Consider the following 57,671-nt stretch of genomic DNA (forward strand, 5'->3'; position numbering starts at 1 on the left):
TCGAATATACTGCGCTCTAATTGGTATTTGAATATCAAGTAATTTCTCAATCGCCATTACATAGGCATGTTCATTACACATCATTGAAACATAATCAAGGCGATCCATATAACCAATACTTTGATTAAATGGCTTTGTCTCTGCCAATTTTTCTGTTCCACGATGTAATAAGCCAATATGTGGATCAGCACGCATAATGGTTTCGCCATCAAGCTCAAGCACCAATCTTAATACACCATGTGCAGCTGGATGTTGCGGCCCAAAGTTCATGGTATAGTTTTTAAATTCAGCTGACATTATTTTCTCTCTTTATCATCAGATAGTGGAAGTTGTATATCACTATCATAGCGATTATCATCTCGTATCACTCTAGGCACTAGAACACGCTCCTCAAGCTCAACTGGCTCATAAATAACGCGCTTTAAGCTTTCATCATAACGCATTTCAACATGCCCTGAGATTGGAAAATCTTTTCTAAAAGGATGCCCTGTAAAGCCATAATCCGTTAAAATACGACGTAAGTCTGGGTGATTATCAAATAAAATTCCAAAAAGATCAAACGCTTCACGCTCATACCAATCAGCGACTGTCCATAACTCAACAACACTTGGTAAAATTAGCTCTGATTCATCTAAATACGTTTTAACTCGTAGACGCAAGTTATTTTTAATCGACAACAAATGATAGCAAACACCAAAGCGTGGTTTATCCCAGTGATGTGCTTTATCGACTATATGATCAGATTGATCAACACCTCTTGAAAAACCCGTTGAAGTTGCTTTCGCTGTTAGCCACTGCTCATGGCCATAAGTTAAATAATCAACACCAGTAATATCAATTAATATTTCAAAATCAAATTGCTTTTTTAACTGTTTAAGGAAGAAAAATAGCCTATCTTTTGCAATCGTTATCGTTAACTCATGATAGGCATGCTCAATCGCTAATGAATCATAGTCAAGCGCTTTAATTTGCTCTAAAAGCTCATTTAACTTTGAATTAATCTGTATTTGGCGATCTGTCACCATAGCTTTACTCCTTTAGCCACGCGCAATGGTATTGGTTCTTTTTATTTTATTCTGCAATTGAATAATACCATATAATAAAGCTTCTGCTGTCGGTGGGCAGCCTGGGACATAAATATCAACTGGCACAATACGATCACAACCTCTGACAACTGAATAAGAATAATGATAATAGCCACCACCATTAGCACATGAACCCATTGAGATAACCCATTTTGGATCTGGCATTTGATCATATACTTTGCGTAATGCTGGTGCCATCTTATTACATAAAGTACCTGCTACAATCATCACATCACTTTGCCTAGGTGAGGGCCTAAAAACCACACCAAAACGATCAAGATCATAACGTGCAGCTCCTGCTTGCATCATTTCAACTGCACAGCATGCCAAACCAAATGTCATTGGCCACAAAGAACCCGTTCTCACCCAGTTAATTAATTCATCCGCACTAGTAGTTAGAAATCCTCGAGAAGCAAGTTTGTCATTTACTCCCATTCTAGCGCTCCTTTTTTCCACTCATAAATAAAGCCAATTAGTAAAACAAATAAAAAAACCATCATTGATAAAAAGGCAATTAATGACAACTTAGATAAAACGGCCGACCATGGAAATAAAAATGCAATCTCAAGATCAAAAACTAAAAATAATATAGCAACCAAATAATAACGCACATCAAATTTCATTCGCGCATCTTCAAACTCAGGAAAGCCGCATTCAAAGGGCGAGTTTTTTTCTTCACTTGGACGATCTGCACCAACAAACTTAGAAACCACTTTACCTGCTACAGCAGCACCAATGCCAACTAAAGACGATAATATTAAAAATACCAATACCGGTAGATAATTCTCATACAACATAGGCTATTCCTTAATGATACGATAACCTTACATCCTATTACTTCTGCCAACATTATATAATGATAAGCTTAAATTTCCACTCAAACTTTAGCTTAAAATCATATCTTCAACAAGATTAGCCAATTTGGTGCCGAAGGCGGGACTTGAACCCGCACGGACATACGCCCACTACCCCCTCAAGATAGCGTGTCTACCAATTCCACCACTTCGGCAATAGTTTTATAGATGCGACACTACTTAGCTTTTAAAATATTACGCTTATTATTTATCTTCAGATGATGAAGAGCTCTGCTTTTGAATCTGTTCAATTAAATTATTACTGCTACTAGAATGATCCAACAACTGATTAACCTCAGTTTTATCTTTAGCTGCTACAGGCTTTGTTGTTGTTTGCGTTACTGGCAACTGCAGAGATTCTTGAGCTTTTAACGAGCTTAAATGCCCTAATGTTAATGCTGTAATAAAAAATAAAGCAGCTAATAAACCAGTTAATTTTAATAAAAATGGAGCAGCCCCTTTTGAACCAAAAACTGTTGTAGAACTTCCGCTACCAAACGATGCACCCATATCTGCACCTTTACCATGCTGAAGTAAGACCAAAGCAATAATTGCAATTGCGATAATAATATGTAGTATAAGCACCAATTCTATCATTGTATCTATGCCATATTTACAATTTTTACAAACATATCTGCATCTAATGATGCACCACCAATTAAACCACCATCAACATTCTCTAACTGAAATAACTCAGAAGCATTTTGAGGTTTTACGCTGCCACCATAAACGATTCTTATCATTTTAGCAAGTTTCTGATTGTGATTTTGCAATGTTTGGCGAATAAAACGATGCATTTCTAAAACATCATTAGCCGTTGCAGCTAAGCCAGTACCAATTGCCCACACTGGTTCATAGGCAATCGTTAATCGTTGCAATTGATCATCTTTTATATCTCTTAATACACTTTGTAGCTGTATTTTAACAATTTCAGTTTGCTGATTACTTTCTCTTTGATCTTTACTCTCTCCAACACATAAAACAACTGATAAGCCTGCATCTAGCGCTAATTTGACTTTTTTTGACACAGTGAGATTATCTTCTGCAAATAAACTTCTGCGCTCAGAATGACCAATAAGCACATGATTTATACCTAAATCTGCCAACATTTGACTGTGCACTTCACCCGTATAAGCACCTTCAGAATAAGCACTCACATTCTGCGCACCATAGCCAATACCTTTAGCATCTAGTATTGTTGAGACAAAATTTAAATAAGGGTACGGCACAAATAAGATCACATCAACTTTCTCTGTATTAATATTTTGAATCGATTCACATAAATTCTTTGCAAAAGCAAGGCTACCATAGGATTTCCAATTACCCATTACCAATGGTTTACACATTTTTGCTCCCAAATTAACTACTCATTTTACTTGATAAATGGATTTTAACTTAAACTTAGACTTGAAACCATCTTATTTATAATATTCGCATAAAATATTTTTGTATTATTTTTATCATTAAAATCAAATAATAAATTATCATTTAAGTATTTTTGATATAAAAAAATCGATTTTATTTGCATTTAATTCAAATTATGTAGTATATTCAATATAGTATATTTAATATACAAATTGATAATATAAACAACTAACAATGATACTAAGGGGTTGAAATTATGTTTATAGCAAGAGAAATGGCAAATCAATTTTTAAACAAAATAGGATCAAGTGGAGGTGTTCGTCATAGTTTTATCGCTTTAAATGCACTTAATGAAGCTCGTCAAAATTATGTAGCTGCTGGCAATCCAGATCAAAACGCATTAAAAAAGCTTGACTTAACTTTTAGCACAATACTACAAGAAACTGAAGTTAATGTTACTTTTAACCGAGATATAGTTGGCAAAAATGAACCTGGTCTATTAACTACTGCTCAAATAAAAGAATCGTTTGCAAAATTTCAGTTACTCGCAGATACAGAAGCTAAATTAAAGCCTTACCTAGAATCTGCAATAAATGAACGTTTTACTCGCATGAATAATATTTGGCTTGGCGATACTGTTGATACTCGTCAAAAAGAACCACACAAAAAAGATAATATAACTAAACAACTTCTTGGCGCTATGGAAGAAGCCCTTATTTTTAAAAAAGGAGATAAAGATGAGCAAACTCAATTAACACAATATGGAGAACAAGTTAAGCAAAAGATGGGGAATGATTTTAGTAAAGCTATACAACTACTTGATAACAATATAGCAACTCAAGCAACAATATATAGATCGACTACTGATTCACAATATGATTCATTACCAGGCTCTTTTAATACAGCCTGGAAGAATCCATCCAGAGCATTTGGAGTTGAAAGAGAAGTTAGAAAATCTGATACTAATCCTCAAGATTTGATTTATTGTAAAGAACATCAGCTTAAACTTGTTGATCAGTTACAAAAAGATGGCATCCTGAATAGTTTCACCAAAGATCAAATTGACAATAACCTTATTCGTTATATTGAACGCCAAGCTGAAGTAATGGTGCCAGTTAATCAACTAGAAGATTCTCAGACGTTATTTTATAATGCACAGCAATCAAACCAACAACAAAATACTCCATCCTCAACACCTAATAATAATCCATAGGCTTATATTAATCAGGGATGATTTATCTATTTTCTATTCTTTAAAAGATAATGCTAAAGAACAAATTCACTATTCTGATAATTATCCACTTTATTTTGTGCATAAAATAAGGCCTGAGGCTTAGAAGTCTCTGTAATATGCTTCGGATCAACCAATACTTCATCTCTAGCTTCAATATACCTTCTAAAGTTATCTAATTGGTGAACTGTTAAATCTGACAGTTTATCATCATTCACTAATTGATTAAAAAAAGCTAACTGAGCTTCTTTACAAAAAAATGAAGTATCATAAACACCTGGATCAGAGATACAAGCTTCTTTTTCAACTACATAGGTTTGCTCTGGATTTAGATAGATTGGCAAATCAAAGGCCATCGAATGATCTAAGGTCCCCCTTGTCATCGGTTCATAAGAAGATTCCTCAATTAATTGATTATTGATTAGCTGCATTGCTTTTAGAAATGCTTCTGCACCTAATTTTTCTCTTAATTGTTCGCCATAGGATGTTAGTACAGCCTCTTGATGGCGGCTAGGCTCAACCTCATAAATAATTGCATTAATACGCCAAGCTACTTCCTGTATAGCTTGAACATTTTGATCAAAATAATGATTATTTATATTCTCTACATAGACTGAATTTATGCCGACTAAAAGATTCTGCATATTTGCTTTTATTCGTTCACTTAAATCAGGGTTATTTCTAGCAAATAAATTTAAGGATTCAATATTTGACTGAAATTGTGACATAGTTAAAACAGGTTGGCTCTTGTTCGTTAAAGTTTGATTTAACTGAACCATTGAATCGGTTAGCTGTTGCATTTGATTTCTAAACTGAGCTAACCGCTCAATCTCTGGCTGCTTATCTAAACCTTTTTGCTGGCTTTCTTGCTTTAGCTGCTCCATTGTCTTTGATAGTACATTCACTGCGGTTGAAGAAAAACGTCTAATACTTGGCTTTGATATGAATTTTATTCCTGCTCTAAGCATTTTAAATATCCTTTTATCTTACACTTTATATGTCTGATTATTTAATATAAAATAAATAATCGATAATGGCAATTAAAAATTTTTTGATGGTTAATTATATTATTATTAAAAAATAATTTAGACTAAATACTACTATTAGACAATTTTTCAACTATAGCACTTAAGTGTTGGGCATGCTCTGTCGCTAGCTGTTCATCTTCTGCCTCAACCATGACTCGTAGAACAGGCTCAGTACCTGATGGGCGAAGGACAACTCGACCGTGACTATCAAGTTTACTCTCTACTACTGCAACTTCACTTTCAATGCTTTCCCAATCATTTTGACTCAACGGCTTATTTAGTGGGACATTGATCATACATTGTGGCATTTTATCAAAATCGGCCAATAAATCTTTGAGTGATTTTTTCTCAGTTATCATCACAGCTAACACCTGTAGCGCTGCAATAATACCATCACCTGTGGTATTGGCATCTAAACAAATAACATGTCCTGAAGCCTCTCCCCCTAATCGCCATTTTTTTTCTCTTAATTTTTCAATTACATAACGATCACCAACTTTAGCACGCTCAAAATTTACACCCGCTCTTTTCAGTGCTAATTCTAATGCAAAGTTACTCATGACAGTACCCACAACGCCACCTTGCAATTGATTGGATTTTTTTGCTTGTATGGCCAATAAATAAATTACTTCATCACCATCGATTAAACGACCTTGACTATCTGATAAAATCAAACGATCCGCATCACCATCTAATGCAATACCAATATCTGCTTTTTCTTTAAGTACACGTTCAATCATTGCTTGAGGATAAACAGCACCACAATGATCATTAATATTCAAGCCATTGGGTGTATCTGCAATGACAATCACCTGTGCACCTAATTCTCTAAAGACACTTGGCGCTACATGATAAGCTGCACCATTAGCACAATCTAATACAATTTTTACACCCTTTAGCATTATTGAATTTGGAATTGATGCTTTACAGAACTCAATATAACGCCCTGGCGCATCATCAATACGATCAATCGCACCTATCTCTTCTGGCACAACACACTCTAGTGGCTTTTCTAATAACGCCTCTATTTCAAGTTCAAGGTCATCATCCAATTTAAAGCCATCTTCTGAGAAAAACTTAATACCATTATCATGATGTGGATTATGAGATGCGCTAATTACAATACCTGCAGCAGCATGAAAAGTACGCGTTAGATAGGCAACTGCTGGCGTCGGCATTGGTCCTAATAAATACACATCAACACCACTTGCTGTCAGACCAGCAGACAGTGCAGACTCTAATAAATAACAAGAGCGCCTTGTATCTTTACCAATAACAACTTTGGCCTTTTTTTTATTTTTACATAACACATTACCAACAGCCCAACCTAAATGCAATGCAACTTCTGGTGTAATTGGGTAACGCCCAATATAGCCCCTGATTCCATCAGTACCAAATAATTTTCTGCTCATAACTTAAAGAGCACTCCTATATTAATTACTTAAAAATAAAAGCCTAAGGATAACGAATTTTACGCTTAAAGGTAAACCTATTTATTTTAAGATTCAATTTTTAAGAAAGGAATAGATAAAGGATATGGCCAGATTTCACCATTTGCTGCTTTAATTGCACCAATAATCACAAAGATCACTGTGAGTGCAACTAAAGCAATTAAAAGCAACCAACCAATAAAAATTGCCATTAGAATAATACACAGCACAAAATAGATAATAAAACTTGCAATCCAGTTAACTAAATTACGGCCCATTTGATCTGCTTTTTGTGAATGTTCTTTAGATAAAAGCCATAATACAAAAGGCAGCACCAGACCTAATATCGGCACAACAAAACCTGCTAAAATAGATAGATTCATTAAGGTAAGCCAAATATTTTCATTCAGTCCAAATAACTCACCAGAGACATTGGTTTTTAAATTAGCTTGGCCTAGTAGTTTTTTTTTTGCTTGGTTAAACTCATCCTCTGTCAGAATGCCTGCTTCTTTCAGTTCATTGAGCTTTTTTATCTCATCAGCGATCATTGCTTATGTGACTCCCTAAATTAGTTTTACAAACGCAACTTTAATTGTCTTTACTATTCACTCGTAAAATCTAGTTCAAGCTCATCTTGTTTTTCAACCAAGCGCACACGACCACCTGAGATTAATCGACCAAATAATATCTCTTCAGCCAATGGCTTTTTAATTTTTTCTTGAATTAGTCGTGACATTGGGCGTGCACCCATTTTTTCATCATAGCCTCTTAAGGCTAGCCACGCTTTGACATTATCTGTAATCTCTAATGAAACACCTCGATGATCTAGTTGCCCTTGAAGTTGTGCAATAAACTTATCAACCACACATTTAACATCATCAATTGTCAATGCTCTAAATTGAATGATTGCATCTAAGCGATTACGAAATTCTGGCGTAAAAACACGTTTAATGACTTCTAAGCTATCCGTTGAATTATCTTGCTCTGCAAAACCAACTGAGTTTCTTGATGCTTCTTGAGCACCAGCATTCGTTGTCATAATTAATACCACATGACGAAAATCAGCTTTTCGGCCATTATTATCGGTTAAAGTACCATTATCCATTACCTGCAATAATAGATTAAATACATCCGGATGTGCTTTTTCAATTTCATCTAATAAAATAACTGAATAAGGATGCTTCATGACTTGATCTGTTAATAAACCACCTTCTTCATAACCAACATAGCCAGGCGGTGAGCCAATCAACCTTGAAACAGTATGACGCTCCATATATTCAGACATATCAAAACGTAATAGTTCAATACCCATTAAATGTGCTAATTGTTGTGTTACTTCTGTCTTACCAACACCTGTTGGCCCTGCAAATAAAAATGAACCCCATGGCTTATTTGGATCTCTTAAGCCAGCGCGTGCTAGTTTAATTGTTGAGACTAAAGCTTCAATTGCGCTATCTTGACCATAAACCAACATTTTAAGATCACGCTCTAAATTATTCAGTGATTCTTTATCAGAAGTTGAAACACTTTTCGTTGGTACGCGCGCCATTTTAGCAATCATATTCTCTACATCAGGTACAGAGATTACCTTTTTACGTTTCTTCTGTGGCATGGTTCTTTGAAATGCACCCACTTCATCGATTACATCAATGGCCTTATCCGGTAAGAAACGCTCTGTAATATGTTTAGCAGATAGTTCAGATGCCGCTTTTAAGGCAGGTAAGGTATATTTAATATTATGATGCTTTTCAAAATAGGGTTTTAGCCCCTTTAAAATTTGATAAGTCTGATCAATTGATGGCTCTTCAATATCTACTTTTTGAAAACGTCTCGCCAATGCATGATCTTTTTCAAAAATGCTTCGATATTCATGATAAGTTGTAGAACCTGCACAGCGTAATTCACCGCTAGCTAATAATGGCTTAATTAAGTTTGATGCATCCATGACACCACCTGAGGCTGCACCAGCACCAATAATGGTATGAATTTCATCAATAAATAAAATAGCGCCTGGTTCTTCTTGTAATTGTTTTAGTACTGCTTTAAAACGCTTCTCAAAATCACCTCGATATTTTGTACCAGCTAATAGTGCTCCTAGATCAAGCGCATAGATAATACCATCTTTAATCACATCGGGCACATCTTCTTCAACAATTTTCTTCGCCAAACCTTCTGCAATGGCTGTTTTTCCAACACCTGCTTCACCAACAAGTAAGGGATTATTTTTACGTCTTCTACATAAAACCTGAACGACACGCTCTAACTCATCTTCTCGACCAATCAGTGGATCAATCTTTCCTTGACGCGCACGTTCATTTAAATTGACAGAATATAACTCTAATGGCGATGGCTCTTTTGACGCATCACTATCAGCAATTGGTTCTTCTTGAGATTTGCTCTGATGGCTTTTTGTAACACCATGAGAGATATAATTGACAACATCAAGGCGTGTAACACCTTCTTGTTTGAGAAAATGGACAGCTTGTGAATCTTGTTCACTAAAAATAGCAACTAATACATTTGCACCATTAACTTCTGTTTTACCAGATGATTGAACATGAAATACCGCACGCTGTAATACGCGCTGAAACCCTAAAGTAGGCTGCGTATCTTTCTCTTCACTTTCTGGAATTTTAGGTGTTGTCTCATCAATAAAACGAGATAATTCACCTCTTAGACGATCAAGATTAGCACCACAAGCAGTTAAAACTTTTTTTGTTGATACATCGACTAATAATGCATAGAGCAAATGCTCTACTGTTAAATATTCATAGCGACGTTCTCTGGCTTCTTTAAACGCAAGGTTTAAAGTCTGTTCTAGTTCCTTACTTAACATAGACTTAAGCTTCCTCTTAGTAATTGCTTAATTTAGCTGATAACCCTATTCTAACCCTACTTGATACGAATTATCAACGCAGTAAACAAGCTCATTACTTTTGTCTCAGCATAAAGCCTCTATACTTTATTAACTTGCTTGTGTCACACATAATAATGGATGACCACATTTTCTTGCTACATCAACAGCTTGAGTCACCTTTGTTTCAGCAATATCACGCGGATAAACACCACAAAGTGCTTTGCCATCATAATGTGCTTGAAGCATTACTTTTGTTGCTTGCTTTTCATTTAGATGAAATACTGTCTCTAAAAGAGAAACTACAAATTCCATCGGTGTATAGTCATCATTTAACATAACAACACTATACATAGGTGTTAACTTCGCATCTGATTGCTTAACAACTTCTAATGCAACCTTCGGGCAGTCGCGGATCATTTCTTCTACTACCATTGTTAGTCTAGCCTCTTTATCTGTCAGTTTCCATCTCTATACAAAACCAAACGTTAAACATCTATCTTTAAAAAAGATTAATAGAATTAGATCAAAAAATAACCAAAAATGCAAATTTATCAGCAAATTAATGGATAAATAATAATTGACACCCTAGACTAATAAACTATTAAGCAGATGATTTTCAAATTTTTTTTATATTTATATGCTTATTATTTTTTTGTGCTATCGCAATAATAAGCATAGATTTAATTAGTAAATTTAATTATATTTCAAGAAATTAAACGATATAATTCCTCACGTAAATGAGCATGATCTTTAAAAACACCTTTTAAACTCTTTGTTACTGTACTTGTTTGGCTCTTATGAACACCGCGTGTTGTCATACACTGGTGCTTAGCATCAATAATAACTGCAACCCCTTTGGCTTCTAATTCTTCATAAATTACTGAAGCAATTTGCTCTGTGAGTACTTCCTGAGTTTGTAAGCGTTTTGCATAAATATCAACAACACGAGCAATTTTACTAATACCAACAACTCGGCTATTAGGTAAATAAGCAACATGTGCAATCCCTATCATTGGTGCCATATGATGCTCACAATGTGATTCTAGGCGCATATTCTTTAATAATACGATATCATCATAATTTGATGTTTCTTCAAATGTACGCGCTAAGACTCCTTTAGGGTCTTGATTATAACCTGAGAAATATTCTTGATAAGCTTTTACCACACGCTTCGGTGTATCAAGTAAGCCCTCCCGATTAATATCTTCCCCTATAAAAGATAACAAAGTTTTAACCGCAGCTTCTGCTTGTTCTTTTGTTGGTCTTTTTATCGTAGCTTCTCTATTTGATTGATTTATCGTGATATCTAAAGTATCCATTATCTCAACATCAGCATCTTTTATCGCATCAAAACTCATCTATTTACCTATTTGGAATTCAATTGAAGTCTAAAGTATACCAGCTGAAATCCAAACTTAAAGTAAAATGTGTCACTTCACTGTATTTTATTTAATCAAATTATCGTGATTAATGTAATCAGTACAAACGATGATATTTCACAAAATAATCATCCTATGCTAATTTTAACTATATCCACTATCAACAATGTTAATATGCTATGCTTAAATCAATACTTACAATCATCCCTTTAACGCTATATTTAACGAGCTGTACATTTATGCCACCTAGGGCCTTAGAACAAAATGCAGAGTCTATTAAAGTTGCAAATACACCCCCCATAAAAAAACAATGCCAATATGTTGGCCCAATTGTATCAGAAGAGGGCTTTATGCTTAGAAATCTTTTTACTTCAAATGAAGATTTAACCATTGGCGCTTATAATACGGTTCGTAACCGTGCAATGGACATGCGTATCAACTATATTGAACTTATCAAACAAAAATCACATCAAAGCACTTTTTTAGGGATTCCATTTTATGGTGATGTATTAATCACAGGTATTGGCTATCATTGTAGTACTTCAACTATTCAACCTAAAGCAAAACCTAAACAACCTAAGTCAAAACAAACGTCATAAAAACATATTATTTTTTCTCTAACTTTGTTGACTTAAACCATAAAGATGCTGATTTATTAAATAGTTTTATAATCAAATAAAAATTTAGTATCCAACTAATCGTCGTGATAATTAATGAAAACATCTGCCCTTGATCGAGTGCTGGACGCCAGGCTAAAGAATATAAAAAGCCTAAAAATCCAATAGCAAATAAAATAAGATAAAGCATTCTAACCCAGTTTTGAGCCCACCATAATCCTAATAAAAATAAATATTGAACGGCCAATACAATAATTAAAATTAATATATAAAACTGTACCGTTAAGGTCTCTTTTTCAGCACCGAAATTGGCCACTTGAGGCACACCATGAACAAATAATTGAATCATTTCAATCACAAAGACGATAACTAACCAAACCGCTAAAATCTTAATTGCATTGGTTAATGATTTAGGCCTTCTTGGCATATTCATGAAGATATCCTTAAATAAACGTATCACTTTATAATTAGAATTTTAGTTTAAAATTCTATTCATGCACAAATAGTTATTATAAAATTGATGCTAAACTATAAACAAATATAATCAATAGAAATATTAAAATATCCGATGAATCATATGATTAACCAAGCCGTAATGAATAATGATTGATAATTTCATTTTTTAACTCAACTAAACGACCATGGAAAAAATGTCCAGCAGCCATTAAACTAATCAACGAAAAAGCTTGATTAAACTCTTTTGTTAGCCAATCTAATGTATCACTTGCAGACACAACTTCATCATCTTTACTTAGAATCACCAAAAATGGTACATAAGGTTCTTGTGCTTCTTTTAAATCAAAATGAATAACTGATGGAGCGATCGCTAATAGGTGAACTACATTATCAATACGACTTGCACCTTTATAAGCAACTGACCCACCAAATGAAAAGCCTGCTAAAATAATCTTTTGAGCCTTATTCTGCCCTCTTAACCATTCAACCACGGCAACTAAATCATCGACTTCACCAATACCATCAGCATATTCCCCCTCACTTTGACCCACACCTCGATAATTAAAGCGCACACTTAATATACCTAACTGATTAAAGCTACGAGAAATCGTTGTTACAACCTTATTCTCCATTGTACCTTGATACAGTGGATGCGGATGACAGATTACAACCGCTAATTGATCATCTTTAATCTCATTTGGGCTATCCAGCGCAACTTCCAACTTGCCTACTGCACCATCAATTAAATACGTTTCTTTATCTTTTTGTTGCATATCGAATATCTTAATAATTCACTATTAATCGCTAGTGTAGCGATTTTATTAAGAAACTCAATATTAATAAATGGCTTTAAGCTACCCATAGATTGATGCCGGAGCCATTTTCGAATTTGAATTATTGGCGGGTATTGCCCAAGGGCATTGCCCAGAACCTGGCTCGGTCTGTTGGCATAAAAATGAAATGATATGTTTATTATCATTGAGATTATAACCAATGGCATTTTGGTCACAGTAAATATCATCAACATTACCATTAACATCTAAATGTATTGAACATGATTTGCTTGTATTTGTAAAATAGACATTCATTACCGTATCCATTTTTCCATAGTCATCAATTGGACAGGCAATATAAACTGTGCCATCAGAGTTAACTTTTCCATCTCTACCGCAGACTTTTATAGTCATCTTCCCTAAACCAATATCATTTAGTTTATAGGCAATTGGCTGTGTCGATTGTGTAATTGTTACTACGCTATTATCTTGATTGCTGTCATTAGTAGGTGATACTTTCAAATAGTTTTGGTATTGCGGATTAATCTCTACAATTTGACCATAAGTGATATTTTTGTCACGATTTCCACCTGTTTTATTATCAGCATAATAGTCAACACGAAGATCTAAATCCCAGCCATCAGATGTATTTTTAAATTCTACATAACCTTCTGCTTCTGTTTTTCCGCTCCATGATACCATCTTATCACCCCAAACCTCTATTTGTTCGGAGCTATTAGGCTGAATATCTTTAATATTATTATTCTTATCAGTAATACTACCTTTATCAATATGATAACCAACAAAATTTAATACCATGTTCGTATCATTTTTTATTGTAAATGTATATTCCTGCTCACCTGCATATAATGTATAAGGAATCCATAGCATCAACATAGCTATTGTTATAACCCGCCCCACAATCACCGTTATTCCCCCCAAATTTTATTATATTCATCTAATGTTGTGATATACTTGCAGTCTAATCTGTGAATTTGTACGAGTAAACTAAAGGTCGAATCGTTTGACCTTTTTTTCAATTGTCCTATCAATCATATGATACTTAACAATATATTATATTAAGTTTGTAAAATATTTAGATTAAAAACCAGATAGTTTAAATTTCACTTTACTTTGGCTGTAGTACTTTATTTTTCTGTGGTAGTTTATCGCCAGGAATCATACTCACAAGTTGATCATTTAGAAACTGAAATGCCATCACATTTTTACCATCTTGATCATGAATCATAACAATGGCATGATTTTCTTTGATTTTTTCTGTTTTAACCGGCTGATTATCCTTATTGTAAGTAACCTGTGTGGTCATTTTATTCCAACGAATTACAGAAGGCCTTGCAACTAAATAACCTTTTTGATCAGTTTTTTTACTCTCACAAGCTTTAACAACTGTACTAACGCTATCTCCTAACTTAACAGTATGTCCATTAGGACACCTAAACTGCTCTGTTGTTGAAGTTTTTGCTTGTAAAGGCGGATAAAAGCCAATCATAACAATGATAATTAAACTTATTATTTTAAAGTATTTCACATCAAATCTCTCTTTATGAAGATAATTTAAACCTATAGATAATATTATATTATTTTTAATATATTTCAAACTTATGATATCTACTTGTTCTTAAAAAATCCTAATAATTCTTGCTTAATTTGTTCAATTTGATAACGATTAATCATCTCTTTGTCATCTGTCGCCTTATTTATAGCTTCGATATTATCAGATAAAATCAATGGCTTCACTTCGTGTAGGTCACTAGAATTAACAATAGAAATTTCAGTTTATTTAAGCAATCACTTAGCTTTCTCAGAATTAGATGCTTTTAGCTTTTCTAATAATTGTTCAGCAGCGACTGGATCCGACTTAGAATGGATAATTCTATCGTGATTTATCCATATATTGATCCCAAGATTTTACCACAACAGGCTTATCAAATAACTCAACAATCGACTGTAACAGTAACTTAGCATTTTGTAGATTTGTAACTAATGGAATATGATGATCAACTGCTAAACGACGAATCTTAAAGCCATCAGTAATATTTGACTCTTCCGTATGCCTTAGACGTCTTGGGATATTAATAATCAAATCAACATCACGATTACTAATTAACGTCTCAACGGATGGCTCTTTTCCTTCTGATATTTTGTATACACATTCTGACTCTATACCATGATCTGCTAAATAACGATGCGTACCTTCTGTTGTATACAATGTCCAACCAGCTGTTAATAATGCCTGGACTTCCTTTAATAGCCTTGATTTTCGATCACCACCAATGGCTAAGAAAATATGCTTACGTTTAATACTTAAATCCGTTGCCTGCCATGACTTATAAAATGCTTCTAATAAATCTTCACCAATACAGGCAACTTCACCAGTTGATGACATCTCAACATGGGCAACTGGATTCGCACCTTTTAAGCGATTATAAGAAAATTGCGATGATTTAACACCCACATAGTCAAGGTCAATCGTATTATAGCGTTGCGGTTTGTATTGCCCCATGACTACTTTCGTTGCAATATCAATAAAGTTATGACCAGTTACTTTTGAAACAAATGGGAATGAACGTGATGCACGTAAATTACACTCAATCACTTTTAAGTGATTTTCCTTAGCGATAAATTGAATATTAAATGGACCTGAAATATTCAGTGCTTTAACAATCTTGCGTGTAATGCGCTTACAACGCCTAATCGTCTCTAGATAAAGGCGCTGTGGTGGTAGTACAATTGTTGCATCACCACTATGAACACCCGCATTTTCAACATGCTCAGAGATTGCATAGATAACAATTTCACCATTTTCTGCGACACCATCCATTTCAAGCTCTTTGGCATTTTCAATAAATTCAGAGATAACAACCGGATGATCTGGAGAAACTGCTGTTGCTTCTTTTAGATATTTTTCAAGCTCATTTTCTGAAGCAATCACATTCATGGCAGCCCCAGATAGAACATAAGACGGTCTAACTAAAATTGGGTAACCTACCTCATCTGAAAATTCCTTTGCACTGGCTAAAGAAGCGACACTTTGCCATCTCGGCTGATCAATTTTTAATTCATTTAAAAGTGATGAAAAAATAGCTCTATTTTCTGCACGGTTAATATCTTTTGGTGCCGTTCCTAAAATTGGATAGTCAGCTGATTTTAAAGGCATCACTAAATTATTTGCAATCTGGCCACCGACTGACACGATAATACCTTTTAAATTTTCAAAATCAGCAATATCTTGTACTCGTTCAATGGTTAATTGTTCAAAATACAAACGATCTGATTCATCATAGTCAGTTGATACAGTCTCCGGATTTGAATTGATAATAATCGCAGATTCGCCTAATGCTTTTAGGGTATGTGCTGTTGTCACACCACACCAATCAAACTCTACAGAAGAGCCAATACTATAAGGGCCAGAACCTAGAATTAATGTTGCTTTTTTCTCAGAAGGTAATAAATCATGTTCGCTGGCATGATAAGTCATATATAGGTAGTTTGTTTCTGCTTCAAACTCACCAGCTAAGGTATCAATTTGTTTGACATAAGGGGTAATCCCTTGTGCAATTCGCCAAGCACGTAGTGCTTCTGGCTTCATCTCTTTAAAGCGAGCAATCGATTTATCTGAAAAACCTAATTTTTTAGCTTCTTTAAGTAATTCTTTTGTTAATGTTTGAGATGATTTTAATTGATTTTCCATCTTAGCAATTGTCTGCACATGGTTTAAAAACCAAAGATCAATGCCTGACAATTCATAGGCTTTTTGTATATCACCACCTAAAACAAAATATCGATATAATGCAAATAATCGTCGATCAGTAGCACGTTCAATTTCTGCTTCAAGATTCGGTATTTGATGCGGATAATCTGATAAATCTTGCGCACCTATATTTAACATACCAACAGCTTTTTGCAAAGCTTCAGGAAACGAACGGCCAATGGCCATCACTTCTCCAACAGATTTCATCTCTGTCCCAATATAACGCTCAGCCTTTTTAAGTTTATGCGTATCCCAACGTGGTATTTTTACAACAATATAATCAAGCGCTGGTTCAAAAAATGCACAGGTTTTTTTCGTCACCTGGTTTTTAATTTCATATAATTTATAACCTAGTGCTAATTTAGCGGCAATAAACGCCAATGGATAGCCGGTTGCTTTTGACGCTAGAGCTGAAGATCTTGATAACCTTGGATTGATTTCAATAACTCGATAATCAGAAGTTTTTAAGTTAAAAGCATATTGAATATTACACTCACCAATAATCTCAAAATGATTCGCAACATCAATGGCAATTTTTCTTAGGCGATGATACTCCTCATTGGTTAAGCTCTGTGACGGTGATACAACAATACTCTCACCGGTATGAATACCCATTGGATCAAAGTTTTCCATATTACAAACCGTTAGAACATTACCTTCTTTATCTCTAACGATTTCATATTCAAACTCACTCCAGCCTAATAAACACTCTTCAATTAAGATTTGAGGTGCGCCAGTTAATGCTTCTTGAGTACGCTTTTTTAAACTCTTTTCATCATAAACCACACCTGACCCCATACCGCCTAATGAAAATCCAGAGCGCATCATCAAAGGATAGCCAATTTCTTTAGCAGATTTCAATGCCTCATCAACTGAAGTTGCCACAAAACTTTTAGCTGTTTTAATGCCAATTTCATCTAATCTTTGTTTAAAAAGGCCTCGATCTTCAGCTTCTCTAATTGTTTTAACACTAGAGCCTAATACTTGAACATTGTGTAATGCTAATATACCTTTTTCTTCTAGTTTTAAACCTAGATTTAATGCAGTTTGCCCACCAAAACCAAGTAAAATAGCATCTGGATTTTCTTTTTCGATTATTTGCGTTACATGCATTAAATCTAATGGCTCAAAATAAACCTTATCGGCCATTTCTGGATCCGTTTGAATAGTGGCAATATTAGGATTAACCAGAACAACTTCAATACCTTCTTCTTTCAAAGCTTTAATCGCTTGAGAGCCTGAATAGTCAAACTCACCTGCCTGAGATATGCGAATACCTCCTGAGCCAAGTAATAAAACTTTTTTAATATTGATAAGACTTGAAGCGCTTTTTTTTAGGTTTTCTTTTTCTAAAACAATTGCTTGATTATTTTTTGCTGGATCATTTGTAGAGATATCTGAGTATTGCATCTTAATCATTAAGGTTAAGTTGATTTAGGATATTGTAAACGGTTTGAAATGAAACTCAAGTTTTCTCTTTTATTCTCTACTATTATCATAGTAATGACTAAAAATAGTGAATAAAGCCAATATCAACAATATTAATCATACCATCTGTTTTTGTAGGGATAATCGCTCGATAATTTAAGGTTAAGGCATAATTTTTTGAAATACCATAGGCAAATCCCAAACCAACATTAGGTGCAAATTCAGAACCTTCAAGTTTAAGATTACCAGCCCCAACTAATAGATAAGGTGTTAATTTCGTTTTAGTTGGTAGAGAAAATATAGCATCAGCTCGCAAATAACTGCCTAATTTGCTTGTATTACCATCATCACTTCTTGCATAAAATAAAATACTGCCTGCTTTTAATGAAAAGTATGGGCTAAAAGAATAACCAAAGCTAAAAGTAAATTCAGGTGAATCATGATAACCTGTACCATTACTAAACATAGCACCAGCTGCTGGTGCTAAGAAAAACCCAACACGCTTAGTTTGTGTTTGTGTAACTTCATTTGTCTGATTTGCATAGGCATAGTTGATACTTAAACTGACTAATAAGCCTAACTGTAATATTTTTTTCATAGTGGTATGCTACCCCTTTTTTGTATTTAAGAATTCAGCTGATAATTTATAGCAAAATAAAAAGCAAAGCTACATTTTTAACAGAAAACTTATCACTAAAAACCAATATTAAACTAATTAATGTGCATTTAACCGTAAAATCACGGTATTTATCTTTTATCTAAATCATTAGGATTAACAGGCTAAAAAAAACAATATTTAAATAATAAAGGGGAATGCACTTATGAATTTTCACTATACTAAGCTTTTTAGTATTTTATCGAGTACTTTAATCCTATCAGCCTGCTTTAGCGATGGCTCTGGCGGTGATAATAGTAACAGTCATAATCAACCTGCAAGCTATACTGTATCGGATACAATTAGTAGTAGTCTATCTGAAAATATCGATGTAAAAATGGGGGTTTCTTTAATTCCAGATAATCTATCAATTGGTCTAAATAGCCAATATGATCATGCTGTTAGTTTAAATGATGAAAACACATCGAATCGTATTGTATGTAATCCGCTAAGCCAGCCTATTTCTGTTGGCGAAACTACAACCTTTAGTTGCCATACACCAAATAAAAGTGGTAGGCATATCATCGATGTACTGATAGACGGTGTTATTAAAAAGAAAGAAACCGTTACTATAATCGATCAAACACCTTGGAAACCATTAAAGCCAGCTCATAAACCATGGACACCATTAAAACCAGCTCACAAGCCTTGGGTACCGATTAGCCCACCAACCAAAATAGTTGAAATATATAACAGCTTCTCAAATACCACTATTTATCCTGTTATTGCAACGCCAACTAATGATGCTGATGAATGGTTACAAGCATACTTCAAGGTTAATAATCCTAAAACATCAAATAAAACATACGCACATAAATTTGTATATCGCGTCTATTTAAATGGTATACCACCTGGACAATCGATAAAAATTCGTATTCCATTTTATTCAGCTCTAACTAATGAAGATAACCAAGCTAATACAGTAGATAAATATATTGACTGGTGGAACGGTGCTAGAGTTAAACTATATGATGTACAGCCTCACCCTAATCAAGACCCAACAATACATGAAAACCCAATAACACCAAAGTCCCAATCTTTATGTGTATTATCTCAAGATGGCTCTAACTGCCTTACAAGCCAAGTATGGAAAAGTAAAGCTGCATTGCGTGATAATAATAGAGAACAATTATTAGAATTTTCATTAGCCGATGCAATTACAAGCCAAAATCCATATCAATTATTTTATGGAAATGTAGACTATGATATATCCTATGTAGATCATGTTTATCTGCCTGTTGCAATGGAACCTCTTAATAATCCATATATTGGCTATATTGGTACGATTAAAAATGACTTTGATCAAGCAATTACTAACTTTCTAAAATCAAGTTCAATTGGTGAAGGATGGCCTCATTTTCTTCTACCTACGCCAGGCCAAAGATTAAAATTACCTGGTACTTATAATGCACTTGCCTTAAATACCCATCAAGAAGATCCAAATGGTGTCCTTAGTCCAAAAGGGGCAAGTATTCAAAATATTTATAAATTATGGGCACTATGTGTGCCTAGTGGACACTTCAATACCTTATTACCAGATCATAAACAACCTACAGGTCAGTGCCCTTATCCTAATATCGATGGTAAAAATAACCTTCAACGAGTGTATGATTTCTTTAAAGCTAACTATACGCAATATAAAAACAATGCTTTATGTACCATGAAAAACGGTCAACACCGGATAACAGATACACCACATATTATGCTTGAACGTATTTATGGTTTTGTACCTTTTAACGATGACTGTAAAACGCCTAATGGTCAAAAAGATGTTGGAGCAAATGCACTATGTAAAACGCCTTCTGCAGAAGATCCTGACTCATCTAACCCAATTAAATGTACAAAAACTTATTTTGATATTCATAATAAATATGTAGCTTTAGAGTATTCAAAAGCAGGCAATATGATGTTTAATCCATATGTTCATTTGATTCATGATCAAGAATATCTTGGCATGAATGCCTATTCTTTTTCTATTGATGACGCATCAGGTAACATGCAAGAACTTGGTGACGGTATTATTATTAGTGTTGGTGGTAGTTTAGGCCTTGTCAATAAATTCCCATATAATAAACATCAAGCGATTAATGTTTCTGGAGGAACGCCCTATCAAAAGTATCCATGGATAACCCCAAAAGATAAAAATAAAGTAGTGTCAGGGGCTACATGGGATGCTTATGGTGCTTGTTCCACCGAACCTCTACCCGGTAAAACCTGTCCCACAAATAGAATGATGAAATTTCTATCACCCATACATGCAGGTGCTAAATTTGGGCCTTTCCCTGAATTACCTAGTAAACAAAGACCAGAATGGGTAACAATTACTGATGCTTATAAAACAATTGATAATGGCACATCAACTATCCATCACAGAATATATAAATTTAAAGTATTAACCATGCCTGTATGTAGTAATACCGACCAATCTGATTGCGAAATCAAAAAAGAAGATATCGAATCATTCTCTTGTTCTACCGATCAAGGCAAGGCATGTTCGAGTGACTTCAAACAATTTATGCTGTTACAAACACATTACGACCCAAATGGCAAAGTTAACTATGTCAATCTATCCTCACCACTATGCCCTCAAGGCTACCATATCCAGAGAATGCAGCATGGTTTCAACAACAAAGGGCAAAAAATGTACTACAATGTGTGCTACCTAGGTAAGCCTACACCACCGCCTACACCAACAGATTTTTATATTAATACTGGCGGCGGCTGGAATACAAAAGGTTTTGTCTGTGATTTAAGTAAATCTATAAATATTAAACAAAACTCACCTATACCCGTGCATTTTAATGGTAAAGCACCTTGTGATGTAAAAATCATAAATCCAAGTTTATCTTTCACGCTTAATAAGACAAACAATAAAGATAAACCATTAACGCTCACTAATTGTAGTGGTAGTTTATGTAAAAATATTAACATTGATAAGAAAACTGTTATTTTACCATCAATTTAATCATAGTAAAAAGTTACCCCTCCCCCTAAAAGGCGCTTATTTTATCTAAAAATAGGTGCCTTTTTTTATGCCTTTAAAAACCATTAAACATTGGTCTTTTTTAACATAAAAATTGAGATAAAACCAATCAAACCACAAATGACACCAACAATTGCAGGGCCTGCAACAACATTGATTTGATTAATCATAACTTCAGATGCAATCGGTGCAAAGCCACCGACTAATGCAAAAGCTAAATTATAACCAATAGCCACACCTGAATAACGTACAGAGGTTGAGAAAGCATCACACAAAATACGCATAAAAATCCCGGTTGTAACCGATGGAATCATGGCAATTAAAAGCATACCAACAAAAAATAACCCATTATTTCCAGAGGCAATACAATAAAACAGTGGGAAGCTAAATATCACTAATATAAAAGAGACAACCTGATATAAGCGTTTATAGTCAAGATAATCAGTTAAAAGACTTGAGATAAAAATAACACAAATATTAATCACCGCACTCGTAATAATAACAAATTGACTAAAGCTATAACTATAATGAAAATTACTCTCTAAATATTTAGGCACATAAAGTGAGACCATTACACCATTAAAAGCAACAATCACCACAGCAAAAATAGCACCTATCTGCATCATGGATTCTTTCGTTATTAGTGTTAGAAGGGGAAATTTTGTTTTTTTCTCCAAGGCTTTAAAAAGGGCTGTTTCATGCAATTTAGAGCGAATATAATAACCAACAAATGCAACTAAAGAGCCACTGATAAATGCTGCCCGCCAGGCATATTCACCAAATATTAGCCTTAAAATGATGCTCATAATATCACCGAGTAAAAAACCGATAAATACCATAGCAAACATAACACCTAAAGCTAAGCCACGGCGTGTGACTGACTCATAAACAAATACAATTGCCCCTGGTAATTCACCACCTAATGCAAACCCTTGGATGATACGCAATATCACAAATAAAATCGGTGCTGTAACACCAATTTGATGATAGGTTGGCATAATACCCATTAAGAAAACACAAGCTCCCATCAATAGAATCGTAAATGAAAAACTTTTCTTTCGACCGATATTATCTCCTAACCAACCAACGATAAAGCCACCAATAGGCCTTGCAATATAAGCGACTGAATAAACAGCAATTAAAATTAAATTTTTAATATAATCATTTTTGATATCAACAAAAAATACATTGGCAATTTGTTGTGAAAAAAGTATATATAAAATAAAGTCATAAAACTCTAACATCCCGCCTGTTCCGGCTAAAATAGAGATTTTAATTGGATTATCTTTTTGCATAAATATAACTCTTTTTAAAAATAGTTTATTGTCTTATCAACGATCGATATGACACATTGCTAGTGGATCAATTAATTGATCAAATTGATCACTACTAATAAATTTAAGCGCTTCATTTGCCTCTTTTAATGACATATCCTTTTCATAAGCATAATGAGCTAATTTCGATGCATTATCATAACCAATGGTTGGTGCTAATGCAGTGACAAGCATTAATGAACTCTCTACATAATGCTTAATTTTTTTCTTATTTGGCTTCATACCATCAATACAAAAATCGCTAAAATTAACCATACTATCTGCAAGCGTGTTAATCGATTGTAAGATATTAAAAATCATCATTGGTTTATAGACATTCATCTCTAATATCCCACCAGCGCCGGCAAAGCTTGTTGCCACATCATAACCTAATACCTGTGCAGCAACCATCGATAAAGCCTCACACTGAGTTGGATTAACTTTACCTGGCATAATCGATGAACCCGGCTCATTTGAGGGAATAATGATTTCATAAAAACCAGCTCTTGGCCCACAACTTAAAAGACGAATATCATTAGCAATTTTATATAATGAACAAGCAAGCGTTTTTAATGTTGCTTGAAGCATAATAAGTGCATCATGTGCCCCTTGCGTTGCAAATTTATTTTTTGCACTGACAAAAGGTAATTTGGTTATTTGAGCAATTTCTTTGGCAACTTTTTTGGCAAAATCTTTATGTGTATTAATGCCTGTACCAACCGCTGTACCGCCTAATGTTAATTGGTACACATCACCTAATGCCCAGTTAATTCGATTAATATTATCATCTAACATGGCTACATAGCCTGAAAATTCTTGCCCTAACGTTAAAGGAACTGCATCCTGCATATGTGTTCTGCCGATTTTAACAATATTTTGCCAACTTTTTGCCTTTTTATTCAAGCTTGAACGCATTTTTTTTAATGCTGATAAAAGCTTATGTTTAACTGCTAAAACAGAAGCAATACACATACCCGTTGGGAAAGTATCATTTGATGATTGTGACATATTAACATGATCATTGGGATGAATGGGCGCTTTTGAACCTAATACACCACCCGCTAACTCGATGGCTTTATTTGCAATAACCTCATTCACATTCATATTAAATTGTGTACCAGAGCCTGTCATCCAAACATATAAAGGAAAATGCTCATCAAGCTTCCCATCAATCACTTCATCAGCTGCTTTAAGTATTAAGTTTTGATTTTTTTTGCTTAATAACCCTAATTGACAGTTAACGATTGCTGATGCCTTTTTTATTATGCCCATAGCCACAATCATCTCTTTTGGCATATGATCACGACCAATTGAAAAATGATGTAATGAGCGCTCAGTCTGTGCACCCCAATATTTCGATTGATCTACTTGTATTTGACCAATGCTATCCGACTCTGTACGCAACTTTACTTTTTTAGTCATCCATCTACTCCTTCACCAATGTAAAATTCATCCTAAATAAATATTTTATCTATCAAATAATAGAGTTGCCCATTAAGTTTATAAATATAAATTAGTTAAAAAGTGTAAAAAATCTTTTTTACAAACCGGTAAATTTTAGGAATACCTTAATTGAAATAACTTAGCCATTGCTTGATTTTAATAGCGCTCTCAGATAGGATTGCCTTGATTAATAATATAAATACTATTTTGCACTTTAAAAGGTCTTATACGTTATGCCATTAAAAATGAGAAATGCTGCCAATCATCTAATAGAAGTAGCATCCGATCTATTTGCTAAATACGGTTTTGATAGCGTTTCAGTTCGCCAAATTGCCAAGGCATCTGATTTAAATATCGCTTCTATTTCATATTATTTTGGCAGTAAAGATGAACTTTATGTTGCTTGTGCAAAAGACTTAGTACGTTATCTTTTAGAGAAAATAGAAGCCTTTAATGAAAAGGACTACCCTGATGCAAATGAACGCTTAAATGCTTATCTAAAACAAAGAATTGCAACCTATCTTGATCCAAGGGCTTCAATCATTTTTAATCTATATTTACGTGAAAAACTCACACCCACTAAAGCCTATGATATTATCTTTAAAGCCATCGATGAGCTAGCAAAGCAAAGCTATGATTTATTTAAACAAACATATGGACATTTATCTGAGTATGAATTGATTACTAAACATTTAGGCCTAAGTGGTTATTTATTACTTTTAGTAACATCAAAAGAAAAGCTATTCAATGACTTAAATATAAAAAATGACACTCAAGCTATTGATATTATCTTTGATCAATTAAATCAGCTATTTCTTAAATAATTATCTTTGATTATTGTATATTTCATATTATAAAACTTATATTTTTTCAAATTGATATTTTATTCGCTTATGCAAAATTTTTTGAATAAATCTTTATAAAAAAATAACTTACAAACATTTGTTTCATGCTAATTTTTTTAACTGTCAGCGCATATATTGATCATTTGAGCATAAAAAATACATTATTTCTAAAAATTTGAATATTTTTTAATGATTTTTAGAAATATTTGCAGTATCGTTTAACAAGTAACGGACTACATCAATCATATTGCAAATACAGCAACTATAAACACCCATTATCACAACAATTACAAATAAAATAAGATTTCAATATAAAATAAACATTAAATATTGATTTATTATCTTATACAAGGTAATAAATATTAATTTTTAAAATTATTTTTGCATTGCATCACAATTAGTTATAAAATAAATCTTATTTTTTAGTGACAAATATATTTTTATTTATTATATTGGCCTTGCTAAAGGAAATTTAGTTAATAGAAATGGAGTTAATATTATGAAAAAAACATTAGGAATTGTTATTGCTAGTCTTGCTTTATCATCAACTACTGCATTTGCAGGTTTAGAGCTAAGCGGAGATGCAAGTAAATATAACAGTAATACCGTTAGCGTTTCATGCAAAAATAATGTTGGTAAAGTAGCAACGTTACCTGCTATTACAAACCAAGATGTTCCATGGTTTTTAGTCCAAGGTACTTTCTTATCAGGTGCTAATTCGGGTCACTGTACATTCACCTATACAAAGACTAACGCTTATATGGGAGAAGGCGATGTTTCTATTAGTGGCGATATGCAGCAAGGTAAAGTAAGTGATGTAAAACAGGGTGATGGATTTACTGTAACTGTTGCGCCAGATCAAACTAACTATCATGCAAAAGTGATCATTTCTGTTTCATAGACAGTCATCAGATATAAGTATTTATTTTTATAAAAAATTTTACCTTAAAAATAATAAACTAAAATATAATAAGGATTGACAGTGAAATTATATTTTAAATTTTTATTTTATTCTTTTATTTTATTTATTTTCAATGCAATAACTACTAACGTTTTTGCAAGTGCCTATCAAGTCTTTGAACAAGATGCCAGAAGCCTTGGTACTTATCATGCCGGTAGTTCAGCAACTGCAAATGATGCATCTACAGTATGGTATAACCCAGCTGGCATGACTAATTTAGAGTCACAACAGTTTAGTCTAGGTAGTGAATTTGTTAATACTCGAATTATTTATGATGGTACACAAACAAATGTTGGCCAGATTACTTCAACTACGCCTCAGCCAGTGAATAATCTTGACGGTGGTACATTTACTCCTGTACCTAATTTTTACTATGTTTTCCCTTATAAACAGTGGGCATTTGGTGTAGGTATTGTTGCACCTTTCGGTGCAGAAACTAATTATGGTAATGGCACTGCATTACAATATTCTGGTACTAAAACTCAATTACAAACAATTGACTTTATTCCAGCAATTGCCTTTAAAGTTAATGATTACCTCTCTTTTGGTATTGGTGCTGATATTACCTATGTTAGGGGTGAATTTGATAATTCTTTTGCTTATATCAATGATAGCTTTGCCCCTACCAATATTTATGTAACAAATCGCGGTGATGACTGGACTTTTGGTACTCATATTGGAACCTTAGTTAATATTAATAAAAACAATCGTATTGGGTTAGTCTATCACTCAAAAATGACGGCCAATTTAACTGGCTACACTAAAATGTCTGGTGATACTTCAGGTGTGACGATTATTGGCTCACCTACATCAGGCTATAACTTTAGTACACAAATTATCCTACCTGCATGGTGGGACTTAGGTTATTATTCTCGTTTAAGCGATCGACTTTCTCTAATGGCTTCGGTTATTTACACTCAATGGAACTCAGTTCAACAAACCGAATTAAAAAATGTAGTCACACCATTTGGTACTTCATATCAAAATGTTCTCATTATTCAAGATTTTAAAAACACTTGGAACTTCTCACTTGGTGCTACTTTTGATATAACACCAAAATGGCAAATTAAAGCAGGTGTTGGTTATGATATGACTCCGACAACAGATGAGTATAGAAATATACAAATACCTGATCAAAACCGCTTTATTTTAGCAACAGGTATTGAATATACACCAATTGAATCATTAACGATTGCATTATCTTATGCACACTTCTTTGTTAAAGATGCATCGATTAATGTGACCCAAGAAATTACTGGCACTTTCCAAACAACTAATGGCACAGTTAAGTCCTCTGCTGATTTAGTCGGTTTACAATTAATTTGGAGAATATAGATAATAACTAAAAATTAACTACTAACAAATCGATCGATTAATGCTTTTAGATGTTGTGCATCTGTACCACAGCAACCGCCTATGATTTTAAGTTTTGCGTAATTTTGTAATTGATAAATATCATCTGCAAAATCACAAGGACTATCTGCCTCAGGGGAGGTTAGTTTTAATAGCGCCTCAGGTGGCTTTGAAGAGCCATTAGCTTTAATCCCTATAATATAACCAGCTAACTTTGGATTTTCTGATAATACTACTTTAGCAACACTTGGGTGTGTACAACCAATAATATAACCAATGGGCTTTCTATTCGTAGCATTTTCAATTTCATCAATTAATTGATTAATGGACATACCATCAAGTAACGCCCCTTCTTTATTTAAGACAAACCCAACGCTATAATCACAATTTGTTTGACTGGCTGCAATTGCAGCACCAATGCACTCAACTCCCCCAGGCATTGCTGCAATAGAGATTAAATCTACGCCAGCAGTAACCACTGCATTAATTTGTTCGCTATGATAATTAATCTCAGCTTCTAAATCCGTTATTTTATCAGGGGTAAAACCTGCAAACTTAGGTCCAATCGGTGCCGTAATAACTATTTTTTCTGCAAAGTCTTTATATTCGCTACTAATAGATCGAACAAAGTCTATGCATTTTTGATTAATCAGATTGATATAAGCTAAATCATCTTGAAGAGCTAAACGTTGACAGTGTTCCTTTGATGCTCTAAATGTTGGTGCATTTAATATAATTGGTACATTCGCTGAGATAGCAACTTCAATATCTCTACGATAAAGCTCTCTTAATGCATCTTTGCCCTTTTGTGTTTCTAATAAACGAAAAATTGACATTTCTTTATCTAAAGGTAAGTTCCAACCATACTCAACTCTTGTTTCCATTGGACCATCATAAAAAATATAGTCATATATTTTTAATAAGTTTGATAACTTCATGTTACACCCCACTTCGATATAATATGATACTTGATAAAATAAGGATTCCGCCACCAATAGCAATGAGTGTTGCTGTTGTTAATAAGCTTAAACTATTTGCACTTAAGCCTGTAATGATCCAAGCAACTGCCATTACAGAGCCTGAAATACCCATAACCCAGCCCTGTAATTGATCATTCACTGCATTAGAGAATAAAGTTAATAAGCTTGAAAATGCCATCATGTCAAATACAGCAATGAATACGGCAAGTGGCCATTGTAATAATTCAACTGTAATCATAGCTGAGACTAATTGTAAAAATCCGGTTAAAAATAGTGTAATAATCGCGATTGATCTAGGTTTAAAATAACGTAATGCCAGCGGTATACCAATTAAAATACCTAAAGCAAAGCCTAAGCCAAGCATACCTTGTAATGCGCCTAACTGCCAATTTGAATAATGATGTACATATTTCATATGCACAATAATAAATTGAAAATAAATACTAAAGCCAACTTGCATTAATAGAAAAACTAACGCTAATCTACAAATCGTTTTATGATAGAAAGCCTCTATAAAGATTTGTATTGGTCTTATTAATGACAATTTTTTGTGACTGACAACAACATGAGTATCTTTAAAAAAGAACAACCAAATAACGGCAATTAATGCTAAAGTAGCGGCAACAATAAATGGTGTTGCATAATTAAACCACCCAACTAGCGCCTGATCTGACATCACTCCCCCAATTAATGGCCCTAAGACCACACCAACGCTATAGCTCATTGAGATTAAAGCCATATTTTTTGCTTTATTCTTATTAGTACTAATATCAGCAATACAGGCTTGTGCAATTGGCTGACTTCCTGCAGCTAAGCCTGATAAACCTCTACCTAAAAAAAGCAACCATAAGCTTTGTGCTAGAACACCTACTGCCATTAAACAAAAACTTAATGATATGCCAAACATACAAATAAGTAAGACCCTTTTACGCCCCCAAACATCAGATAAGTCACCCATAAAAGAGGCACCAAAAAACATACATAAAGGATATAGCATATAACCAAGCCCTAAATAAAAATGACGTAAGCTGCCGGTCGCATCTATTGGTAAAACGGGACTATTGGCTGCTGTAAATAATGCAGCAAGTGTTGGATAAACTAAGCCAAAGCCTAACGCATCGATTATAATTGCAAAAAAACACGGCGCAATTTTTTTTAACATCATCATCCTTTGAGTTGTAATCAATCTCTAAAACTATCTACAAAATAAAAGTTTAATTCAGCCATTTCAATAAGGATTAATCTTTAGTCAATAATTTTTTTCTCATGCAAGCGCCATCAAACTAAGTTATTCACTAATCATATGGTTAGTTAAACTAAATATAAAAAAATAAAAAATCCATTAAAATCATAATTAATTAGCGAAAAACTATAAATTATGTTTAATATAACTAACCTTAAATTCCGTTATTAATATGAAAAATTTAATTCGATTTGATAAACTACGACAATTATGTTGTATCTTATTACCTAGCGCAAGTATTGCTTTTATAACACACCAAGACTTCTGGTTATTAGCAGCCTTTTATGCTGTTTGTAGTATTATTCCCTACTCAGAGCATAAAAACTTAAAATTTGCCTTATTGATGTTAGTTGGCTTATTTCTAGCGACAGAAGTACTGTCTTATTTAATCATTCAATACCCACTTATATTTATCATAAGCTTAGTTATTATTGGTTTTATCATCAGTGTTATTGAAAAAAATAAACCATCCTATCGCCCAATTAGTGCCTATTTATTTATTGGACTTATCTATTCTAGTTTTGAGATTAATCATTACTTTATACATCGAAGTTTAGATGTTATAAGCCTTATTTTTCTATTAAGCTTAACAAGCTTATTTTTAGGTATTTTATTTGAAACACATCATACACAGAAATTAGCAATTAGTTTTAAACTAAAAAAAACAGATTCACTAGATTATTTAGCTTATCCAACTGTCTTAATGATAACACTTGTTTTATGGTATCTCTTTAACATACCACAACCACAATGGTTTATTTGGTCGGCATTAACCGTTACAAGCCTAAATATCGATCAAACACATCAAAAATTGATCAAACGACTTAAAGGAGCATCTATTGGATTACCACTTGGCATCATCAGTATTTTTATAATTCAATTATTATGCGCACCATACAGCCATCTTCTGCAATTAATACATTACCTTAGCTTTATGGGTATCATTTTAAGTTTAAGAGCATTTAAACACTATATTCATGGTTTTGCCGTGCGTTGTTTTTTTATTAGCCTTTTTGCCAGTGATTATTTTATTTCAATTAGCTTAAATCGTATTTGTGATGTCCTATTAGGCGGACTCATTGGCTATTCTTTAAGTTATAGCTTAAATCATCTTAAATTGTTGCAAAAACACATTTATTAAAATTACATTTGTTTAATATGAATCAAATATTTATGATTTATTTTTTTGTGATTATTTTATAATAACGCTATTTATTTTTATAACTGATCTATGCTAGCTTAATTTTTGGTTCGATTGTTTTTTAATCAAAGTTAACGCTATAAGTTTAGATTAAGCATCGGACAGATCAAAAGGAATTTTAATCGACTAAACAACAAGGAGTCTTAAAAAGATGAAAAAGTTATTAGCGGGTGCAATTGGCTCAATACTATGCTTAAGTGCAACAGGGTTTGCCTCAGACTTAAGTTTTACAGTGAAGTTAAAAGATAATGCTAATATCAATTCGATTAATGCATTAGATACTTCAAGCCTTCAATCGATTGCCAAGCTTAGCAATGTACAAAAGCAAAATAATCAATATGTCTTTGTTTTTAAAACCAATGATAATGCACAGTCATTAAGCACAAATAATGCCAACACACAAGAAGCTGATAACTTTCATAAAGCCATGGAAATTACACGAGCATTACAAAAAGATGACTCAATTGAGTATGCTGTTTATCGTGGTATTAAAATGAAAGCAATTGGTCTAAACCCACCTAATTTAGTCGTTAAAGATGCAACGATTTCAGGTTCAGGTAGCCGTTGGGATGAACAATGGGATATGCATGGCCCATATAGTGTTCATGCAGATAGCGCATGGGATCAACTGAAAAATAAAAATCTCTCTGATGTAACTGTTGCTATTACCGATACTGGTATTGCGTCTAATGCACCGACTGACATCAATAACCGAGTCATTCGAGGATTGTATTTTAGTCAAAGTGGTTCAGAGCCTGTCACCTTTACCAATGATCCAACAGATCATGGTCCTGGTAGTGGTTTCCATGGTACACATGTTGCTGGTACCATTGGTGCTCAAGGTCCAGTTGTCCTTGGTGTTACAGCTAAAGCACCTTCGGTTAAATTAGTAGCCGTTAAAGTATTAAGTGATAGTGGCTCTGGTAGTTTTGATGCTGTTGATGCTGGTGTTGAATGGGCAGTTGGTGCAAATCCAGGTTACGATATGATTCCAACAAGTGCACCTGTTAATGAACATCCAGCACAAGTTGTTAATTTATCTCTTGGCGCACAGAAACAACCATGGACTAGTGATAAAGATTGGAATACATTTGCTCAAGAGTATTGTAAAAAATGGCAATATGTTGTTGATGCAGCTCATCAACATAATGCAACTTTAGTAATTGCTGCAGGTAATGGTAACTACTTTGGTCCAACTGATGTCTCTGAATCTTTACCTGCCGGCTGTACTAGTGGTGACTCTGTGATTGTCTCAGCAACAGGTCCAGAAGGTGAAATGGCATTTTACTCTAATACGGCCAATAACCCAAAAACTGTTGGTAATAACTTCCCAGTCAAAGCACCTGGTGGCAATGACTCAGATCGCAAGCACACTGAAAAAGAAATTTTATCAACGATTAATAACGGCTATGGCTTTATGCAGGGTACTTCTATGGCAACACCTCATGTTGTGGGTGTCGCAGCATTAGTTTACGCTGTTAATAGCGGTATTAATTATCAAGATGTACAGAAAAAACTACAGTCTAGCACAACTGACGGTATATTAGATGCATCAATTGCTGTCAATTAAAAAATATTAAAAAAAGCGGGGGGATAAATTATTTTTCTATTCAATTACAACTTGATAAAAACATATCCACTAAAATTCACTACACTTAACTTACATAATGTACGATTGATGTGTAGATAAGGAGTTTTTTGATGAGTTTGACATTCCAAGAGATAAAAAATAATCAAACTGTACCTGTGATTATTGCCAATGAATTAGGCATTGTAACTTTTGTCAATGATCAATTTAGCCATGTATTTGGTTGGCGCTATGATGAAATTGAAGGTGAACCATTAACGTTAATTATTCCTGAGCATTTACATGATGCCCATCATCTTGGATTCGCCCGCTTTATTACAACAGGTAAAGGCAGTATTTTAGGACAAGCATTGGATTTATTAGCTGTTAATAAAAATGGCGATGAATTTAACGCAGAGCATGTGATCTGTGCTGAAAAAATAGATGGTCAGTGGCATGTTGCCGCAACGATTACACCTTATAAGTAGATATCTATGAATAGGGAAACACTCAAAGTTCTCAGTAATCTACAAAATACCTTAAGTAATGTAGAGTTAGCTTTTAGTATTATTAATGAAGCAATTTGCTGGGTAGATGCAAAGTGGCGAATTCAGTGGTGTAATAAAACATTTGATACACTAACACAAAAACCACATATACTCGTACTTGGATCAAATTTTAATGAGATTATTAACTTAAAAAAAGATGATCAACCATTTTTTTTAGAACAGTATCTACATAATCAAAAGAAAAAAAACCTCAATGACTTAAAATTAGAGTGCCAAATAGAACTTAATCAAGACCAATTAATTTATGAAATTACTTATAAAGCAACCACTGTTTTAAATGATATTCCAGTATCTGTTATCGTACTAAGAGATATTACTCAGGAAAAAAACTATCAAAGAAAGCTTGCCCTTGCAGAAAGACAAGCGGGTATGAAAGATATGGCCAGTAGTGTATTACATAATATCGGTAATGTATTAAATAGTATTATTACCTCAATCACTATGATTAATAAACAACTTAAACAAAACAAATCACCGCAATTAATTCAATTAACACAATTTTTAGAGGATAATAAAGGAAAGTTAGGCCCTTTTTTTTCAGAAGATATAAAAGGTAAACATGTATTAGAATACTTATATGCTTTATCACAAAATTTAGCTAGAGAACACTCTGAAATAGAAAAATATATCCATCAATTAACCAAACATGTCACACATGTAACACATATCGTTAAAGCACAAAATGCTATGTCAAAACTTGGCGGTGTTGCTGAAGAGATTAAATTAGAAGATATTATTTGTGATGCCTTAGCCATTAACCAAGTGATGATTAAAGCATCCAATATTCATGTAACTCAAGAAACCGGTGAAGTCAAAACACCTATTTCTGATCAAGTCAAAATCATGCAAATTCTAGTTAATTTAATTAAAAACAGTATTGAAGCATTGAATGAGTGCAATGAAAGTTCAAATAAACAACTCATAGTAAACCTTAAACATAAAAATAAACATACCTTTCAAATTTATGTCAAAGACAATGGCATAGGATTAGATAAAACTAAGGTTAAAAATTTATTTAAAGCAAATTTTACCACTAAAAGGCAAGGTCATGGATTAGGGCTGCATGCATCAGCCATTGCAGCAAAAGAACTAGGTGGTGCTTTATATGCTAATAGTGATGGTGTTGGCAAAGGTATGACAATGATATTAGAACTACCTTATGAAATACCTAAAGATAAATATACTATAATTAAAAATTTGTAATATATAGTTTTATGATTAATCAAGAGGTAGATTGTGAATAAACCAAGTTACAGGGTTATTGTCATTGATGATACCGCATCGATTCATGATGATTTCAAACAAATATTTTCACCGACAGATCATGATAGTGATCTCAACCAACTTGAAAATTTAATCTTTGAAAAGAATAATACAACACAAACTAAAGTATTACCCTTAGTCGATATTCAAATTGATTCAGCCTATTCTGGCGAAGAAGGCATTAAGCTTGTCAAACAGGCAACTAAAAAAACAATACCCTATTCAGTCGCCATTGTCGATATTCGCATGCCAGGTGGTATTGATGGTGTACAAACAGCCGTAGAGTTATTACAAATAGAGCCTAATTTACAAATTGTTTTTTGTTCAGCTTATTCGGACTATGACTGGGAAGATATGATTACTATCTTAAAGTCACCTGAACGCTGGATAATCCTTAAAAAACCATTTGAGGCCATTGAAGCACAACAGTTAATTTTGTCACTCTGTGAAAAATGGCTATTATTACTCGATATGAAAAACCAAATTGAATCACAAACGCTTGAGTTAAAAAAACAAATCTACCAGCTAAACCAAGCAAAAGAAGAAATTAATTTTTTAGCCTATTATGATTCATTAACTCAACTACCTAACCGGTTGTTTTTTAACGAGCTATTAAAAGATAGTATTGCGCAAGCCAACCATAATAACACATTGGTTGCTTTATTTTTTCTCGATATTGATAATTTCAAAAAAATCAATGATACTTATGGTCATAATGTTGGTGACAAGCTACTAGCTAAGATTGCTCAACGCTTAAAAAAGTCATTACGTAAAAATGACATACTAGGACGCTATCATTCAGAAGTTAAAGATCATCCCGTTGTCTGTTCTCGCTTAGGTGGTGATGAATTTGTTATCACTTTTAAGAATTTAAACCATGGCTATGATGTCTTAACCATTGCCCAACGAATTAGTAATGCCATTTCAAAACAGGCTTTTTCAATTGGTAAAAAAAATCTTATTATCAGCACAAGCATTGGAATTGCAGTATATCCTATCGATGCTAAAAGACCTGATACTTTATTAAAAAATGCTGATATTGCCATGTATCAAGCTAAAAACAGTGGTAAAAATCGCGTTGTGATGCATAACAAAAAACTCAATAATAAAATTATTCATAAACATGCGATGATTCAAGATATCCATCAAGGATTAATAAAAAATGAATTTTTTGTTGAATACCAGCCTAAACTTTCACTTAAAAATAAAGAGATTGTTGGTGCTGAGGCTCTTGTAAGATGGAAGCATCCTAAAAAAGGTTTGTTAATGCCAGGCAGCTTTATTAATGTTGCTGAAGAATCTGATTTGATTGTGCATTTAGATCAATATGTTTTAAAAGAAGTATGTCAACAAATTCAACTATGGCATAAAAATAAACTGCTAGAAAATATTCGAATCTCTGTTAATGCTTCAGCACGATTTTTAAGTGAAGAACACTTTGTTAGTATTATTAATAATATGCTAACTCAATACAAAATTTCACCACAAAATTTAGAAATTGAAATTACAGAGTCTAAATTGATTCAATCTTATGATGATATTCTTAAAAAACTAACGGATATACGCAAAATTTTAGGTGACTCACTTAAGGTATCTGTTGATGATTTTGGTGTTGGTTATTCATCTTTAAGCTACTTAAATGAGCTACCTGTAGATATTGTTAAAATTGATCGTTCCTTCATATCAAAAGTCGCTACAAATGACGACAAACAGCCAATCATCAAGGCAATTATTGAACTATCACATGCGCTAAATTATCATGTAATTGCCGAAGGCGTTGAAAATCAAGTACAATATGATTTCTTAAAACAGCATCAATGCGACTCAATGCAAGGCTATCTTTTATCAAAGTCAATGCCGCCTGATGACTTTGTCGAATTTATTAAAAACTGGCAACACCAACCTTCTAACTTAAAAGAATAGTTTATTATTAGGTACTTTTTTATTTTATAAGCCTAATCTATCGCTTAAAATAACAACTTATTTAAACGATTTAACTGATCTTATTTATGGATATTATTGATCAAGCACAACGCCAAAAAGCATTAGATATTAGCCAGTCCTTTATCGTTCAAGCACCAGCAGGCTCAGGTAAAACAGAATTACTATCACAACGATTTCTAACACTTTTAAGTGCCGTAAAAAAACCTGAATCCATTATTGCCATTACTTTTACCAATAAAGCTCAATCTGAAATGCACCGACGCATTATTGAAGCGTTAAGCTTAGCTAAGGCAAATAAAATACCCCTAGATAAGCATAAGAAAAAAACCTATGATTTAGCACAAAAAGTACTACTTCAAGATCAAAAATACAACTGGCAATTATTAGAAAACCCTAATCGACTTTCAATTACAACGATTGATGCACTCTCACTGAAACTAACGATGATGATGCCTGAAAGATCTCAATTTTTAACCAACGTTGAAATTGCACAGGATATCAATACAATCTATCGTCAAGCCATTGATATGATGCTAGAAGAAATTAACTTACAACACCCTAAATACCAACAATTAAATAACGTATTAAATCATTTAGATAATAATTTAACTCAATTTTATGATCTTATTATTCGTATGCTTATAATAAGAGAGCAGTGGTTACAAGCGCTAGTTAATGCCAATGAACAACTACGAAAATCAACCTTAGAAAATAATTTTGCTCAAATAATAAAAACATATTTAACTGAACTTTATCAATACTTAGAACCCTATCATGACGACTTAGAAGATTTATCTAGCTATGCAGCTAAGAATCTTGCCATTGATATGGAAAATCAAAAACTTTCAGTAGACTTAGATAATTTAAAACGATGGCAATTTTTAATTAACCATTTACTTATTACCAAAGATAATACTTTAAAAAAACGTCTGACTAAAAATGATGGCTTTCCCACATCAAGCACCAAAAAGGATGAAAAGGCTCATCAAAAACAACAAAAATCAAAACTGTTAGATATCTTAAGTGTATTAGGTGAGTCCGACGATGTTAACAGGTTAATCGAACTGTGTACTGATTTAAAATCGATTTCATTAATCTATGACCCAAGTCAATGGCAAATACTTACAGATATCATTGATATATTACTCTTATCGGCACAGTACCTTTACCTTAAATTTTCTCAAAGTCACAAGGTTGACTTTAGTGAAGTTGCAATTAAAGCAATTACAGCATTAGGTTATAAAGATGATCCAACTGATTTAATGCTATATCTTGATTATGCAATTGAGCATTTATTAGTTGATGAGTTTCAAGATACTTCTAAACTACAGTATGAACTCATCAAATCACTAACCTGTGGCTGGCAACAAGGTGATGGACGTAGCTTATTTTTAGTTGGTGATCCGATGCAATCAATTTACCGCTTTCGCCAAGCTGAGGTTGAATTATTTTTAAATGCTAAAGATGGTATTGGTGATCTCTTATTAACCCCACTGTATCTTCAATGTAACTTTAGATCAGATAAAACAATCATCGATTGGGTTAATCATACCTTTAGGCAAATTTTTCCTAAAGTTGATCAAAAAGCATTCGGTGCAATTAGCTATCACCCATCAGAAGCTGTCTTTCAACATCAACAGCAATCGAATATTTCATTAGTTAGCATTGCGAATGATCATCGTGAAGCAGAAAAAATCATTGAAATTATTAAACAACACCAAGTAACCAGCCCAAAAATAACTATTGGTATTTTAGCCCGCTCAAGAAATCATCTTAATCAAATTATTCAACAATTAAAGTTAGCCAATATTCCTTACAACGAAACAGAAATTGAATCATTGTATCACTTAGCGGTAATCGAAGACTTACTGGCATTATTAGAAGTTATTTTATCTCCAGCTGAAAAATTAAGCTTAACAAAACTACTCACTTCTCGCTTATTTGGTATCGACTTTAATCGCATTGAATTATTATTAAAGGAGTTTGATGAGTCTTCCTATCATAGCATTAGCTATTATCTATTCAATTCAACAATAACTGACTTAACCCTAAGCGATCACTTTAAAGATCAACTATTAATGCTGAATAAAGCGATAAATGAGCGATTTAAACTACCCTTATCGATAGTATTACATAATCTATGGCTGAGTTTAAATGGGCCTAGTTATTATCCGAAAAATCAACTTGATGAGATCGAAAAATTCTTTGAACTACTATCTAGCTTTGAAGATTGTGGTCATCTAATCGATAAACAAGCCTTTTATCAACAATTGAAAACTTTACGCTCTTCTAAATGTTCAGATGCAAGCATTGATGTTATGACCATTCATAAAGCAAAAGGCTTAGAGTTTGATATTGTTATCCTACCGGGATTAAATAAAGCACCCAAAGCTAATGACCATCAATTATTAAACTATGATTATTACCATGATGATAATCATCAGTTTCGCCTATTACTGGCAAGTAAAGCACATCGTTGGCAAAAACATGCCAATGCCTTTTATCAACTAATTACCGATAATAATAACCGACGTCTAGCTTATGAGACTGATCGCTTATTATATGTTGCTGCCACTCGAGCAAAGTCCTATCTTTATTGTTTTGCAGCTTTTGATATTGACCATGTTAAGGCAAATAAACGCTCTTTTTTTAGCTCGCTTTATCCTGCAACAGCTAATCATTGGCAAGCTGATCAATCCAATAAAGAATTAAGTCAAATAAATCATCAAAATCAAATATTTCAACGCAAATTATTACAAGCAATAAAGCCACCAACTTTAATTCCATTAGATCATGATAATCTTAATGAAAATAATCTACCTGAGCCTTTTGATATTTTTAAACTAGAAGGTCAAATACTCGGTAATACTATCCATTATTTATTAGAGCAATTAATAAAACAACAAGCTTGGTTAGCTTACCCCAATGAAACTTACCTTAATCATTTAATCACGACACAACTACATCTTGCTGGTATTGAAAAAACACAGGCTTTAATATTAAAAGAAATCATTCATCAAGCAGTAGGTAATACATTAAATAATAAAAAGCTAAACCAATACTTTTCTCAAGCAAAGCAAATCTTTTGTGAATATAGCTTATATCATATAGCACCAACATTTAAAGAGAAGCTTCAAAAGTCAATTATTGATTTACTTGTAATAGATAAACAAAATAATATCGTTATTATCGATTATAAAACAACACATTATAATAATGATAACAATGATTCGCTTGATAGATTTATCAGTGACGAGATTAATCAGCATAAAGATCAAATAAAACGTTATCATTACTTAATAAGAGAGCATTTATCTAATCAATCGATTAAAACCTTTCTTTATTTCCCTATCTTAGATCATTTAGAGTCAATTTCGATATAAATAAATTATACATCCAATGATTTGGATGTTTTTATAATTATGCGTCTTGTTATAAAGCAAATAATGCTACCAACAATTGCTAATACTATAAAAACTAACATCCCATCGTTCATATTCGCTTTTGATAAGCCAATATTCGCATCAATGCTTATATGCGAAGATATTAAACCTGCAATCTTACCGCCTAAGCCAATAGTGACAAGCCAAATCCCCATATAGAGTGATACATACTTTGGTGGTGCAATTTTGGTCACTAGAGATAAACCAATTGCCGAAAGTGATAACTCACTAATTGCTAACATTAAAAAACCAACAACAATAATAATAGCAGGTATCTTATGATCGCCTGGAGACGTTGCAATTGAGAAATAAAATAAAATAAACATTAAAGTCATAATCACAAAAGCAACGTTAAACTTATCGATATCATTGACAGGAATTCCGCGTTTACCAAAGCTTAACCAAATCTTACCCATTACAGCACCAAAAAGTAAGACACCTAATGATTCAACACTTAAAAATTGCGAATTATTAATCGTAATACCAAAAAGGCTATGATCGACACAATGGGCAATAAATAATAATATTGATATAAAAATCTGAAAATATAATGCCCAATAAAGAATTGATAATAAATAAAAAATACCTGCAACAATCACTTGGCGCCAATACTTCTTCTGAGCAGATATTACCATGATGGCAACGGCTAAAACTGCCGCTAATAAAATAGCTAAGTTCGCAATATCAGGATGTCTTAATAATGCATAAACAATGCCAATATAAACGATAATAATAATTGCTGTTGCCAACACTTTCTTAAATGTTAATTTTACATCACTGATATAGCTTTTAAGTATAAAAAAGCCACTTAAAAGTAATAACAACATAAAAATCGACACAGCAATGCTTGAATAAAAAGGTGCTGAAAATCCATAGGCATTCTTTAGCGCAGATGCAACAAAAAGTGCAAAAAATGAACCTAAGTTAATGCCAACATAAAAAATATTAAAACCAAAGTCACGATGACTATCTGATAAACCTGAGCGATCATAAAATCTGCCAATAAATGATGAAATATTCGATTTAATCAACCCTGTACTAATCGAGATAAATGCTAGACCTAAAAACATCATATTTTCATTGGTTGATAATGCCAAAATACTGCTGCCAATAATCATAAATATCGAACCTAGAAAGGCAGCACGATAATAATTGATTAACTTATCTGCAATATAGCCACCGACAAGTGCTGAAATATAAATCATTGCAAGTACAGTACCAACTAATGATGCACTGACATGTTGAGAGATACCAAAGCGCTCAATTAAAAAGAAAATTAATAATGACTGAATGACATAATAACCATAGCGCTCACCAAATTCAGTTAGGCTTGCTATGGTTAAGACTTTAGCTTGATCACTGTTTTGACTCATTAGTTTTATTCATTGTTATACTTTACACTATGCTCAATCATAGGATTAATTGATCTAAATAGCAATCTTAAGCTTCAAATGACAAAAATAAGCAAACCACAATTACATAAATAAAATATAATTATTTAATTAAAAATAAAAATTAAAATATTTATAATATAATAATTTAACTGCGTTTTTGCAGACATGGAAAATGTTTGATTATTTAACTATACTTTCAAGTACTTCTTTAAACGTTGGAGTAGGCTTAAATGAAACTAAACCACAAATTACTGATTTTATTTTTAGTACCTCTATTAATTGTTGGTTTATTAAGCTTAAGTGGACTTTTATGGTCACGTTATCATTTTACCAATACCGTTACAATTGACACATCTAAAGTCCAAGCTGCATTAGAGATGGAGATTAATGATAAAGAAGCGTTTAAAAATGTGATTGATTATCTAGCTTATCGAGATAAACAATCACTTATAAGTTATCAAAATCACATTAATCATTTTAATTACTATCTAGCACAATATCAGTCCCTACCTCTAACAAAAAAAGAAACACAATATTTAGAAACCTTAAAAAACCATTTTGAAAAATTTCAAACCCATACACATAATCTAATTAGCATTGAAAATGATCAGATTAATCAAATCAAACAACTAAACTTTTTACTCAATGAAAAAATAGAAACTACATTAGATGATAATTGGCAAAAACAGTTATTAAAAAGTGATAAAGAGTATGCAATTAAGCATAATGCCTTATTAGAGATAGAAATCAATACTTATGAACTAGCTTCTGCTGTTAGTGGCTATATTTTAGAAGCATCACCTCTACTTAAGGAACGTATTTATGATAGTGTTGATGATATAGAAAAATGGTCAAACATACTCAAAAAAACTAACTTAGATGCTAATGAAAGCGTCTTTTTTAACCAGATGAGTAAATATATCGAGCAAGTAAAAGGCACTGCCAGTCGGATTGTTGCCCTTGAAGATCAAAAGCGCAGTGAAATGGCCTTATCAACGACCATATCAAAAAGTATGGATAGCCTATTAGATAATGAAATACAAAATGCCGCATTAGATGACCTTACCAATACACAACAAAATGTCTCAAGGATTAATATTGCCATTATTATAAGTTTAGCTTTAATCATGTTACTAAGCATTTTAATCGCTTATTGGTTTATCAAACAATATTTTAGTAAACCTGTAAACAAATTAAAAAATATTGCTGAAGCCATTGCTGTGGGTAAAACAGATATTCAGATTGATGATGCTCAAAGTGGTGAGTTTGGTGAATTATACCCAAGCTTTATCAAATTAAACCAAAACACACAAAACTTATCTAAAATTGCAAAATCCTTAGGTGAAGGTAAGTTTGATACTGATATTCAACCAAGATCCAAAGAAGATAGTCTTTCATATGCATTGATTGAAATGCGTAATAACTTACAAACATTTGACACAGAGAATAAACAACAAGTTTGGATAAAAACTCAAATTGCGACTATTGTTCAATCTGCACAAAGCCTTTTAGATATACAAACACTTGCACAACAAGTCATAAGTAACTTATCTGAAACCTTAAATGCGGGCTTTGGCGCATTTTATTCGCTTGAGATAGAGAATGAGAATGATCAACATACAGATGCTAAATTAACATTAATCGCAAGCTATGGCTATGAACAACGTAAGCAAGTTGCCAATCAAATTAATATTGGCGAAGGCTTAGTTGGCCAGTGTGCCTTTGAGAAAAAATCAATACTACTAACAGAAGTGCCCGATGATTATATTAAAATTTCATCAGGATTAGGCAATCACAAAGCTTTAAATATTATGGTACTGCCAATTATCCATAATGATGATGTATTAGGTGTCATTGAAATTGCATCTTTTCATCTATTAGGTGATAAAGAGCAAATGATTTTAAAAGAAGTCAGTAATCATTTAGCCACGATTATCAGTAATGTAATCTCACATACTAAAACACAGAGTTTACTAACACAATCTCAATCGATGAATGAAGAGCTACAGTCTCAGCAACAAGCATTAGCAACCTCAAATGAGGCACTTGAGAAACAAACACAAGCACTAAAGCAATCAGAAGAAGAGTTACGCTCACAAAGTGAAGAACTAAGGGTTATGAATGAAGAATTAGAGGAGAAAACCGAGCGCCTTGAACAGCAGAAAAAAGAATTAGAAAGCGCACAAGGTGACTTAGAACAACGTGCTCAAGACTTAGCTTTATCAAGTAAATATAAATCTGAATTTCTTGCTAATATGTCACATGAATTAAGAACACCTTTAAATTCTTTATTGATTTTATCTAAAAAACTCTCTGAGAATCGCGATGGCAATCTGACTGAAAAGCAAATTAAATCAGCTAAAATTATCCATAAAGGTGGCCATGACTTATTAACTTTAATCAATGATATTTTGGATTTATCCAAAGTTGAGGCTGGTAAGCTTCAAGTTGAGATATCCCCTTGCTCAATTACAACAATTTGTGAAGATTTAAAAACACAATTTGAGCCAATGGCAAATGATAAAGGCATAGACTTTCAATTCCATATCAGTGACCAACTGCCAGAAACATTCGAATCTGATAATCAAAGAATTACACAAATTTTAAGAAATTTTATATCCAATGCCTTTAAGTTTACAGAAACAGGTTCTGTTACAGTTAAAGTTAGCCAACCTAATAAAGACTTATCCATTCATGGGCAGATACAGCCAGCGAATCAATTAATTACATTTTCTATTATTGATACTGGTATCGGCATTGCTAAAGATAAGCAACGCATTATATTTGAAGCTTTCCAACAAGCTGAAGGTTCAACTTCTCGTCAATATGGTGGTACAGGCTTAGGTCTTGCAATCTCACGTACGATGGCTGATTTACTCGGCGGTGAAATTACCTTAGAAAGTGAGGAAAATAAAGGTAGTATCTTTAGTCTACATTTACCATTGAAATCACCATCACCTCAAAAAGTTGCCGCAGAGGTTATATTTAATAGTGCAAGCAGCCAACAGAGTCAAGTAACTGGCAAAATATCATCTCATTTAGCTACAAGTGATAGGATAGAAGTACAACAAAACCCAATAGATAAAATAGATAAGAGACAAAATTATAAACCAAGCATTCTAATTGTTGAAGATGATGAAACATTTATTGAAATTCTAAGCGACTATGCAGTTGAACAAGGCTATGAAGTGAAAACAGCATCTTCAGGTAAAGATGCGATAGAAAAAGCGATTGTTGAACAACCCAATGCAATTATATTAGATTTAGGTCTACCCGATATCGATGGTATCAAAGTCCTTGAAACATTAAAAGATAACCTACAAACACGTCATATTCCCATTCACGTTATCTCTGCTCGAGATGAAAATCCACAACTTAAAGCACAAGGCGCTCTTGGTTATTTAAAAAAACCACCGACAGAAGATTCACTAATGGATGTTTTTAAACGGTTCTCTTCTGTTATACAGTCTGATCTTAAACATATACTAGTTATTGATGATGACCAAATAAGCCAACAAGCTGTTTGTGAACTAATTGATAATGATACAAATACAATTAAAGCTGTTAGTAGTGGTAAAGAAGCACTATCTTATCTGGCAGCAAACCAAGTCGATTGTATTATCTTAGATTTAAACCTACCGGATCAATCAGGTTTTGAAATCTTAGATCAATTACACCATACCTTCGCTTCATTACCACCAGTTGTTGTATATACCGCTCGTGATCTAACAGAACAAGAACATCAACAACTACAAAAATACACACAAAGTATAGTCGTTAAAGGTGTTAACTCCCCCAACCGTCTACTCGATGAAGTAACTCTATTTTTACATAGTATTGAAAATAACTTACCTAAAGAATCAAGAAAAGAAATTAAAATGCTTCACAGCGGTGATCAGGCACTAAAAAATAAAAAAGTATTATTAGTTGACGATGATATGCGCAATGTATTTGCATTATCGAGTGAATTAGAAGAGTACGCACTTGATGTTGTCATTGCATCTAATGGACAACAAGCAGTTGATAAATTAAAGCTAGAATCAGATATCCATATTGTTCTAATGGATATTATGATGCCTGTTATGGATGGTTATCAAGCCATTGAAGAAATTAGAAAAGATAAACAGTTTAAAAACTTACCAATTATTGCCTTAACTGCCAAAGCAATGAGCGATGATAAGGAAAAATGTATACAAGCGGGTGCAAATGATTATATTGCAAAACCGATTGATGTCGATCAGCTAATATCCATGATGAAAGTATGGTCGGCTAAATCATGATTGAAAGAAATGATATCGAGATAGTTGAAGTTGATTTACTACTTCATGCAATTGAAAAAGCCTATGGTTATGATTTTAGGCATTATGCTAAGTCCTCTTTAAAAAGACGACTTAATTTATTTATGGATAATTATCAGATTACATCCTATATACATTTAACGGATATCATATTGCATAATAGTGACTTATTTGAGGAGTTGTTAAAACACCTATCGATTACTGTCACTGCCATGTTTAGAGATCCATTATTTTACCGCTCATTTAAAGAAAATATACTGCCTGTACTAAAAACATATCCCTTTGTTAAAATATGGAGTGCCGGTTGTGCGACAGGCGAAGAAATCTACTCACTTGCTATTTTACTACATGAAGAAGGCTTTTTAGAAAAAACAACGCTTTATGCAACAGACTTTAACAACCAAGCATTAAATATTGCCAAAAAAGGTATTTACTCAACCGAACATATGAAAAAATTTATTGATAATTATAATCAATTTGGCGGCAAAAAAAGCTTTTCAAACTACTACACCGCTAAATATGATGCTATTAAATTACATGATTTTTTAAAAGACTCAATTGCATTTGCTAATCATAATCTTGTCACTGATAGATCCTTTGGTGAAATGAATGTTATTCTGTGTAGAAATGTAATGATTTATTTTGATAATGATTTAACAAACAAAGTCTTATCTTTATTTAAACATAGCTTATGCCACCGTGGTTTTTTATGTATAGGAACTAAAGAGACATTACAATTTTCACAAGTAGAAAATGATTTTGATGTCATCGATAAACAAATGAAAATCTATCAAAAGAGGTAAAAATGAAATATCAGGCAGTTGTTATTGGTGCTTCTGCAGGTGGCTTAAATGCTTTTAGTGAAGTTTTGACAGAGCTTTCGAAAGACTTTAGTTTACCTATTTTTATTGTTCAGCATTTAATGGAAAATGATGATAGTTACTTAGCAACGCATCTCAATCAGATTACTCAAGGTAGAACAGTCATTGAAGCCTGTGATAAAGAGATCATTCAAAAAAATACGATTTATGTTGCACCGCCTGGCTATCATATGTTAATTGAAAATAAAGCTGCCATTGCATTATCTTTAGAGCCACCAGTTAATTATTCAAGACCATCAATTGATCTATTATTTAGCTCTGCCTGTGATGTTTATAAAAATCAATTAATTGCAATTTTATTAACAGGAGCCAACCAAGACGGCTCAATCGGACTTAAATTAATCAATCAAACTGGTGGTATGTGCATTGTTCAAGATCCTAAATCTGCCTCAGCACCAATGATGCCTGAATCTGCTATCATTAAAGTACCTAGAGCTAAAGTCATGCAATTAGTAGAAATCACACAGTGGTTGAATCAAATGGAGATGAAAAATGGATAGTAAATCTCACTTTAAAAAATCAAATATATTAATTGTTGATGACTTAGAAGATAATTTAGTTGCTATGGTTGAGGCATTAGAGGGCATTGATGCCAACTTGATCACAGCTAACTCAGGTGAAAAAGCACTCGAATTGATGATTGATGAAGAATTTGCCGTTGTGTTAATGGATGTACAAATGCCACGTATGGGTGGTTTTGAAACAGCTGAACTAATGAGAAAAAATAAGCGCACCAGAGGTATCCCAATTATCTTTGTCACAGCGATATCTAAAGAGCAACAATATGTATTTCAAGGCTATGAAGCAGGTGCAGTCGACTATCTATTTAAACCGATTGAAACACATATTTTAAAATCAAAAATCCAGATTTTTCTTAATATCTACCAACAGAAAAACACAGAAATCTTACAAACTGTCAGTGAATTACGTATCGTAAAAAGAGAATTAAAAGAGAAAAATCAAGAATTATCAAAGCTTGCTTTAAATGACCCATTAACATCGATTGCCAACCGTAGACAGTTTGAAACAGATTTAGAAAAACAAATTGCTTATGCTAAAGATCATACTGATGAGCAATTTGCAGTTATTTTCCTTGATTTAGATGATTTTAAATCGATTAATGATACCTTAGGTCATCCTATTGGTGATCAATTATTACAACATATTGGCAAATTATTAACTGAAAATACACGAAAGGAAGATTATCAAGGACGTTTAGGTGGTGATGAGTTTGCCATTATAGTTACTCACCTTAATAAAGCTTCAGATGCGCTAAAAACAGCTAATTTAATTAAATCTGTCATAGATCAAAACATTGAAATTGATGGTCACTTAATTTATACCTCATTTAGTATGGGTATTGCCTGTTATCCATCTGCAGGCAATACCTCAAAAGAGTTAATGCATAATGCTGATATTGCTATGTATCATGCAAAAGCTTTAGGTAAAAACCAGATTTGTTATTTTACAGATGATTTACAAGATAAATACTTAGCTCAGCTAGAGCTTGAAACGCTAATTAAAGAAGCAGTTAATCAGTGTGCTTTTGAATTAATTTATCAACCTATTTTTAATTTAGAAACTAAAAATCCTTATGGCATTGAAATATTACTTCAATGTAAACACGCCAAACTTCAAAGTATTCAACCGAATGTATTGATGTCTATTGCTGAAAATATTGGCATCTCTGAAACCATTGGTAACTGGTTAATCAATCAAGCACTGCTTAAAGTTCAATCACTTTATGATCAAGGCTATGATGACTTATTTTTTACAATCAATTTCTCTACAAAACAATTATTACATCCAACCTTTTTTACTAAACTTAATCAAGCACTTTGTCAGTACTCATTCCCTAAAAAACTTTTAATGCTAGAGTTAAATGAAAGTGCTTTAATTACATTTAAACAAAATGATCACTCGCTTTTATACCAATTAAATAAGTTAGGCATTAATATCATCCTTAATAAATTTGGTACTGGTTATTCTTCTTTAATCAAGCTACAAGAAATACCCTTTTTCGCATTAAAAATAGATGCCTCATTTATTCAAGGAATTGGTGACAATAACAGTGCTGAAATGATTATTAAAGCCATTATTTCAGTAGCTAAAAATTTAAATATAGAAATTATTGCCGAAGGCCTTCAATCGGATCAACAACTAAAGTTCTTAGAAGCAAATCACTGCTTATTTGTTCAAGGAAATTTATTTCAATCACCTTTAAATGCTGAACAATTAACGATATTTTTGGAAGCTTATAATGAATAGTCATAAATTCACAGATTTAATTGAGACACCTAAAATATTAATTGTAGATGACGATGTAAAAAATCGATTTGCATTTACTGAGGTACTAGAAGATATCAACTGTGAATTATTTGAAGCAGACTGTGGTGAAATTGCATTAAATTTAATCACTCAGCATCAGTTTGCATTAATTCTTTTAGATGTACAAATGCCGAAAATGGACGGCTTTGAAGTAGCAAACTTAATTAAAAAACATAAATGTACACAAGATATACCGATTATCTTTGTTACAGCTTTCAGTAAGGATCAACAATATATCCGTTACGGGCATGAACTAGGTGCTGTCGATTATATTGTTAAACCTATTGATCCCTTTGTACTAACCAGCAAAGTATCAGTCTACCTTGATCATTATCGACATAATAAAATTATGGAAAATCAATTATCTAATCTAGATATGATACAAAAAGATTTATCACGCACAAATACTGAATTAGAAAAAATAGCTAAATATGATGCTTTAACAGGTTTGTATAATCGCCTAGGATTCGATGAATTTATTGAAAAAAGTATCACAAATGCCAAAAACCAACAACAAGTATTTTGTATGATGTTTATGGATTTAGATAAGTTTAAATCCGTTAATGATCAGTTTGGTCATGATATTGGTGATCAATTACTCGTACTTGTCAGTCATAGATTTCAAAAAACGCTCACTTCCACAATACATTTTTTACCTGTGAAAAGTGATTATGCCATTGCACGCTTAGGTGGTGATGAATTTGCCATTATATTAAATAATATTACAAAGACTCACTACGTTGGTAGAGTTGCTGAATGTTTAATAGATGCTTTTAGACTACCGTTTTTAATCAATCAACATGAATTAAGTATAGGCTTAAGCATCGGCATTGCTTTTTATCCAGACTCTGGCACAACGGTTGAATCAATTATTAAAAGTGCAGATACAGCAATGTATCGTGCTAAAAATAATACTAATGATACATTTTATTTTTTCAATCAAGCCATGCAAGATGACTATCAATTTTATAAAACAGTTGAATCTGGTATTCAACAAGCATTGGATAATAATGAATTTTATTTAGCCTACCAACCAATTTATCTATTAAATACTCAAACAATTGTTGGCGCAGAAATTTTATGTCGCTGGCAACACCCTAAATTAGGTGATATCCCACCAGATACCTTTATTCCTATTGCTGAAGAAATCGATTTAATTAAACCCCTAGGGCATTGGATTTTTAAAACTGCTTCACAAGAAATAGCAACGATTGATAAAACACTATGTAATAAACTATTTTTTGCAATTAATACGTCAATTAAACAGTTTGATGATCATAGTTACCTTACATTTATTCAAGAGCAGATCAAATTACATAATCTACCAAGTCATATTTTTGAAATTGAATTAACAGAATCCACACTGACAACTAATTCATTAAACTTTGATAAAACAGTCAATGAACTTGCTAAACTTGGTGTACGTATTAGTATCGATGATTTTGGCTCTGGTTACTCATCACTTAAACGACTACATAATTTAGCTATTTCAATTTTAAAAATTGATCAGTCTTTTATGAAAGAAATACACACAAACCATCAACAAAGAAATATGATAATCACAATCTTAGATTTGGCTAAAAACCTTAATTTAGAGGTGATTGCTGAAGGAATAGAAACTAAAGAACAATTAGACTTTTTAAAAGAACATCACTGTCAATATGGGCAAGGATTTTATTTTTCAAAACCTCTAATCTTTAAGGAATTTATTAAATTATTAAAATAAACTATTGTTTTTTAAGTTATTTTTCCAAAACTTACTCGAGGCAATCCGCCTAAATCAGGATAAGTTTTGACATGACAAAATTCTTCATCGCATAATTTTTCTCTGATGATTTGATCTTGCAAATAACCATGCTCTAAAAAAATACTCCCTTGTGGCTTTAAATAGTTTTTCGATTGCTTAATAATTGCAAATAAGTCTTCTAAACCATTGTTTTTTGAGTATAATGCATGATGTGGTTCATATTTTTTTACATTTGCTTCAACTGCTTGATCAGATCTATCAATATAAGGTGGATTGGCGATAATAATATCAAAGTGCATAGACTGTGTTACTGCACTAAACCAATCAGATGCAAATAAAGATACATTGTCTAATCCTAAGTGTTGGCAATTTTTTTGCGTAATAGATAATGCTTTAAGGCTTATATCTGTTGCCAAAACTAAAAAATTTTTTCGCTCTTTTGCGATTGCTAAAGCTAGAGCACCACTACCACAACCTAAGTCAATTAAAGTTTTTGTATCATTTTTATCTGGATAGGTTTCTAAAACAGCTTCAACGAGTATCTCGCTATCACTTCTTGGAATTAACACAGATGAATCAACATATAATTCAAAATCCCAAAAAGCTTGTTTATTAATTAAATAAGCAATGGGTTCACCTTGTAATGCTCGATTAATCAAAATTTCCAGTTGATTATATTCTACTAAAGTTAATTGCGTTTCAGGATAAGCCTTTAAAAACGTACGCTCTTTTTGTAGGACAAAGCTTAATAATACTTCTATATCTAAATAAGGTGATGTAGATATTTTTTTAAACTGATTAATCCAAGTTGATATAACTTCTTCAATGCTCATCATATAATTAACTAAACTGTGCTAATAGATCAGCCTGATGCTCTTGTAGGAGTGGCTGAATAACACAATCTAAATCACCTTGAATAATTTCTTCTAATTTATAAAGTGTTAGATTAATTCTATGATCACTGACTCGCCCTTGCGGATAATTATAGGTACGGATACGCTCAGAACGATCACCACTACCAACTAATGATTTTCTAGCTTGTGCTTGCTCTTGACGTTGTTGATCTTGCTCTTTTTGTAACAATCTTGCTTTTAACACTGACATCGCTTGTGCTTTATTTTTATGTTGCGAGCGTTGATCTTGACATTCAACAACAAGCCCTGTCGGTAGATGTGTAATACGAATTGCTGAGTCTGTTTTATTGACATGCTGACCACCGGCACCCGATGCTCTAAAGGTATCAATTTTTAAATCATTGGTATTAATATCAATGGCATCAATCTCTTGTGCTTCAGGCATAATTGCAACCGTACAAGCTGAGGTATGCACTCGCCCTTGCGACTCAGTAACTGGCACACGTTGCACACGATGAGCACCTGATTCAAATTTTAATTGCGAATAGACTTTTTCACCGGATATCTTAGCAATGACTTCTTTATAACCACCATGTTCACCAAAACTTTCACTGACAATTTCAACACGCCAACCTTTAATTTCAGCATAACGACTATACATACGAAATAAGTCCCCTGCAAAAATAGCCGCTTCATCACCGCCTGTGCCCGCCCTTACTTCAAGGAATACATTGGCCCGGTCATTTGGGTCAGAAGGCAATAATAAAATCTGTAACTGTCCTTCTAAAGTTTCCATAGATGCTTTCGCTTGATCAAGTTCTTCTTGTGCAAGCATAGCCATTTCTTTATCTGATTCAGTGAGCATTTCTTGTGCTTGCGTATAGTCACTTTCAGCGTTTTGATAGTCACTAAATGTTTTAACTAATTCTTCTAAATCTGCATACTCTTGAGATAATTGACGAAATTGATTCTGATCATTAATCACATCAGCATCACTTAATAATGCACTTAATTCTTGATGGCGATCAAGCAGGTTTTCTAATTTTAGACGAATACTTTCTTTCATAAATACAACTTATTTTTTGTTTAAGATTGATTATCAGAGTCAAGACCAAATAATTCAGAAGCATTATCCAAAAGCTCATCATGTCCTAAAACAGCGGCTTTACGCATTGAGATACTTGGTTGATGCAGCCATTTATTTTTAAGGCTGTGTACTAATTGAGTTAATACTTCATAAGGGTCACTACCATTATCTAGGCGCTTTAGACTTTTATGTAATTCATTTAAAGCTAATTGATCTGTACTTTTACGTAATGCTTTAATTCTATGAACTCTTGCTTTATAGCGTAATTTTTCTAAATAATCATCCACCATCTGATCAATTAAGCGCTCAGCATAAAGCGATGCTTTTTGACGTAATTGTTTATTTTCTTTAATGATTTGATTTAAATTATCAATACCATAGAGTGTAATTGAGTTTAATTGATTTAAATTAGGGTCAATACTTCTTGGAACTGATAAGTCAATCAATAGCTTAGTTAGTTGAGATGATTCTAATAAATTAAGTAATTGACTATTAATAATATATTCTTTAGCACCAACAGCTGATATCACTAAATCAGCACAAGAAAGTAATTCAGGTAATTTAGTTAAAGGTTGATATTCTGCTTTAACTTTTTCTGCTACAAGCTTTGCCTTATCCAAGGTACGATTAAGAATAATCATTCGATTAGGCTTCATATTAAAAATATGTCGCGCAACTAATTGAGCAGTTTCACCTGCACCAATAATCAATACTGTTTTATCAGTTAAAGTTTCTAAGTAATGTTTTTTCGCTAAATGCGCGGCTGAAAAAGCTACAGAGACAGGACACTTACCAATATCGGTGCGACGTCGAATCGCTTTTGCTGCTAATAAAGCTTGCTCAAAAAACTGCCCTAAATGACCCAATAAATACTTATTTTCTAATGCGCTTAAATAGCTTTGTCTAACCTGACCTAAAATTTGTGGCTCGCCAAGAATCATCGATTCTAAGCCTGAAGCAGTTCGCATTAAATGTCGTAGTGCATCAATTTCATCTCGAGTTGTTATATACGCCTGATACGCTTTAGAGACATTTTTTGCCTGTAACCACCATTGAATAAGCACTTCTTTTGGAAATTGACTTACAATATACAACTCAGTTCGATTGCAAGTTGACAGAATAGCAATTTCCTCAACTAAGTTTGCATTGAGTAATTCTTCTTGCGCAAGTATTGCCTGATCCTTTCTAAAAGAAAGCATCTCTCTAACTGCGACTGAAGCATGGTGATAATCAATACCAAGCATATATAAATGAACTGAAGCCATATCACTAAAAATCTATTTATTAAACTTACCGACCGTTTAGTTTTTTAAACATTGGCCAGTTACTGGTTGCTAATTTTATCATATTTTTTCCAAAACTAAAGTTTTAGACAGATTTTGCTTAAATATAAGTATAAAAAACCTTTAACCTATCAAGGTAGTTAAGCTAAATTAAAAGTAAAATGGCGCTGTAAATAGCTTGACGCTAGCAATTATTATTGCTTAAGATGGTTCACAATGATTTTTTTATTAAAACTTGTAGGAGAGATCACATAATGAAAAAACTATCCCTTATCACAGCTGCATTAAGTGCCATTGCGCTTAGTGGTTCAGCTTTTGCAGCAACAGCTAGTAATGATGCTAGTTCAACAGCATTTAAAACACAGATGGATAAAGTAAGCTATACGATTGGTTATAAAATCGGTAAAAGTACTAAAGAGCAAGATATTAATCTAAACGATAGTCTATTTATCCAAGGCTTCCAAGCTGCAACAAAAGGTACAACACCTGCAATTTCAGAAGCAGATATGCAAACAGTTATGCAAGACTTTCAAAAGCAAATGATGCAAAAAGCTTTAGAAAAGCAAAAAGAATTAGCTGATACCAATGCTAAAACTTCAGAAGCATATATGGCTAAAGTTACCAAAGAAAGTGGTGTTGAAAAATTAACTAATGGTGTTTACTACAAAGTTGATACAAAAGGTACTGGTAAAGTAATGCCTACTGCCGATGATCAAGTTGTTGTCACTTATAAGGGCATGTTACCTGATGGTAAAGTTTTTGACCAAACACAAGCAGGTAAAACAGCTACATTCCCAGTCAGTGGTGTTATCCCTGGTTTTAAATCAGCATTAGAAAAAATGACTGTTGGTTCATCTTGGACTGTTTATATTGCACCAGATCAAGCCTATGGTAAGTATGCACCACCAATGATTGGTCCAAACCAAGCGTTAACCTTTAAAGTAACTCTAAAAGATATCAAACCTGCTACAGCAGCTGCAAAAGCAGACATAGCGAAAAAAGTAGCACAATAAACTTTGTGTTACTTTTTTAAATTCTAATTTTATTTATCCAAAAATATTATAACTGTTCACTGATTGAGTACCTTCATTTATTAGTGGACAAGGATCTTCATTTTTTTTATCTTGTACGCATAAAAAGACTAAACGATCAACTGTAGTTTTTCCCTGTTTTTGTTGAACGGTTCTAAAGTCAATTCCATCTCCACATACTAAATAAGCACCAATTGAGCTACTATTTCCAACAATAGTACATCTCTGAAGCGTTTTAGAAAAATGAACACTATAGTGACCACTTGTAGCACTTTTAATATCATCAAACTGTGTCTTTTTACCAAAACCATCATAAAATGTAATATCCCCCAAGCCAATTGAAACAGGTGATGTATCACCTGCAATTGGATGTGGTGGCGGGGTTGCGGCATCAACATTAACATCCATCTTAATAGTTAAATCATCTGAACTTTCAAACCAAATATCACGACAATTATGACTTTTATTATCTTCTGTATAACAAGCAGCTGATGTCACCTTTATAACAGAACTTGCCGATGATACTTTTGTACTCCATTTACCATTATTATTCTTCTTATGCTCAATTTTTACTATGCCAGCACTTCTGCCTGCACCAATAAAATTCAATGATAAATCAACTTCTTTTTCTGCGCCATCGCAAGTACCAGCCCAAGTGTTTTTGTCTTCAAAATTGAATAGGCCATTTTGTAAATTATTATTTTTTAAGCCTTCGATGGAAAAAGGTAAGCCACTAATACTATTAATGCAGGTGGTTGAGTCTTTTTTTATATCGACAGAGTATGCTGATCTATTAAATATTTGTACTTTATAATTTGCCGAAGCATATACATTACTATAAATGAATAAAATACTAAGTGTAAAAATTTGAATTATTTTCAAGGCAAACCCCTTCTTAAATTATTATATTTTTAAGTTATCATTTCATCAAAATATAATAATCAGATAGTAACAAACAAAATACCTCATAAAATAAGGTATCTCTTTTTTGAATAAGCCTTGACCGATTGATCAATCCTGGGATAATTAAGCTTAAAAAGAGGTAATTCATGCGTATTATTACTTTTAATGCCAATGGCATTCGAGCAGCAGCAAGAAAAGGTTTTTTTGATTGGTTTGAAAAGCAGAATGCTGACTTTTTATGCATTCAAGAGACTAAAGCACAGCGTGATCAACTAGATGATCCAATTTACCACCCTAAAGGTTATTACAATTACTTTTTTGATGCTGAAAAAAAAGGTTACAGTGGTGTTGCAATTTATAGTCGAATTAAACCTAAAAATGTTATTACCGGCTTAGATATTCATTGGGCCGATACAGAAGGTCGATATATTCAACTTGATTTTGAGAATTTTAGTATTGCTTCTTTATACTTACCATCAGGATCTAGTAAAGATGAACGTCAAGTTATCAAAATGCAATTTTTAGAGAAATATCAATCGATTTTAGAACAACAAATCAATGATAAAGACAATATGATTATCTGTGGTGATATTAATATTGTCCATAAAGAAATTGATATTAAAAATTTTAAAAGCAATCAAAAAAACTCTGGCTGCTTACCTGAAGAGCGTGCTTGGCTTGATTATGTTTTTGATGAAATTGGCTGGGTTGATGCGTTTCGAGTAGTTAACACCGAAAAAGATCAATATACCTGGTGGTCAAACCGAGGGCAAGCAAGAGCAAATAATGTCGGTTGGCGAATAGACTATCAATGGACTACCCCTAATTTAAAATCAAAAATAGTAGATGCCTGTGTTTACAAACAACAGTGGTTTTCAGATCATGCACCACTAACATTAGATTATCAATTTGATGTTAATTAAAATTGTTATTTGACATCATCTATTTTTATAAGAATAATACTTCAAATTAAATATATTAAATAAATTAAAAGGATTTAGTTTCATTTACTATGATTAGTATAATTATTCCTACTTTTAATGAAATTGAACATGGCTATCTTGAAGATATATTAAGCAAATATCAATCGATTGCAGATATTGAAATTATCTGTGTTGATTCTAACAGTGATGATGGTACAAAGGCACTGATACAGCAATCAGATGCTTACTTAATATCGACTAACAAATATAATAGAGCGGCAAGAATTAATGAAGGTATTTTACAGGCTAAAGGAGACTTAATCTTATTACATCATCCACGCTCTATCCTACCGATTGAAGCCATTGATTCACTTCAGCAATATAAACAAACTAAATATTTTTGGGGTGGCTTTAAACATCAGTTTGATCTTAAACACCCTTTTCTATCTTTTATCTCTTGGTACTCTAATCAAGTACGCTTTATTAAAAAAAATATTGTTTATTTAGATCATTGTATTTTTTTAACCAAAGACTTAGCAAGCCTATACTTTCCAATTCAAGAGCTAGATATATTTGAAGATACCTTAATATCTGAGCTATTAAGCCAAAATAATCAACCACAGATGCTTAATTATCCTGTAATGACCTCATCGATTCGCTTTCAACAAAATGGTATTTATAAACAATGGCTATCTAACCAATTATTAAAATTCTGTTATAAAATCGGTATTTCAGATCATAAAATGAATCGATTTTATGAAAAAAACTGCCCATTAAATGTTAAAAAATCAACTTATAAGAAATAGATTCAAGTGATCTTAAGCTTCTATCTGCAGCTAAATTATTTAAATCATATAAAATCAATTGAAATTAGTTTTAACCTAATCTAATAGTCGGCATAATT

47 protein-coding genes and 1 tRNA gene (1 of these 48 running past the window's edge) are annotated in these 57,671 nt (G+C 32.9%); 20 read left to right on the plus strand and 28 right to left on the minus strand.

Translation table 11 applies throughout. The features are described 5' to 3' along the window. The 7 genes from KFE69_13740 to tpiA form a co-directional block, all read right to left on the minus strand. Positions 1-297: the start of an NADH-quinone oxidoreductase subunit D gene (locus KFE69_13740; GenBank protein UTW42513.1), read on the minus strand. 960 nt of this gene lie to the left of the window's left edge; the window shows 297 of its 1,257 coding nt (coding positions 1-297); the start codon lies at positions 295-297; the stop codon falls past the left edge of the window. Beyond that, positions 297-1,025, minus strand: coding sequence for an NADH-quinone oxidoreductase subunit C (locus KFE69_13745; protein ID UTW42514.1), 729 nt, complete (start codon positions 1,023-1,025; stop codon positions 297-299). The genes KFE69_13740 and KFE69_13745 overlap by 1 nt, the downstream gene beginning before the upstream one ends. A 12-nt stretch (positions 1,026-1,037) precedes the next feature. Then, positions 1,038-1,520 carry an NADH-quinone oxidoreductase subunit B gene (locus KFE69_13750; protein UTW42515.1) on the minus strand — a complete coding sequence of 161 codons (483 nt, stop codon included), beginning with the start codon at positions 1,518-1,520 and terminating at the stop codon, positions 1,038-1,040. Further along, positions 1,511-1,879, minus strand: a complete 369-nt coding sequence (ndhC, locus tag KFE69_13755; GenBank protein UTW44097.1) for an NADH-quinone oxidoreductase subunit A — start codon at positions 1,877-1,879, stop codon at positions 1,511-1,513. The genes KFE69_13750 and ndhC overlap by 10 nt, the downstream gene beginning before the upstream one ends. Before the next feature lie 128 nt (positions 1,880-2,007). Beyond that, a tRNA-Leu gene (locus KFE69_13760) sits at positions 2,008-2,094 on the minus strand. A gap of 49 nt (positions 2,095-2,143) precedes the next feature. After that, complete coding sequence (secG, locus tag KFE69_13765) at positions 2,144-2,536, minus strand: preprotein translocase subunit SecG (GenBank protein ID UTW42516.1); 393 nt, start codon at positions 2,534-2,536, stop codon at positions 2,144-2,146. Between the two features lie 5 nt (positions 2,537-2,541). Beyond that, positions 2,542-3,285 carry a triose-phosphate isomerase gene (gene tpiA / locus KFE69_13770; protein ID UTW42517.1) on the minus strand — a complete coding sequence of 248 codons (744 nt, stop codon included), beginning with the start codon at positions 3,283-3,285 and terminating at the stop codon, positions 2,542-2,544. Between the two features lie 275 nt (positions 3,286-3,560). Here tpiA and KFE69_13775 point away from each other — a divergent pair, with 275 nt between their 5' ends. Further along, the gene (locus KFE69_13775; protein ID UTW42518.1) at positions 3,561-4,517 is read left to right on the plus strand and encodes a hypothetical protein; all 957 of its coding nucleotides are present in this window, start codon (positions 3,561-3,563) and stop codon (positions 4,515-4,517) included. Between the two features lie 53 nt (positions 4,518-4,570). Here the strand turns inward: KFE69_13775 and KFE69_13780 are convergent, their stop codons facing one another. The 6 genes from KFE69_13780 to folE all read right to left on the minus strand — a co-directional run bounded on the left by KFE69_13780 (position 4,571) and on the right by folE (position 11,169). Further along, a complete protein-coding gene (locus KFE69_13780; protein ID UTW42519.1) occupies positions 4,571-5,503 on the minus strand; it encodes a hypothetical protein in 933 nt (310 codons plus the stop codon). Positions 5,504-5,625: 122 nt separating this feature from the next. Then, entirely contained in the window at positions 5,626-6,975 is a 1,350-nt protein-coding gene (glmM, locus tag KFE69_13785; protein UTW42520.1) for a phosphoglucosamine mutase, read from the minus strand. Positions 6,976-7,061: 86 nt separating this feature from the next. After that, positions 7,062-7,541, minus strand: a complete 480-nt coding sequence (locus KFE69_13790; protein UTW44098.1) for a DUF4870 domain-containing protein — start codon at positions 7,539-7,541, stop codon at positions 7,062-7,064. Positions 7,542-7,594: 53 nt separating this feature from the next. Beyond that, positions 7,595-9,829, minus strand: a complete 2,235-nt coding sequence (clpA, locus tag KFE69_13795; GenBank protein ID UTW42521.1) for an ATP-dependent Clp protease ATP-binding subunit ClpA — start codon at positions 9,827-9,829, stop codon at positions 7,595-7,597. A 129-nt stretch (positions 9,830-9,958) separates the two neighbouring features. After that, positions 9,959-10,282: an ATP-dependent Clp protease adapter ClpS gene (clpS, locus tag KFE69_13800; protein UTW42522.1), complete on the minus strand. Its 324-nt coding sequence runs from the start codon at positions 10,280-10,282 to the stop codon at positions 9,959-9,961. Positions 10,283-10,554: 272 nt separating this feature from the next. After that, positions 10,555-11,169 carry a GTP cyclohydrolase I FolE gene (gene folE / locus KFE69_13805; GenBank protein UTW44099.1) on the minus strand — a complete coding sequence of 205 codons (615 nt, stop codon included), beginning with the start codon at positions 11,167-11,169 and terminating at the stop codon, positions 10,555-10,557. Positions 11,170-11,468: 299 nt separating this feature from the next. Here folE and KFE69_13810 point away from each other — a divergent pair, with 299 nt between their 5' ends. Beyond that, positions 11,469-11,828, plus strand: coding sequence for a DUF4156 domain-containing protein (locus KFE69_13810; protein ID UTW42523.1), 360 nt, complete (start codon positions 11,469-11,471; stop codon positions 11,826-11,828). A gap of 7 nt (positions 11,829-11,835) precedes the next feature. Here KFE69_13810 and KFE69_13815 read toward each other — a convergent pair whose 3' ends face one another. The 6 genes from KFE69_13815 to KFE69_13840 all read right to left on the minus strand — a co-directional run bounded on the left by KFE69_13815 (position 11,836) and on the right by KFE69_13840 (position 18,873). Next, positions 11,836-12,279, minus strand: coding sequence for a hypothetical protein (locus KFE69_13815; GenBank protein ID UTW42524.1), 444 nt, complete (start codon positions 12,277-12,279; stop codon positions 11,836-11,838). Between the two features lie 148 nt (positions 12,280-12,427). Next, complete coding sequence (locus tag KFE69_13820) at positions 12,428-13,075, minus strand: alpha/beta hydrolase (GenBank protein UTW42525.1); 648 nt, start codon at positions 13,073-13,075, stop codon at positions 12,428-12,430. A gap of 81 nt (positions 13,076-13,156) precedes the next feature. Next, entirely contained in the window at positions 13,157-13,972 is an 816-nt protein-coding gene (locus KFE69_13825) for a hypothetical protein (protein ID UTW42526.1), read from the minus strand. Between the two features lie 232 nt (positions 13,973-14,204). Beyond that, complete coding sequence (locus KFE69_13830; protein UTW42527.1) at positions 14,205-14,624, minus strand: hypothetical protein; 420 nt, start codon at positions 14,622-14,624, stop codon at positions 14,205-14,207. Between the two features lie 345 nt (positions 14,625-14,969). After that, positions 14,970-18,257 (minus strand): carbamoyl-phosphate synthase (glutamine-hydrolyzing) large subunit, encoded by a 3,288-nt coding sequence (gene carB / locus KFE69_13835; protein UTW42528.1) that lies wholly within the window; start codon positions 18,255-18,257, stop codon positions 14,970-14,972. Between the two features lie 97 nt (positions 18,258-18,354). Beyond that, a complete protein-coding gene (locus tag KFE69_13840; GenBank protein ID UTW42529.1) occupies positions 18,355-18,873 on the minus strand; it encodes an outer membrane beta-barrel protein in 519 nt (172 codons plus the stop codon). A 223-nt stretch (positions 18,874-19,096) separates the two neighbouring features. On the opposite strand from KFE69_13840, the gene KFE69_13845 reads away from it, so the two are divergent. Then, positions 19,097-21,895, plus strand: a complete 2,799-nt coding sequence (locus KFE69_13845) for a hypothetical protein (GenBank protein UTW42530.1) — start codon at positions 19,097-19,099, stop codon at positions 21,893-21,895. A gap of 83 nt (positions 21,896-21,978) precedes the next feature. On the opposite strand, the gene KFE69_13850 is transcribed toward KFE69_13845, so the two are convergent. Further along, positions 21,979-23,208, minus strand: a complete 1,230-nt coding sequence (locus KFE69_13850; GenBank protein ID UTW42531.1) for an MFS transporter — start codon at positions 23,206-23,208, stop codon at positions 21,979-21,981. A gap of 36 nt (positions 23,209-23,244) precedes the next feature. Further along, a complete protein-coding gene (gene fumC, locus KFE69_13855) occupies positions 23,245-24,648 on the minus strand; it encodes a class II fumarate hydratase (protein UTW42532.1) in 1,404 nt (467 codons plus the stop codon). A gap of 254 nt (positions 24,649-24,902) precedes the next feature. Here fumC and KFE69_13860 point away from each other — a divergent pair, with 254 nt between their 5' ends. The 3 genes from KFE69_13860 to KFE69_13870 all read left to right on the plus strand — a co-directional run bounded on the left by KFE69_13860 (position 24,903) and on the right by KFE69_13870 (position 27,810). Beyond that, complete coding sequence (locus KFE69_13860; protein ID UTW42533.1) at positions 24,903-25,493, plus strand: TetR family transcriptional regulator; 591 nt, start codon at positions 24,903-24,905, stop codon at positions 25,491-25,493. Positions 25,494-26,013: 520 nt separating this feature from the next. Further along, on the plus strand, positions 26,014-26,415 hold the full coding sequence (locus KFE69_13865; protein ID UTW42534.1) for a hypothetical protein: 402 nt from the start codon (positions 26,014-26,016) through the stop codon (positions 26,413-26,415). A gap of 81 nt (positions 26,416-26,496) precedes the next feature. After that, entirely contained in the window at positions 26,497-27,810 is a 1,314-nt protein-coding gene (locus KFE69_13870) for an outer membrane protein transport protein (GenBank protein UTW42535.1), read from the plus strand. Positions 27,811-27,824: 14 nt separating this feature from the next. Here the strand turns inward: KFE69_13870 and KFE69_13875 are convergent, their stop codons facing one another. Together KFE69_13875 and KFE69_13880 are read right to left on the minus strand one after the other, a co-directional pair. Then, on the minus strand, positions 27,825-28,766 hold the full coding sequence (locus tag KFE69_13875) for a homocysteine S-methyltransferase family protein (GenBank protein UTW42536.1): 942 nt from the start codon (positions 28,764-28,766) through the stop codon (positions 27,825-27,827). A gap of 1 nt (position 28,767) precedes the next feature. After that, positions 28,768-29,970 carry an MFS transporter gene (locus tag KFE69_13880; GenBank protein ID UTW42537.1) on the minus strand — a complete coding sequence of 401 codons (1,203 nt, stop codon included), beginning with the start codon at positions 29,968-29,970 and terminating at the stop codon, positions 28,768-28,770. A gap of 253 nt (positions 29,971-30,223) precedes the next feature. On the opposite strand from KFE69_13880, the gene KFE69_13885 reads away from it, so the two are divergent. From KFE69_13885 to KFE69_13910, 6 genes are all read left to right on the plus strand, one after another. After that, positions 30,224-31,192 carry an FUSC family protein gene (locus KFE69_13885; GenBank protein ID UTW42538.1) on the plus strand — a complete coding sequence of 323 codons (969 nt, stop codon included), beginning with the start codon at positions 30,224-30,226 and terminating at the stop codon, positions 31,190-31,192. A 211-nt stretch (positions 31,193-31,403) separates the two neighbouring features. Continuing rightward, entirely contained in the window at positions 31,404-32,822 is a 1,419-nt protein-coding gene (locus tag KFE69_13890; protein ID UTW42539.1) for a S8 family serine peptidase, read from the plus strand. Positions 32,823-32,953: 131 nt separating this feature from the next. Further along, the gene (locus tag KFE69_13895) at positions 32,954-33,307 is read left to right on the plus strand and encodes a PAS domain-containing protein (protein ID UTW42540.1); all 354 of its coding nucleotides are present in this window, start codon (positions 32,954-32,956) and stop codon (positions 33,305-33,307) included. 6 nt (positions 33,308-33,313) lie between these two features. After that, positions 33,314-34,591 (plus strand): ATP-binding protein, encoded by a 1,278-nt coding sequence (locus tag KFE69_13900; GenBank protein ID UTW42541.1) that lies wholly within the window; start codon positions 33,314-33,316, stop codon positions 34,589-34,591. 33 nt (positions 34,592-34,624) lie between these two features. Further along, on the plus strand, positions 34,625-36,574 hold the full coding sequence (locus KFE69_13905; GenBank protein ID UTW42542.1) for an EAL domain-containing protein: 1,950 nt from the start codon (positions 34,625-34,627) through the stop codon (positions 36,572-36,574). A gap of 86 nt (positions 36,575-36,660) precedes the next feature. Further along, positions 36,661-39,978, plus strand: coding sequence for a UvrD-helicase domain-containing protein (locus tag KFE69_13910; protein UTW42543.1), 3,318 nt, complete (start codon positions 36,661-36,663; stop codon positions 39,976-39,978). Positions 39,979-39,983: 5 nt separating this feature from the next. On the opposite strand, the gene KFE69_13915 is transcribed toward KFE69_13910, so the two are convergent. Further along, on the minus strand, positions 39,984-41,411 hold the full coding sequence (locus tag KFE69_13915; GenBank protein ID UTW42544.1) for a peptide MFS transporter: 1,428 nt from the start codon (positions 41,409-41,411) through the stop codon (positions 39,984-39,986). A 251-nt stretch (positions 41,412-41,662) separates the two neighbouring features. Between KFE69_13915 and KFE69_13920 the strand changes: the two genes are divergently transcribed. Genes KFE69_13920 through KFE69_13940 form a run of 5 tightly spaced genes read left to right on the plus strand, consistent with a single transcriptional unit; the run spans position 41,663 to position 50,665 of the window. After that, positions 41,663-45,712 (plus strand): response regulator, encoded by a 4,050-nt coding sequence (locus KFE69_13920; protein UTW42545.1) that lies wholly within the window; start codon positions 41,663-41,665, stop codon positions 45,710-45,712. Then, positions 45,709-46,533 carry a protein-glutamate O-methyltransferase CheR gene (locus KFE69_13925; protein ID UTW42546.1) on the plus strand — a complete coding sequence of 275 codons (825 nt, stop codon included), beginning with the start codon at positions 45,709-45,711 and terminating at the stop codon, positions 46,531-46,533. Before KFE69_13920 ends, KFE69_13925 begins: the two co-directional genes overlap by 4 nt. A 2-nt stretch (positions 46,534-46,535) precedes the next feature. Further along, positions 46,536-47,111 carry a chemotaxis protein CheB gene (locus KFE69_13930; protein UTW42547.1) on the plus strand — a complete coding sequence of 192 codons (576 nt, stop codon included), beginning with the start codon at positions 46,536-46,538 and terminating at the stop codon, positions 47,109-47,111. Continuing rightward, positions 47,104-48,879, plus strand: coding sequence for an EAL domain-containing protein (locus KFE69_13935; GenBank protein ID UTW42548.1), 1,776 nt, complete (start codon positions 47,104-47,106; stop codon positions 48,877-48,879). The genes KFE69_13930 and KFE69_13935 overlap by 8 nt, the downstream gene beginning before the upstream one ends. Beyond that, positions 48,872-50,665 carry an EAL domain-containing protein gene (locus KFE69_13940; protein ID UTW42549.1) on the plus strand — a complete coding sequence of 598 codons (1,794 nt, stop codon included), beginning with the start codon at positions 48,872-48,874 and terminating at the stop codon, positions 50,663-50,665. Before KFE69_13935 ends, KFE69_13940 begins: the two co-directional genes overlap by 8 nt. Positions 50,666-50,676: 11 nt before the next feature. On the opposite strand, the gene prmC is transcribed toward KFE69_13940, so the two are convergent. Genes prmC through KFE69_13955 form a run of 3 tightly spaced genes read right to left on the minus strand, consistent with a single transcriptional unit; the run spans position 50,677 to position 53,892 of the window. Further along, entirely contained in the window at positions 50,677-51,519 is an 843-nt protein-coding gene (gene prmC, locus KFE69_13945) for a peptide chain release factor N(5)-glutamine methyltransferase (protein ID UTW42550.1), read from the minus strand. Between the two features lie 7 nt (positions 51,520-51,526). Continuing rightward, on the minus strand, positions 51,527-52,606 hold the full coding sequence (gene prfA, locus KFE69_13950) for a peptide chain release factor 1 (GenBank protein ID UTW42551.1): 1,080 nt from the start codon (positions 52,604-52,606) through the stop codon (positions 51,527-51,529). 20 nt (positions 52,607-52,626) lie between these two features. Further along, a complete protein-coding gene (locus KFE69_13955) occupies positions 52,627-53,892 on the minus strand; it encodes a glutamyl-tRNA reductase (GenBank protein ID UTW42552.1) in 1,266 nt (421 codons plus the stop codon). 272 nt (positions 53,893-54,164) lie between these two features. Here KFE69_13955 and KFE69_13960 point away from each other — a divergent pair, with 272 nt between their 5' ends. Further along, positions 54,165-54,923, plus strand: coding sequence for an FKBP-type peptidyl-prolyl cis-trans isomerase (locus tag KFE69_13960; GenBank protein ID UTW42553.1), 759 nt, complete (start codon positions 54,165-54,167; stop codon positions 54,921-54,923). 33 nt (positions 54,924-54,956) lie between these two features. Here the strand turns inward: KFE69_13960 and KFE69_13965 are convergent, their stop codons facing one another. Further along, positions 54,957-55,823 carry a hypothetical protein gene (locus tag KFE69_13965; protein ID UTW42554.1) on the minus strand — a complete coding sequence of 289 codons (867 nt, stop codon included), beginning with the start codon at positions 55,821-55,823 and terminating at the stop codon, positions 54,957-54,959. Between the two features lie 167 nt (positions 55,824-55,990). On the opposite strand from KFE69_13965, the gene xth reads away from it, so the two are divergent. After that, positions 55,991-56,767: an exodeoxyribonuclease III gene (xth, locus tag KFE69_13970; protein ID UTW42555.1), complete on the plus strand. Its 777-nt coding sequence runs from the start codon at positions 55,991-55,993 to the stop codon at positions 56,765-56,767. An 89-nt stretch (positions 56,768-56,856) separates the two neighbouring features. Continuing rightward, entirely contained in the window at positions 56,857-57,573 is a 717-nt protein-coding gene (locus KFE69_13975; GenBank protein ID UTW42556.1) for a glycosyltransferase, read from the plus strand. Positions 57,574-57,671: the final 98 nt, after the last annotated feature.

The organism is bacterium SCSIO 12844, from assembly GCA_024397935.1.
GTDB lineage: Bacteria > Pseudomonadota > Gammaproteobacteria > Francisellales > Francisellaceae > M0027.

What these genes read in the sequence shown, in the direction of transcription:
- KFE69_13940 (UTW42549.1), top strand. Translation starts at nt 48,872, where the DNA reads ATGAATAGTCATAAATTCACAGATTTAATTGAGACACCTAAAATATTA.
- KFE69_13780 (UTW42519.1), bottom strand. Translation starts at nt 5,503, where the DNA reads ATGCTTAGAGCAGGAATAAAATTCATATCAAAGCCAAGTATTAGACGT.
- carB (UTW42528.1), bottom strand. Translation starts at nt 18,257, where the DNA reads ATGCAATACTCAGATATCTCTACAAATGATCCAGCAAAAAATAATCAA.
- KFE69_13935 (UTW42548.1), top strand. Translation starts at nt 47,104, where the DNA reads ATGGATAGTAAATCTCACTTTAAAAAATCAAATATATTAATTGTTGAT.
- KFE69_13925 (UTW42546.1), top strand. Translation starts at nt 45,709, where the DNA reads ATGATTGAAAGAAATGATATCGAGATAGTTGAAGTTGATTTACTACTT.
- fumC (UTW42532.1), bottom strand. Translation starts at nt 24,648, where the DNA reads ATGACTAAAAAAGTAAAGTTGCGTACAGAGTCGGATAGCATTGGTCAA.
- KFE69_13960 (UTW42553.1), top strand. Translation starts at nt 54,165, where the DNA reads ATGAAAAAACTATCCCTTATCACAGCTGCATTAAGTGCCATTGCGCTT.
- KFE69_13865 (UTW42534.1), top strand. Translation starts at nt 26,014, where the DNA reads ATGAAAAAAACATTAGGAATTGTTATTGCTAGTCTTGCTTTATCATCA.
- clpA (UTW42521.1), bottom strand. Translation starts at nt 9,829, where the DNA reads ATGTTAAGTAAGGAACTAGAACAGACTTTAAACCTTGCGTTTAAAGAA.
- KFE69_13955 (UTW42552.1), bottom strand. Translation starts at nt 53,892, where the DNA reads ATGGCTTCAGTTCATTTATATATGCTTGGTATTGATTATCACCATGCT.
- KFE69_13790 (UTW44098.1), bottom strand. Translation starts at nt 7,541, where the DNA reads ATGATCGCTGATGAGATAAAAAAGCTCAATGAACTGAAAGAAGCAGGC.
- KFE69_13745 (UTW42514.1), bottom strand. Translation starts at nt 1,025, where the DNA reads ATGGTGACAGATCGCCAAATACAGATTAATTCAAAGTTAAATGAGCTT.
- KFE69_13975 (UTW42556.1), top strand. Translation starts at nt 56,857, where the DNA reads ATGATTAGTATAATTATTCCTACTTTTAATGAAATTGAACATGGCTAT.
- KFE69_13915 (UTW42544.1), bottom strand. Translation starts at nt 41,411, where the DNA reads ATGAGTCAAAACAGTGATCAAGCTAAAGTCTTAACCATAGCAAGCCTA.
- KFE69_13885 (UTW42538.1), top strand. Translation starts at nt 30,224, where the DNA reads ATGAAAAATTTAATTCGATTTGATAAACTACGACAATTATGTTGTATC.
- clpS (UTW42522.1), bottom strand. Translation starts at nt 10,282, where the DNA reads ATGGTAGTAGAAGAAATGATCCGCGACTGCCCGAAGGTTGCATTAGAA.
- tpiA (UTW42517.1), bottom strand. Translation starts at nt 3,285, where the DNA reads ATGTGTAAACCATTGGTAATGGGTAATTGGAAATCCTATGGTAGCCTT.
- KFE69_13825 (UTW42526.1), bottom strand. Translation starts at nt 13,972, where the DNA reads ATGTTGATGCTATGGATTCCTTATACATTATATGCAGGTGAGCAGGAA.
- KFE69_13845 (UTW42530.1), top strand. Translation starts at nt 19,097, where the DNA reads ATGAATTTTCACTATACTAAGCTTTTTAGTATTTTATCGAGTACTTTA.
- folE (UTW44099.1), bottom strand. Translation starts at nt 11,169, where the DNA reads ATGGATACTTTAGATATCACGATAAATCAATCAAATAGAGAAGCTACG.
- KFE69_13840 (UTW42529.1), bottom strand. Translation starts at nt 18,873, where the DNA reads ATGAAAAAAATATTACAGTTAGGCTTATTAGTCAGTTTAAGTATCAAC.
- KFE69_13820 (UTW42525.1), bottom strand. Translation starts at nt 13,075, where the DNA reads ATGCAACAAAAAGATAAAGAAACGTATTTAATTGATGGTGCAGTAGGC.
- KFE69_13890 (UTW42539.1), top strand. Translation starts at nt 31,404, where the DNA reads ATGAAAAAGTTATTAGCGGGTGCAATTGGCTCAATACTATGCTTAAGT.
- KFE69_13860 (UTW42533.1), top strand. Translation starts at nt 24,903, where the DNA reads ATGCCATTAAAAATGAGAAATGCTGCCAATCATCTAATAGAAGTAGCA.
- KFE69_13815 (UTW42524.1), bottom strand. Translation starts at nt 12,279, where the DNA reads ATGAATATGCCAAGAAGGCCTAAATCATTAACCAATGCAATTAAGATT.
- KFE69_13900 (UTW42541.1), top strand. Translation starts at nt 33,314, where the DNA reads ATGAATAGGGAAACACTCAAAGTTCTCAGTAATCTACAAAATACCTTA.
- KFE69_13775 (UTW42518.1), top strand. Translation starts at nt 3,561, where the DNA reads ATGTTTATAGCAAGAGAAATGGCAAATCAATTTTTAAACAAAATAGGA.
- KFE69_13850 (UTW42531.1), bottom strand. Translation starts at nt 23,208, where the DNA reads ATGCAAAAAGATAATCCAATTAAAATCTCTATTTTAGCCGGAACAGGC.
- KFE69_13810 (UTW42523.1), top strand. Translation starts at nt 11,469, where the DNA reads ATGCCACCTAGGGCCTTAGAACAAAATGCAGAGTCTATTAAAGTTGCA.
- KFE69_13875 (UTW42536.1), bottom strand. Translation starts at nt 28,766, where the DNA reads ATGAAGTTATCAAACTTATTAAAAATATATGACTATATTTTTTATGAT.
- secG (UTW42516.1), bottom strand. Translation starts at nt 2,536, where the DNA reads ATGATAGAATTGGTGCTTATACTACATATTATTATCGCAATTGCAATT.
- KFE69_13930 (UTW42547.1), top strand. Translation starts at nt 46,536, where the DNA reads ATGAAATATCAGGCAGTTGTTATTGGTGCTTCTGCAGGTGGCTTAAAT.
- KFE69_13750 (UTW42515.1), bottom strand. Translation starts at nt 1,520, where the DNA reads ATGGGAGTAAATGACAAACTTGCTTCTCGAGGATTTCTAACTACTAGT.
- glmM (UTW42520.1), bottom strand. Translation starts at nt 6,975, where the DNA reads ATGAGCAGAAAATTATTTGGTACTGATGGAATCAGGGGCTATATTGGG.
- KFE69_13895 (UTW42540.1), top strand. Translation starts at nt 32,954, where the DNA reads ATGAGTTTGACATTCCAAGAGATAAAAAATAATCAAACTGTACCTGTG.
- prmC (UTW42550.1), bottom strand. Translation starts at nt 51,519, where the DNA reads ATGAGCATTGAAGAAGTTATATCAACTTGGATTAATCAGTTTAAAAAA.
- KFE69_13910 (UTW42543.1), top strand. Translation starts at nt 36,661, where the DNA reads ATGGATATTATTGATCAAGCACAACGCCAAAAAGCATTAGATATTAGC.
- KFE69_13920 (UTW42545.1), top strand. Translation starts at nt 41,663, where the DNA reads ATGAAACTAAACCACAAATTACTGATTTTATTTTTAGTACCTCTATTA.
- KFE69_13880 (UTW42537.1), bottom strand. Translation starts at nt 29,970, where the DNA reads ATGTTAAAAAAAATTGCGCCGTGTTTTTTTGCAATTATAATCGATGCG.
- prfA (UTW42551.1), bottom strand. Translation starts at nt 52,606, where the DNA reads ATGAAAGAAAGTATTCGTCTAAAATTAGAAAACCTGCTTGATCGCCAT.
- xth (UTW42555.1), top strand. Translation starts at nt 55,991, where the DNA reads ATGCGTATTATTACTTTTAATGCCAATGGCATTCGAGCAGCAGCAAGA.